This window comes from Stenotrophomonas sp. GbtcB23, from assembly GCF_019091045.1.
Lineage (GTDB): Bacteria > Pseudomonadota > Gammaproteobacteria > Xanthomonadales > Xanthomonadaceae > Stenotrophomonas > Stenotrophomonas rhizophila_A.
Genome location: NZ_JAGXKC010000024.1, coordinates 1 through 56,558, shown reverse-complemented (window position 1 = coordinate 56,558; position 56,558 = coordinate 1). Strand labels below are relative to the sequence as shown.

Genomic DNA, 56,558 nt, shown 5'->3' with positions numbered 1-56,558 from the left:
TGAACGCGCTGGGGCTGGCGTAGCCTTGCGACAGCGCTACGTCGATGACCTTTTCGCCATGGGCGAGGCGTTCGAGGGCGCGGACGAGCCGGATCTGCTGGCGCCATTGACCGAACGTCATGTGCAGTTCGCGCGCGCACAGGCGCTGGATCGTCTTGGCGTCCACGCCGAGGCGAACGGCCCAGTCCTGCAGCGTGGAAGCGTCGTCGGGCGCGGCATCCCAATGCTGCGCGATCTGCTGCAGGCGCGGGTCGACTGGTTCCGGAACATGCAGTGGCAGCACCGGGAGCGCCTGCAGTTCATCCAGGATCAGCTGCATGAGATGGCCGTCGCGTGAGTCCGGAACGTAGGGCTGCTCCACGATGGCGGCCGCACCGATCAGTTCGGCCAACAAGGGTGTGATCGACACGGTCGCTGCGCTGGGCGGCGCATCGGCGATGGCCTGCGGCAGGATGTACAGGCTGCGCATGCGCACCGCGCCGATGCAGCTCACCTTGTGGCCGATCCCGGCCGGCATCCAGATCGCGCGCGTGCTGGGCACCACCCAGCGGCCGGCGCCGGCCTGCACCACCAGCACGCCGGAGGCGGCGTAGACCAGCTGGTGGCGGTCCGGATGGTGGTGCAGCGGAATCACCGTGCCGGCGGCGTAGTCGCGCGCCCGGCACAGCACGGCGGACTCGGGGCCCAGCGGCAGACGCTGGCCTGCAGCGTCGACCGGCGGGATGTCTTTTTTCCGATGAGGCATGGGCAGATACCGCGAAACAACCACCCCGCGACTCTAGCCCCGCCCGCGCCGCCACTCAACCACACGATCACGGCACGCGCCCTACCCTGCACCCATGCGTCGTTTCGCCCAAGCCATTGCCGAGCCGGAATCGGTCCCCGACGGACTGCCGCGCGAGCTCGCCACTGCCGTGGCCGCAGCGCCGGACCGCTACAACATCGGCAAGGGGTCCACGGCATCGGTGCTGGCCCGCAATGCCGATGGCGAGCTGATCGTAACCGACATGGTCTGGGGCCTGGTGCCGCGCTGGTCGAAGACGCCGGATACGCCCTACACCACCGTCACCGCCCGGCTGGATCGGGCGCCGGGCAGCCGCATCTTCGCCAAGGCCTGGGCCGAACGCCCGTGCGTGATTCCGATGACCGGGTACTACAAGCTGGACCGCCAGCGCCGGCCGCCGTGGCCGCAGTTCGTGCAGCGGCGCGATGGCCTGGCCCTGTTGGCCGCCGGCATCTGGGAGCACTGGGAGGACGGCGACGGCCACGCGATGGATTCCTTCAGCGTGCTCACCGCACCCAACCGCGCCATTCCGGAACCGCTGACGCCGGATGGGCCGGTGTTCCTGTCCGCCGAGCTGGCACTGGCATGGCTTTCCGGTGCCGCCAACACCCCTGCCTCGCTGCGGGTACGCTCGCCGGCACTGGAGGCGTATCCGGTCGGACGCGCCTTCCGCGACCTCAAGCGCGACGACTACACGCTGCTGGAACCGGTCGACCCGGACGTGGAAACGACATCGCCGCCCCCGGTGGACGGGGACGGCGATGGCTGGGACGAGGACAGCTGAGCGGCGTCAGCGCGACATCGAGTACGGCTGTTCCGCGCCCTGCCCCGGCCATGCCTTGTTCGGCGTTGCCTGCAGGGTGAAGTGCAGTTCGCCGCCGGCCAGGATTTCCGCATGGCGCAGGAACGTGCGGTTCAACGGCTTGCCGTTGAGCGTCACCGAACCCACGTACTCGTGGCCCTTGCCCATGCCGTCGGTGGTGATGCGGAAGGTCTTGCCGTTGGGCAGGTTCAGCACCGCCTTGGGCAGGAACGGGCGGCCGATGATGTACTCGGCGCTGCCCGGTGCCACCGGGTAGAAGCCCAGCGCGGTGAACACATACCAGGCCGACATCTGGCCCAGGTCGTCATTGCCGGCCAGGCCATCGGGGCGGTCGGCGTACTGGGTGTCCATGATCTGCTTCAAGCGCGCCTGCGCGCGCCACGGCTGGCCCGCATATGAGTACAGGTAGGCGACGTGGTGGCTGGGTTCGTTGCCGTGCGCGTACCAGCCGATCAGGCCGGTGATGTCTTCCATGTGCTCGAAGATGGACGGATCCACCTTGGCATCGAATACCGCATCCAGCCGCGCCAGCAGCTTGTCTGCGCCGCCGTGGACCTCGGCCAGGCCGGCCACGTCCTGCGGCACGTACCAGGAATACTGCCAGGCGTTGCCTTCGGTGTAGTCGGTGCCGTAACCGCTGGCGCTGGGATCGAACGGGGTGCGGAAGCTGCCGTCACGCTTGCGTGCGCGCATGAAGCCGGTTTCGGCGTCGAAGGCATGGCGCCAGTTGCCGGCGCGCTTGTCGAACTCGGCCGCCACATCCGTCTTGCCCATGGCCGTGGCCATGCGCGCGATGGTCCAGTCGTCGAAGGCATACTCCAGCGTCTTGCTGGCCGCCTCGCCCTCCTCGTCGATCGGCACCCAGCCCAGCTCGCGGTACTGCGCGATGCCATCGTACGGGCCGTAGTTGGCGGTGGCCACCATCGCCTGCAGGGCCTTGTCGGCGTCGAAGCCGCGGATCCCCTTGACGTAGGCATCGGCGATCACCGGCACTGCGTGGTAGCCGATCATGCACCAGGTTTCCTGGCCATGGAACGCCCACACCGGCAGCATGCCGTAGGCGCTGTTGTGCTGGTGCGCGAGCAGCGAATTGACCATGTCGCTGGTGCGCTGCTCCGGCTGCACCAGGGTCAGCAGCGGGTGCAGGGCGCGGTAGGTATCCCACAGCGAGAAGGTCGAATAATTGGTATAGCCCTCGGCGCGGTGCACGGCGTTGTCCGAGCCGCGGTACTGGCCATCCACGTCCATGAACAGGGTCGGGCCGAGCAGGCTGTGGTACAGCGCGGTGTAGGCGCTGCGTTTGTCATGCGCGGGGGCCTCGATGTCCAGCACCGACAGCGCCTGCTGCCATTGCGTGCGGGCGTCGGCGCGGATGCGGTCGAAGTTCTGGTCTTTCGCTTCGGCGTCGAGGTTGGCGATGGCGCCCGCTTCGCTCACCGAGGAGATCGCCACGCTGACCACCAGCGGGGCATCGAGCTTGCCGAAGTCGAAGGTACCGACCAGCTGGCGGCCTTCGATCTGCGGGCGCTGCTCCGGGTGGTTCTGGCCCGGCGGCGGGAAGCCCTTGTAGGCGATGTCGGTTTCAGTGTTGTGCAGCGCGTGCCCGGTGAGCGGGCGCGAGAACCGCATGGCGAAATACAGCTGCCGGCCCGGTGCCCAGCCGCGGGTTTCGCGGAAGCCGGTAACGGTGCCGTCCTCGCGCAGGCGCAGGCGCGACCACAGGATCTTGCCGGGGTAGTCGTACAGGCTGGTGCGCAGGTCGAGCAGCAGCTTGGCCTCCTCGCCCTTCGGGTAGGTGTAGCGATGCACGCCGGTGCGGGCACTGGCGGTGAGCTCGGCGCGGACCTTGTAGTCCTGCAGCGTCACGGCGTAGTAGCCGGGCTCGGCTTTTTCATCCTTGTGGTCGAAGCGCGAGGCGTAGCCGCTGCGCGGCTTTTCCGGATCGCCACGCTCCAGGCCGGGGTCGCCGGTGAACGGCATCACCAGCACATCGCCCAGGTCGGAATGGCCGCTGCCGGAGAAATGGGTGTGCGAGAAGCCGACGATGCTGCTGTCGTCGTGGCGGTAGCCGGCGGCCCAGTCGTAGGCCTTCTCGCGCGGCTGGATGCGGGTGTCCGGGCTGAGCTGGACCATGCCGAAGGGCACCGTCGCGCCGGGATAGGTATGCCCTTCGCCACCGGTACCAATGAATGGATCCACGAGGGCGTAGGCGCGTTCGCCTGCGCTCTGCGGCGCCGCTGCTGCGGTGCCTGCCACCAGCATGGCGCCCATGGCCAGTGCCACCAACCCCGACTTCCCCGCTCTGCTCATATGGATTTAGATCGATTCAAGGTGAACCGATCCTAGCATTGGTTGTCCCCGCGCCGCATGTTGCGGCGCGGGGGTGTCGCTTGGGGTGGGTTGGCTGGGCCAGGGTTCGGGCGGCGTCGGTGGTTTTAGATTGCGCCAGACACGCGTGGCGTGTCGCTACGGGTCGCTTCCGGGAGGGTGGGTTGCGTGGCGTCTACGGTGACCGGCTCGTCGCTGCGCAGCAGGGCGTGGGCTTCGGCTTCGCTGGCTACCGCCGGCGGCGAACCGCGCAGCGGCAGGTTGGCGGTTTCGTTGACGAACAGCATGGTGACCAGGCCGATCACCGCCGCGCCCATCAGGTAGTACGCCGGCACCAGCGGGTCGCCGGTGCGCTCCACCAGCCAGGCGGTGATCAGCGGCGTGGTGCCACCGAACAGCGACACCGAGACGTTGAACGCGATCGACAGCGCGCTGTAGCGCACCGGGGTGTAGAACAGCGCCGGCAGCGTGGACGGCATGGAACTGGTGAAACACACCAGCGCCAACCCGAGCAGCATCAGGCCGAGGAAGATCAGCCCGTCGTGGCCGCTGCCCACCAGCAGCAGGCACGGAATGGCCAGCGCGAACAGCGCGATGCACGCGCCGATGATCATCGGCCGACGGCCCAGGCGGTCACTGAACAACCCGCCCACCACGTTGAGCGGCATCATCACCAGCATCACGATGATGATCAGCAGCAGGCCCTTGCTCTCTGCATAGCCCATGGTCACGCTCAGGTAGCTGGGCATGTAGGTGAGCAGCATGTAGTCGGTGACGTTGAACACCAGCACCAGGCCCACGCACTTGAGCAGCTGCGGCCAATGCACGCGCAGCAGCGCGCCCAGCCCGGGGCGTTCGAGGTCGCGTTTGTCGGCCTCTTCGGCATAGGCGCGGAACGCCGGGGTCTCTTCCAGCTTCATGCGCATGTACAGGCCGAGCAGGCCCAGCGGGCCGGCGATCAGGAACGGCAGGCGCCAGCCCCAGTCCAGCATCTGCGTGCTGCTCAAGGCCATGTGCAGCACGGTCACCGTGGCTGCACCGGCGATGTAGCCACCCAGCGTGCCGAACTCGAGCCAGCTGCCCATCAGGCCGCGGTTGCGGTCGGTGGAATATTCGGCGATGAACGTGGCCGCGCCGCCGTATTCGCCGCCGGTGGAGAACCCCTGCACCAGTCGCGCAAGCAGCAGCAGGGCCGGGGCCCACATGCCGATGCTGTCGTAGGACGGAATCAGGCCGATGCTGAAGGTGCCCAGCGCCATCAGGATCATGGTGAACGCCAGCACTTTCTGGCGGCCGTATCGGTCACCCAGCGGGCCGAACACCAGCCCACCCAGCGGGCGGACCAGGAACGCCACGGTGAAGGTGGCGAAGGTGGCGATCAGCTGCGCGGTCGGGCTGCTGGCGGGGAAGAACACCTGGCCGAGCGTGACCGCAAGATAGCCATACACACCGAAATCGAACCATTCCATCGCATTGCCGAGCGCGGCGGCACCCACGGCTTTCTTGAGCATGGGGCGATCGACCACGGTGACTTCGTCGACCTTCATCTGGCGGCGGCGCTTGAACCACCCGAAATGGGCATGTGCGGCATGCAGTTCCTGCATCTGCTTTCTCCTGGAAGCAGGGTCATCAACGCACCCGAGGTCCCGCGCAAGGCACAGGTGAACACCGCCTCTGGAAGAACGCGGCACGAGGCGCGAAGAGGGGTAACAACAGGCGTTCCCGGACGGCCGCGTGGTACACCACGGCGCTGCAGGAAGGATGACCGAGAGACGGGCAATGGCCCGAGGCAATGATCAAGCGCACATGTTACCACAGTGTGTGCATGTGGCCTTTATCGGTTCTTCACATGCTGTCCAAACGCCTTGTTTCAAGGCGTTTTGCAGCCATCGGTAAAGTTGGGGCAATCGTTGACGTCCATTGGTAGAGTCGGTTCCCGAACGACTGCCCTCAGCGCTTCCGCGTTCGGTAACGCATGGACTGTGCCGAGGCAGAAGCGTGATGTCGCCGACGGTCATGCCGTAATCGAATGTTGGCAATTCCACGGCTGTCGATTGGGATGCGACCCTACCGCTCTGCATCAGGCCCCGCTTTGCAGTTCCATCGCGCGCATCACGATGGGCTTGGCCCAATCGGGCGTCTGCAGCAGATCGATCACCGTGACGGGAAAATGCAATCCCTCGCGATCCAGCTGCAGCAGCGGCAGCGGTGCCGCCCTGCCCTTTGCATCGGCCGGCGCGCTGTTGTCGTACACATGCAGCTCGGCAAGATGCGGCAGCAGTTCGATCAGGTTTTCGCGCGCGGAATCGAAACGCGCGCGGATCTTGTCGTGCGGAATATCGTGTCCGCCCTGGCTGACCCGATCCGCCACGCGTTCGATGTGCAACGCCACGCTGTGCAGGCCGCAGAACCAGATCGCCACGTCGTGGGTCTGGCAGGCATCGCGCAGCAGGCGCGGAATGGTGTTGCCGCCCAGCGTGGTTTCAAACGCAAAGTCGGTGCCATCGGCCATCGCCTGGCGCAGCCGTCGGGCGCCCTCGCTCCATGCTGCGGCGTTGGCCTCGTCCAGCGGCCAGCCCTGCTCCACCAGCCGCCGGGTGAAGCTGTCCGGGTTGAACCAGGTCAGCCCCGCGTCGCGCAGCCATGTGCCCAGCAGCGAACTTTTACCGGCGCCATTGACGCCGGCCAGTACCAGGATCCGCGCCACCGATCAGAGCGACGGGCCAAGGGCGGTCCTGCGCCCGCGACGGATCGGCTGGCCCATCACCTTGCCCAGCCCACCGTCGGTAGTGAGGCTGGCCAGGGTGGTATCGAACTCCGCACGGAGGCGATCCAGCTCCCCCTGGCGCGCGTCATCCGGGTTGCCGGCCGCGCGGGCCAGCAGCTCCTGGTAGGCCTTGATGTCCACGATCACCGCTTCGGGGTGGTTGTGGTTGGTGATCACCAAGGCCTGCTTTTCGCGCACGGTGCGCATCAGGCTCGGCCAGCCCCGGGTCTTCACCGATGACGCAGTGGCCTTTTCAAGGCCGGGAACATCCAGGGGCAGGCTCATGACGGACATCCAGGGGAGGGATGTGGCCACTATACCCCTTTTGGGTAAATTGGGAATAAAGGGATACTCATCTACCCGAGGGCGCGTTCGAGCACATCCAAGTCCTCCTCGGCGGTCGGGCGGACGACTCGCGCCACCTCCTGCCCGTCACGCAACAGGACCAGCGTGGGCCAGAGCTTGACCGTGAAGGCGCGTCCCAGGGGGCGCCCCTTGCCGTCTTCGACCTTGCGGTGGTCGAGGCCGTGTTTTTCAACAAAGTCCCTGACCACCGGCTGCGCCGCCGCGCAATGCCCGCACCAGTCCGTGCCGAATTCCAGCAGCTGCCAGCCTGTGCCAGCCTCCACCTCGGCGCGGGCAGGCTCCAGCAGATCGGTGAACCTGCGTGCGTAGGCCATGGCTCAGGCCGCCAGGGCGCGCTGGATGTCGTCCAGGGTGGAATTGGTGTAGTCCTTGGCGATCTCCTTCAGCATCCGGCTCTGTACTTCCTTGTGCAGCTGCGGCCGGATGTGGCCCAGCGTGGTCGGGTCGGCGATCAGGATCAGGTGCTCATAGCGGTGCTTGAGCGCGTGATCGTTCAACTGCTGCGCCAGCTGTTTGGCGAAGGTGGCTTCATTGAGCTGGGAAATGCTCATGTCCTTGGGCACTGCGCCGGATGGCCCCTGGCCGGAGACGCCTTCGGCGCTGATGTCCTTGACCTCCAGTTCCTCCTCCTGCTTCAGCTGCAGCGTGCGGCCGTCGCCCACATTGGTGAACACGCGGGCCGAGCCGCCATCAGCGACGATGACGAGGGTACCTTTGGGGATCTGCAGGGTGGACATGGTTGAACTCCTTGGATGGAAAAACGGGCGATGTGTTGGCCCGCCCCCACCGTAGGGAAACGGATGTAAGCGCGGTGCATAGGCGCGTGTTCACCATGTATGCAAGGGCATTCAGGGAGTCGGTCGGTCATTACAGTGTAAAATTCGCGGTTTTTGACCGGAACCATGGCGAAGAAGCAGCACCGCACGCCTGTCCCCGGCCCGCCCTTCATCCGGTTGCTGGCGGCGCTGGCCGACCGCAATGCCCCGCGTACCGGGCCCGACCTGTCCGACCGGCTCAGCCAGTGGATCGACTGGACCCGGGCCGTGGCCCTGTCGCGCGCGCTCGACGGGCGGCTGCCAGCCGTGGCCGACGCCGCACCGGGCTCCGTCGAGGCGCTTGACGAGGAATGCGCGCGGGTACGCGCCACCCTGGTTGAAAGCATCACCGCCCCGCCGGCGGCAGGCAAACCGGCCGCGACCGACGCCACCGCCTACCGCCAGCGCTGTCTCACCGTGCAGCGCGCCATGCTGACCGCAACCGGGCGCCTGCGCGGCCTGCTGCGGGACCGGCTCAGTGCCGGGCCCGGCGAGCTGCCCCGGTTGGCCGAGGTGGACGCCGCCATGGAGCAGGCGCTGAGCCCGCGCGAGCAGCAGCTGCTGGCCAGCGTGCCGGCCCTGCTCGGCGCCCATTTCGAGCGTCTGCGCGACGACGCCGGCACCGCTGAGGTCGATCCCGCCAGCGGCTGGCTGCACTTGTTCAGGAACGACATGCAGGCCGTGCTGCTGGCCGAGCTGGATGTCCGTTTTCACCCCATCGAAGGCCTGCTTGCAGCGCTTCGCCCCCACTAACCGGGCTGTCATGTTCAGAACTCCTCTCTACCTCGTTGTTTTCCTTGCCGGCCTGCTGGCGGTGTGCTGGATCGGTGCCGGTTACGTGGGCAGCAACCCGGTCGGCCTTGCCGTGGCGCTGGTGATTGCCGCCTGCTATGTGGCCGGTGCAGTTGAACTGCACCGCTACCGGGCGGCTACCGCAGGGCTGAGCGTCGCGGTGGCTGAGGCGGCGACGGCGCCGGCCAACCTGGGCGAGTGGCTGGAGAAGGTACCGGCAGGCCTGCGCAACGCGGTGCGCCTGCGCGTGGAGGGCGAGCGCGTGGCGCTGCCGGCGCCGGTGCTGACCCCGTATCTGGTCGGCCTGCTGGTGCTGCTCGGCATGCTCGGCACCCTGCTGGGCATGATGGCCACCCTGCGCGGCACCGGGCTGGCACTGGGCAGCGCCACCGACCTGCAGTCCATCCGCGGCTCGCTGGGCGCGCCGGTGGAAGGCCTGGCCGTGGCGTTCGGCACCTCGATTGCCGGCGTGGCCACCTCGGCCATGCTCGGCCTGCTGTCGGCGCTGTGCCGGCGCGAACGCCTGCTGGGCGTGCAGCAGCTGGATACCCGCATCGCCACCACCCTGCACGCGCATTCGCAGGCCTGGCAGCGCGCCGAAGCCTTCCGCCTGCTGCAGGCGCAGGCAGGCCTGATGCCGGCGCTGGTGGACCGCCTGGAAGCGATGAGTGCCGCGATCGAAGCGCAGAGCGGCGCGGCGGGTGAACGCCTGTCGGCCAACCAGGACGCCTTCCATGCCCGCGCCGAGGCCGCCCATGAACGCCTCGCCGGTTCGGTGCAGGAGGCATTGCAGGCCAGCGTCGCGCAGAGTGCGCGCGCGGTCGGCGAGGCGCTGCAGCCGATCATGGCCGAGACCATGGCCGGCATCAGCCAGCAGACCACTGCCCTGCAGGCCACGGTGGGCGATGCCGTGCGCGCGCAGCTGGACGGCCTGGCCAGTGGCTTCGAAGCCAGCTGCGCCGCCACCAGCGAGACCTGGAACGCTGCGCTCAGCAGTCAGAAGCAGGCGCACGACACCCTGTCGGCAGAACTGCGTTCTACCCTGGCCACGCTCAGCGAACAGCACGACCAGCGTGCCGTGCAGCTTCTGGAAACCTTGGCCGCCCGTCTCGACGCCAGCGTGGATGCATGGACCGGGGCACAGACCGAACAGGCGCAGCGCCATGCCGCCCTCACCCGCGATCTGCGCAGCACGCTTGAGGATTTCAGCCAGCTGCAGGGCGAGCACGGCGCCCGCCTGCTCGATTCGGTGGGGACGCGTCTGGCTGCTTGGGTCGACACCCTCGCCGAGCGCATGGACAGCAGCGCCAGCACCCACGCGCAGGCGTGGCGCGATGCGCTGCAGGGCCAGCAGTCGGTGAACGCCGAACTGGCCGAACGCAACCAGCAGGCACTGGTCGCGGCCACGGCCAGCTTCGATGGCCATGCGCGTTCGCTGGTGGATGGCCTGCAGGCCTCGCACAGCGGCTTGCAGGATCGTCTGGAAGCGCGCGACGCGCAGCGCCTGGCCACCTGGAGCGATGCGTTCACCCAGCTGTCGGAACAGCTCGGCCAGCAATGGGCCGACAACGGTGCGCAGGTTGCGGCCAGCCAGCAGGCGGTCTGCGAAACCCTGTCGCGTACCGCACACGAGATCGGCACGCAGGCGCAGGCGCATGCGGCCGAGACCATCAGCGAGATCTCGCGGCTGGTCACGCTCGCCTCGGAAGCCCCGAAGGCGGCCGCCGAAGTGGTCGCCGAACTGCGCCAGAAGCTGTCCGACAGCATGGTCCGCGACACCGCCATGCTCGACGAACGCACCCGCCTGCTGGCCACGCTGGAAACGCTGCTGGATGCAGTCAACCACGCGTCCACCGAACAGCGCACCGCCGTGGACGCGCTGGTCAGCACCTCGGCCGATCTGCTGGAGCGCGTGGGCACGCAGTTCACCGACCATATCGCTGCCGAGACCGGCAAGCTGGATGGCGTGGCCGCGCAGTTGAGCGGCAGCGCGGTGGAAGTGGCCAGCCTGGCCGAGGCGTTCGGCACTGCGATGCAGAGCTTCGGCACGGCCAGCACCGGGCTGGGTGAGCAGCTGCAGCAGGTGGCCGGCGCGCTGGATGCCTCGATGACCCGCAGCGATGAGCAGCTGGCCTACTACGTGACCCAGGCGCGTGAAGTGATTGACCTGAGCGTGCTCTCCCAGCAGCAGATCATCGAGGAACTGCAGCAGCTGGCCGGCCGCCGCCGCAGCGCCGGGGCCGCCACCGCATGAGTGACGAGATCGAGCTGGAAGGCGAAACCGGCGCGCCGATCTGGGCCGCCTTCGGCGACCTGATGTCGGTGCTGCTGGGCGCGTTCGTGCTGATCCTGGTCGGCGTGGTGGCGCTGCAGCTGGAGCTGTCGCATCGCCTCGATGAGGAAGTGGCGCAGCGCCAGGCCGAAGCCAAGCGGCGCCAGACCCTGGAACAGGCCCTCGCCGGCCCGCTCGCCGCCGGGCGGGTAACGCTGGTGGATGGCCGCATCGGCATCCGCGGCAGCGTGCTGTTCGCGCTCAATTCCGACCAGCTGCAGCCGGAAGGCCGCGAGCTGCTGCGCAGCCTGGCTGCGCCGCTGGCCGGGTATCTTTCATCGCGCGAAGAGATCCTGATGGTCAGCGGGTTCACCGATGACCGTCCGGTACGCGACAGCAACCGCCAGTTCGCCGACAACTGGGAACTGTCGGCCGAGCGCGCGTTGACCGTGACCCGCACCCTGATCGCCGAAGGCGTGCCGGCCGGTTCGGTGTTCGCCGCCGCGTTCGGTCCCGAACAGCCGGTGGGTTCCAACGCCGACGAAGAAGGCCGCGCACGCAATCGCCGTGTCGAAATGGCGCCGATTCCACGCCCGAAGCCGACCCTGGCGGGCGATGGACGGTAACCGTACCGCCGTCAGCGACCGGCTCGCGCACTGGCGCGGGCAGCAGCTGGATCGCCACGATCCGGTGCAGTTCGCCTTCCTGGAAGCGCTGCAGCGCCGCGCGCAGCAGGCCAGCGGTTCGCTGCGCGGCGTGCTGGACGCCCGCCTGGAGACGCTGCTGGCTGCCTACGCCGAACGCGTGGCTGCCGCGCCCGCAGCAACCGCGCTGCCGAAGACGGCCGGAATGCCGGATACGCTCGCCGCGCTGGGCCAACCGCGCGCCACGCACAACCCCGACTACCCTGCACTGCCGGCCCTGGCCGAATTCCGCAGTGCCTGGGCTGCGCTGCGCACCGCCGGCCAGGTTCGGCAGACCCTGGCGCAGACGCCAAGCGATGGCGGTCCGTTGAACTCCAGCGTGCTGGTGCATCGTGCCATCGGCTGGATGGGCGAGGTCTCGCCCGCGTACCTGCAGCACTTCCTTGCCTACATCGACAACCTGGCCTGGCTGGAACAGATGCAGCAGCGCGGCACCCTGCCCAGCCGCGACAGCGTGCCCGGCCGCGCCCCGGCCAAGCCGCGCCGCAGCCGCAGCGCACGCTAACCGCGCAGGGTCGCGCCGCCGTCCACGTACAGGTCGCTCATGGCAATGTGGCCGGCCTGGTCGGAGAGCAGGAACATCACCGCCTGCGCGATGTCATCCGGGGTAGCCAGCTTGCGTAACGGAATGCCGGCCTTGTAGGTCGCCGGGCTGCCATCGATGACCCGCTGCGCGCCCTGGTCATCGGCCCACATGCCGGTCTGCATCGGGGTCAGGGTCGACCCCGGCGCCACGATGTTGCAGCGGATGCCGTGCGGCGCCAGTTCCAGGCCCAGGCAGCGGGTGAACATGGTCGCCGCCGCCTTCGACGCCGCGTACGCGGCCATGCCATGGCGCGGCACGCCGGCGGCATTCGAGCTCACCGTCACGATGGCACCCTGCCCGCGCGGGATCATCACCCGGGCCAGCGCACGGGATAGATGGAAGACGCCGCCGGCATTGACCGCGAACACATCGTGCCATTGCGCGTCATCAATGCCGGTGACCTCGCCGACCTGCAGCACGCCGGCAACGCTGATGCCGAAGCCGATCGGGCCAAGGGTGGCTTCAACCGCTCCAACCAGTTCGTCGACCGCCGTTGAATCGGTCACGTCCAGTGACCGCGGATGCAGTCGCGGGTGGGGCGGCAGCGCCGGTGCGGCCAGGTCGGTGGCGACCACCCTGCAGCCGCTGTCCAGCAGCTGCTTGACCAGCGCAGCGCCAATGCCGCCGCCGGCGCCGGTGACCAGTGCAATCGTGTTCTCGAATCCTGTCAGCTTCATGTCCTGTCCTGTCGTTCAAGGCCGTCCCAGTGCTGCAGCCTGGCCGACAGCCACGGCGCCAGCTGCGCCACGGCATCACGGCCGGTCAGCTCGGCATGCAGGAACGGCAGCGGCAATGCGTCCACCCGCGAGGCGTGCGCCTGCCACAGGGCAGACTGCAGGTGCGGCCGCTGCGCGTGGTCATTGCCGGCACGCACATGCACCAGGGTGCCGGCGAAGTGGCGATGGTGATGCTCGCGGATCAACCGGTTGGTGCCGGTCACCGCGCGCACCACGCCGTCCAGCACGTGCCCGGGCAGGTTGCCCAGCGCACTGTCGCCACGGCGCAGAAACGCGACGATGCGCTCGCGGCTGTCCAGCTCGGGGTGGCGCTCCGGGTCGTAGCCGGCAATGGCCAACAGCGCACGCAGCGCCGCCACCGGATCCGGCTCGGGTTCCGCGCGCCAGCATTCGCTGGGGTAGGCATCCAGCAGGACCAGCGCGCCCACCTCACGCTGCATCGCCTGCAGCTGTACCGCGATGGCCTGGGCGATGATGCCGCCCACCGACCAGCCCAGCAGGTGCACCGGGCCCTGCGGCTGCAGCGCGAGGATGCGTGCGGCGTAGTCGGCCGCCAGCGCATCGATCCCCGCCGGCAGCGGCTGCGCGGGATCGAGCACCGGCGATTGCAGGCCGTGCACGTCGCGCGCCGGGTGCAGCGCACGGCCCAGCTCGCGGTAGTTCCACGCGATGCCGCCTGCGGGATGGATCACGAACAGCGGCACCCTGCCCGGCTCACCGCGCGTGAGGGTGATCACCGGCGCCAGGCCGTGGTCGGTGTCCTGCAGCGGCGACGCCAGGCGTGCAGCCAAGCCCGCCACCGTCGGCGTGGCGAATACCGCACCCAATCCCGGGTCCTGCTGCCAACGCTGCTGGATCGCCAGCAGCAGGTGTACGGCCGACAGCGAATCGCCGCCCAGCGCAAAGAAGTCCGCGTCTGCTGCAGCCGGCGCCGCCAACCCGAGCACCTGCTGGAACAGCGCGGCCAGTGCCTGTTCCGTGGGCGTCTGCGCGGTGCGGCCGGCCGCGTGGGTGTCCGGCAGTGGCAACGCGGTGCGGTCGAGCTTGCCGTTCGCCGTCACCGGCCACGCCTGCACCACCACGATGGCCGCCGGCACCATGTACTCCGGCAGTTGGGTGCCGAGAACGCCGCGCAGGCTGCCTGCGTCCAGTGCGTCACCGGACACGTACGCTACCAGGCGTGCCGGCATGCCCGGGTCCTGGTCGCGCAGCAGCACCTCGGCGCGGGCCACGCCGGGCAGGCCGCGCAACGCGGATTCAATCTCGCCCAGCTCGATGCGCAGGCCGCGCAGCTTGACCTGGTGGTCGCTGCGGCCCAGGTACTCCAGCGCCCCGTCATCACGCCAGCGCGCCCGGTCGCCGGTGCGGTACAGGCGCCCTCCGGGCACGTGCGGGTCGTCGAGGAAGCGCTCGGCGGTCAGGTCCTCGCGCCCGAGGTAACCACGCGCGAGCTGCACCCCGCCGAGATACAGGTCGCCAGGCACGCCCGCCGGCAGCGCCCGAAGCTGTGCATCGAGCACGTACAGCCGGGTGTTCCAGACCGGATGGCCAATCGGCACCGGGTCCGAACGGTCCTCGCGGGACGCCGGCCAGTAACTGACATCCACCGCTGCTTCGGTGGGGCCGTAGAGATTGTGCAGCTCCGCGTCGACACGCGCGTGGAAGCGGTCGCGCAACCAGGCGTCGAGCGCCTCGCCACTGGTGAACACCTGCTGCAGCGGCAGGCCGCGCAGATCCGGCACGGCCAGCCAGGCATCCAGCATGGATGGCACGAAATGCAGCGTGGTGATGCGCTCGGCCACGATCAGGCGGGTCAGCGCCTGCGGGTCGCGGTGCAGGCCGGGCGATGCGATCACCAGCGTGGCACCGCTGACCAGCGGCAGGAAGAACTCCCACACCGAGACATCGAAGGTGGCCGGCGTCTTCTGCAGGATGCGCGCCTCCGGCCCGATCCGGTAGTGGGTGCGCATCCATTCGAGACGGTTGACGATGGCGCGGTGTTCCACCACGACGCCCTTCGGCTCGCCGGTGGAGCCGGAGGTGTAGATCACGTAGGCCGCGTCACCCGGCTGCACGGTATCGGGGAGAGCGGCGTCGCTGCAGGTCGCCCACTGCGACGGCGACAGGACTGGCGCGCCCACGAAACGATGGGCGTCGCCCGCCTCCGCCAACACGCACTGCGGCTGTGCCGACGCCAGGATCTTCCGTAGCCGCGCATCCGGATGATCCAGGTCCACCGGCAGGTACGCGCCGCCGGCGCGCACCACCGCCACCAGCGCGATCAGCAGCGACAACGAACGCGGCAACGCCACCACCACGCGCGACTCGCGGGTAACGCCCATGACCTGGATCTGCAGCGCCAACGCACGGCTGCGCTGTTCCAGCGTGGCGTAAGTCAGTGACTCGCCTTCAAACCGCAGTGCGGTTGCGTCCGGCGCGGCGACCAGCCGCTGGTTCAGCAGCGCTGCAAGTGACACATCGGCAACCGCATGCTGCGTGGCATTGACGGTGTGCAGCCAGTGCTGCGCTTCGTCAGGCATGCACAGCGCAACGTCTGCCAGCAGGCCACCGCGTGCCTGCACGTCGAGCGCGGACGACACGAAATGCAGCAGCCGTCGGGCATGCGCGGTGATCTCCGACCGCGTGTACTGCTGCGGATTGGCCTCGATCTCCAATGCCAGCGACGTCAGTGCATCCCCGCGGAAACCGAAGGTGATGTCGTCCACCGGTCCGGTGCACAGCACCTCCAGCTGCGCCGTGACCCCCGGCCACGGCAGCGGCCGGTAGAACGGCTGCACGTTCACCAAGGCGCCGTGCAGCCGATGCTGCTGGCCGCTCCAGCCCAGGTCGCGGCGGATCTGCTCGCCCCGGTAGCGGCCATGCCGGCGGCCCCGCACCAGTGCCCGCGCGGTATCGCGCACCCTGTCGTCGACGCTCTCATCTGCCGTTGCGGACACGCGCAGTGGCAGTACGTTCATTACCATCGCCGGCACCCGTGCCGACATGCTGCCCAAGCGTCCCATGTGCGGCACACCAAGGGTCACTTCATCGCTTGCCGTCATCCGTCGGCAGTACTCGGCGGTCAACGCGGTGAGCAGGTCCGGCCAGGGCTGGCCCATGGCCTGCGCAGCGGCAACCAGCCGCTCGCGCAGCGGCGCGCCGATGACCTGGGTCAGGCGCAGGGCGTCGCCAGCGGCCGTGGCCATGCCACCGCCCAGGGACTCTGCAGGTGCCGCGCCTCCCATGTATGCCTGCCAATACGCGGAATCGGCCACCCGGCGCTCACCGGTGCGGTACTGCGCGTCTTCGTCCAGCATCGGCCGCAGCGGCTGCAGGGCATCGGTGCTCTCGGCGGCGTACAGCGCACACACCCGGGCACTGAACAGCGCCATGCCATAGCCATCGGTGGCCAGGTGATGCACCCGCAGGTACCACGCGAAACGCTGCGGCCCGAGCACGAACAGGCGCTGTTGGGCCAACCGGTCGCGGCCGGGATCGACCGGCTGCAGGCGGTCGGCCTGCATCACCTCGCGCGCGGCGTGCAGCGGATCGGTCTGGACAGACAGATCCACCACCTGCAAACGCGGAACGTGGCTCGGGTCCAGCCACTGCTGCGGCACGCCTGCTTCGTCTTCGGCCGCGCGCAGGCACAGTGCCTCGGCTTCAGCGGCGGCTGCATCGGCGGCCGCACGGAAACGGTCCACATCCAGCGCGCCTTCAAACCACACGACGTGTGCGGTATTGAATGTTGCGGGCGCCGGCGACAGGCGCTGCGCGTACCACAGCCCGGTCTGTGCCTCGCTCAGCGGATACCGTTGCTGCCCTGCGCCCTCGGCGCTGGCCATCTGCGCGCTCATGCCCCGGCGCTGGCCCGGGCCTGCAGCTGCCGCACCACCTGCCACCAGCCGGCCAGCGTGGTGTGCTCGGCCAGGTGGCCGAACTCCAGGGCGATGCCGGTGTTGCTCCAGGCCAGCACCAGCCCGAGCACCCGCATCGAATCCAGGCCCAGGTCCATCAGGTGGTCATCATCGCCGACCGCGTCGGGTGCTTCGCCGAGCATGCCGGCCACATCGGCACGCATCCGTTCCAGGGTCAGGGGTGCGGTAAGGGTGTCATTCATGCCAGGCGCTCCAGCAGTTGATCGGTGGTCATCGGCACGCCGCAGGTACGAGCGATCCAGTGCAGCGCCTGGTCATGGTCGGCACGCGAGAAATCGGCCACCGCGTCGGCCGCGATGAACGCTTCGATATCGCGCTGGAATGCTTCGGCCACGGTGGCGGTGCAGCCGATGTGGGCGTACACCCCGGTCACCAGCAGCTGGTCACGGCCGCGTGCGCGCATCATCGTCTCCAGGTTGCTGCGCTGGAAGGCGCTGTAGCGGTGCTTGACCAGCACCTGGTCGCCTTCGGCGGGTGCCAGCGCAGCGATGATCGCCTCGTGTTCGCTGATAGCCTGCATGCCCGGCCCCCACAGGTCCGCCTGCAGGCCGCGGTCACGCCGGTCCTGGTTGCCGCGCTGGGCGGTATAGAACACCGGTATGCCCTGCGCCCGGCACTGCGCGACCAGCCGGACGATGTTGGCGGTTGCCGGGGCCAGCGGCGCGGCATCGGCGCCGAACGCGGCCAGGAAGTAGCGCTGCATGTCATGCACCAGCAGCGCGATGCGCGCCGGGTCAGGCTGCCATGGCCCGCGCGGCGCCGGCAGTTCGGCCGCCGTGGGCAGCGCGTAGGAGGGAATGGTGGGCAGCGCCATCAGCGCGGTTCTCCTGTCTGTTCGATATGGCGCGCGCGCAGCTGCGCACGCAGTTCGCGGCGGCTGACCTTGCCCACCGCCGTGGTGCCGAAGGCGTCCACGAACACCACCTGGTCCGGCACCTTGAAGGCGGCAAGACCGCGGCTGCGCACCCACGCCTTCAGGCTGGCCGCGGTCGGGCGCTCGCCGCGCGTGATGACGAAGGCACAGCTGCGCTCGCCCAGGTACGGATCGGGCATGGACACCACCGCCGCGTCGAAGACGCTGGCGTGCGCGAGCAGGTGGTCTTCGATCTCCTCGGCCGAAATCTTCTCACCCGCACGGTTGATGTGGTCGGCGGCGCGACCCTGCACCACCAGATAGCCGCCCGGCAGCTGCTGGACCCTGTCGCCGGTGCGATAGAAGCCATCTTCGGTGAACGACCGCGCGTTCGCGCCGGGGTCGTTGTGGTAACCGCGGATCGTGTACGGGCCCCGCGTCAGCAAGTAGCCCACCTCGCCCGGCGCGACCGGGTGGCCGTGGTCGTCCACCACCAGCACTTCGTCGTCGGGCGAGATCGGGCGGCCCTGGGTGCTCAGCACGCATTCCGGCGCATCGTGCAGGCGGGTGTAGTTGACCAGGCCTTCGGCCATGCCGAACACCTGCTGCAGCTGGCAGCCCAGCCCGTCGATGACCCGGCGCGCGGCTTCCGGCACCAGCTTGGCTCCGCCGACCTGCAGCACCTGCAGGCTGGACAGGTCATGCGGGGTGCTGGCTGCGGCCTGTGACCACAGCAGCGCCAACGGCGGCACCAGGCCCACGCAGGTCACCCGCTCGCGCGCGATCAGCGGGAACGCGGTGTCCGGGCCTGCGCCGGGGCTGAGCACCACCCGTGCCCCGGCATACAGTGCGCCGAAAAAGCCCGGCGAACTCATCGGGAAATTGTGCGCGGCCGGCAGCGCCACCAGGTACACGCTGTCGCGGCCGATGCCACAGATCGCGTTGCTGGCGCGGAACGAATACAGGTAGTCGTCGTGGGTGCGCGGAATCAGCTTGGGCAGGCCGGTGCTGCCACCGGAGAGCTGCAGGAACGCCACCGACTGTGGGTCGGGGTCTGCCGGCAGCGCGTCAGCGGGTCCGGCCAGCCCGGCGACGGAAAGGAATTCCGCTGCATCGCCGACAATCAGGACGTGGCGCACACCGGCGATGGACGCCTGCAGTTCGCGCGCGAGCGTGCGGTAGTCGAAACCCTCGTATGCCGACGCAGCAATGTAGGCGCTGGCTTCGGCCGTGCGCACCACGTGCGCTATCTCGGTCAGGCGATGGGCCGGCAGTGCATATACCGGGATCAACCCGGCGCGGAACAGCCCGCAGACCACGCTGACGAATTCGACCGTGTTGCCCAACTGCACCACCACCCGGTCACCCGGCGCCAAGCCAGCGGCCAGCAGGCCAGCACCGATGCGCCCTGCCTCCTGCCACAGCTGTGCGTAAGTCAGGCGGGTCTCGCCGCCGACCACGGCCACGTCGTCGGCGAACTGTCCGGCACGCTCGCGCAGGAAGCCGGGGAACGTTTCGCCACGCCAATAGCCGGCGGCGCGGTAGCGCGCGACCAGCGCCGGCGGCCAGACCTGGCGCAGTGGCACACGCGCCGGAGAAACGACTGCATTCATCAGAGTGTCCATCCTTCAATCCGTGGGGCGGCGTCCGCGCCCAGCGCGGCCAACAGGGCCCCGAACTTCACCCCGGTCTCGGCAACCTCCGCGGCCGGTTCCGAACCGGCGACGATGCCGGCGCCGGCATGGATGCGGGCCTGGTGGCCCTGCACGCGTGCGCAGCGGATCGCCACGTACCAGTCACCGTCGCCGTGCGCGTCCATCCAACCCACCGCGCCTGCATAGAAGCCGCGCTGCACCGGCTCAAGGCGGCGAATGGTATCCAACGCCAGTGCGGCAGGCGTGCCGCATACCGCCGGCGTGGGATGCAGTGCAGCCAGCAGCGTGGCCACCGAGGTGGACGGATCGCGCAGGCGTGCTTCGATGCGCGTGCCCAGGTGCCACAGGGTGGTGGTGGCGTGCAGGGTCGGCCGCGCTGCAGCGTCGATCCACTCGCAATACGGACGCAGCGCCGCCACGATGGCGTCGACCACATAGCGGTGTTCGTCATGGTCCTTCGCCGAGCCCAACAGCGCGCGGGCCGCCTGGGCGTCCTCATCCGGATCCGGGCGACGCCGGGCTGAGCCGGCCAACGGATGCGAAAACACCTGCGGTCCACGGCGCGACACCAGCAGCTCCGGGCTGGCACCGACCAGCCATGCTGGCGCATCGCCGGCGGCCACCGGCAGCGGACACAGGTAGGTGACCGCGTCCGGGTCCTGGCCCAGCCGCGCCACCAACGCACGCGGGTCGATCGCCGCGCGGCTGTGCACACGCAGCGTGCGGGCCAGCACCACTTTCTTCAGCTCGCCATCGCACAGGCCTGCGAGTGCATGCCGAACCGCGTCCGCGTACTGCGCAGCACTCGGCTCGGCATGGATGTCGCCGCTGAATGGAAGCGACGGCGCGGTTGCTTCCAACGCACCCTGCGCCAGTGACGCGGGCTGGTACAGCGCATCGTCACCCTCGGGATCAAACGGCAGCACGCCCACCAGCAGCGCCGGTGCGCGGGATTCGCGCGCGAAGAAGGCCCGCGCGCGGGCATCCAGCGTCGCGGTGCCGCCGGACGGAAGCGTGGCGTGGCAGCCACGTGCATCCAGCGTGCGCCCAGGCAGGCGCAGCAGGAAGTGCTCCGCTGCTTCGCCGGCACCGGGATCGCTCGCCTGCGCGGTGGTGTCGCTGTCCGTGCGCAATGCGTCGTTCATGCCGCGCGCCTCCCACCCAGCGTAGCCGCAGCCGCCAACCCCAACAGCACCACACCCACCAGCAGGTACGGCGCACTGGGGGCCGCGCGATACAGCAGCGTGCCCACCACTGGCCCGATCACCATGCCCAGTCCCTGCACGGAAGCCACCGCACCGGCAGCCGCGCCCTGCTCGTGCGCCTGCACCGAATCGGCGGCCAAGGCCTGGAACGAGGGAAAAACAAACCCCATGCCGAACGCCGCCAGCGCATAGGTGGCCAGCAGCTGCCAGGGCGCCTGCACCAGCGCCACCGACGAAAACCCGATACCGGAGATCACTGCACCCAGCGCGATCCAACGGCGTGGCGGCATGGTCTTGAAGGTCATCACCAGCACCTGGGCCACGATCAGCCCAGCCCCGACCGCCGTCAGTGCCAGGCCGGCCATGCGCGCGCCGGCCGCCGGCGCCAGCTGCAGGCGGTCGATGGCGAAGAACCCCACTGTTACCTGGGCAATGGTCACCGAGATCATCGCCGCGAACACCGCCATCACCGGCAGGCGCAGGCGCCGGTCATGCCACGCCAGTGCCGCACGCGGGCCGCTGGCGGGCGCCGCCGGCGGTGGCGCCGACGGCAACCGCCACGCGATGACCAGCAGCGCGAGCACCGGCAGCAGGGCGGCTACGTACAACGTGAGCGCAAGATCGTGGAACGCGACCCAGCCCGCTGCGGCGGGCCCGATCACCATGCCCAATGCATTGGCGCTGCCCAGTTTGGCCATCGCGCCGGCACGCTGCCCGGGAGCGGCTTCATCGGCCACCAGCGCCGCGGCAGTGGGCGGCACGGCCGCATAGAACAGGCCGACCAGGGCGCGCGTGCCCACCAGCACCAGCACCGACAGCCACACCGCCGGCGGTGCCTGCAACGCAGTGTCCACGAACACGGCCATCACGATATAGATCACCGCATACGCGGCCAGTGCGATCAGCAGTACACGGCGGCGCCCGATGCGGTCGCTCAGTGCGCCCCACCGTCGGGCCGACAGCATCCACAGCACGCCGGCCGCGGTGACCGACAACCCCGCATGCCATTCGGACAGCCCCAGCAGGCGCACCACCGGGCCGATCACCGCCACGAACGCCATCATCGCCATGGTGCCGACCCACGCGGCGAAGACCAGAGCCGGCAAGCCGGATACCACGGGAATTGAACGCATGCATCACCACGACCGATCAGGAATGGACACGCACCGCGCGACGGCGGGCGTTCGATTGATTCGGCTTCGTCGATTCAAGGACCGGCGTGGCTATCGTTTCAAATGATAACAGCTCGCATTTAGGTTTGCGCGATCAATGATTCCGGTGTTCATGATGCGGATCAACGCCGTCTTCCGCCGGCCCGACTAAGCTGCTGGCAACGTTCCACGGACATTCCCCCATGGCGTCACCTCCCCTGCCCGCGCTGATTGCCAACGCACAGGGCTTCTCGCTGCAGATCCTCAGCCTGGCCGGTGAACTGTGGAACGGCGAGGTGCGCGAGGTGAGCATGCCGGGGAGCAATGGCCGCTTCGGGGTGATGGCCCGGCACGCGCCGCTGCTGGGCACGCTGCGCGAAGGCATGGTGTCGGTGTATCCGCTCACGGCCGAACCGCCGCTGCACGTGTACGTGTCCGGTGGCTACGTGGAAGTGCAACCCGGCAAGGTAATCGTGATGGCCGACCTCGCCCTGCGCAGCGATGATCTCGACGAAGCACGCGCGCGGGTGGCCGCAGAGGCCGCACGCTCACCGATGGCACAGGCCTTCACCGACGAGGACTACGTGCGCCTGCACGCCGAGCTGATGCACCAGCGCGCCCTGCAGCTGCGCGGGCTGCCCTGGAAATAGCAACTCCGCCTTCACGCGAGCCCCACATAGACGTGCTCATGCTGAACAGGCGGTAGTGATAGATGACGCATACAAGATGTTGCATGGATACAGCGGCCTTTGGACCGGAGGATTCGGTCCCTCGCTGATCCTGGTACGACGTTGTGGTGCTACGGGGGTCGTGCGGTCCACCCAGTTCCGTTTCGGAGTCCAGTCATGACAGCCATTACCCCATGCGGCCCGCGCCGCATGCTCGTTACGGCCATCGCCGTGACGCTCGCGACCCTGCCCCTTGCTGCAGCAGCAGGCACGCTCACCGGCCCCGGCAGCACGCACACCATCCAGCCCGGCGACCTGCGTGAGGACTGGACCGTGTCCGACGGCGCCGAACTCACCATCGCCGCCGGTGGCCTGGCAGGCCCTACCCAGGTCGACAACGCGAGCGTGATCGGCACCGACGTGGACATCAGCGGGCTGTTCGGGATCCGCGTCGCCAACGGCGGCAGCGCCGACATCAACGGCGGCACGATGACCTTCACCTCGCCATTCGCCGACGCTGGCGGGGTCTCGTCCGGCAGCACCATGGGCATCAGCGCGGTGACCGTCACTTCCGCCGGGCGCGGCTTCAGCGCCACCGGCGACGGCAGCGAACTCACGTTGACCAACACGACCATTACCGCCGGCGGCGAAGCGCTGCAGGTGGACGATGGTGCACTGCTGGTGCTGGACAACGTACAGGCCAGCTCGGATGGCAGCGCCAGTGGCGCCCTCGGCTACGGGCTGGAGATGGCCGGCGGCACCGCCCGCGTCAGCAACAGCACGCTGTCGGGCTCGCTGGCCGGGGTGGCCATGACCGGCGGCGAGCTGGTCATGGACGCTTCGACGATCACGTCCAGCGGCACCGCGCTGTCGATGGTCGGCACCGGCACGGCCGGGCCTGCCGCAACGCTGTCGGGCTCCGAAGTCACCGGCACCACCGGCGCCACCGTCACGCGCGGCGCCAGCCTCACCCTGGCGGGCAGCCAGGTGCGTGGCACGGCGGGCAGCGGCAGCGGCGCCAACAACGGCGTGGGCGTGGCGCTCAACAATGCCACGCTGGTCGTCTCGCAGGGCAGCACCCTGGAGGGCAGCAACAGTGCCCTGTCGATCACCGGCAGCTCGGCCGGCACCAGCACCGTGGTGGTGGACCAGTCGCGCCTTGTCTCGACCAACGGCCCGGCGATTGTCATGCCGCAGTCCGGCAATGCCGACCTCCGCATCGCCAACGGCTCCACCGTCGAGGCCGGCAACGGCGTGATCCTGCAGGTGGGGTCAGGCGCTACGGCCAACCTGGAGGTGGTCGCTTCCGCGCTGGTCGGCGACATCATCGGGCAGACCCGCGGGACCAGCAGCGCCGAGGTCAACATCGCGCTGGGCGAAGGCGCATCGCTGACCGGCGCGATCGTCAACGGCAACACGGTGGCACTGACCGGCGCGCAATGGCGACTGACCGGCGACAGCACGGTGCAGGACCTGTCGTTGAGCGGGGCTTCGCTGCTGGCGCTGGGTGACGGCACCACCTTCAACACCCTGCGGGTCGCCGGCAATTACGTCGGCGACGGCGGCACGCTGCTGTTCAACACCGTGCTGGCCGGCGACGACGCGTCGTCCGACCGGCTGCTGATCGACGGTGATACCAGCGGCCAGACCAACGTACGGGTCAACAACGTGGGCGGCGCCGGGGCGCAGACCAGCCAGGGCATCAGCCTGATCGAGATCGGCGGTGCGTCCAACGGCACCTTCGACCTTGCCGGACGCGCGGTGGGCGGCCAGTACGAGTACTTCCTGTTCAAGAGCGCTGCCGACGGCAACTGGTACCTGCGCTCGGAACTGCCCGACCCGTGCGACGCCGACCCGACCCAGCCCGGCTGTGTCGATCCCGAACCCGATCCCTGCCTGATCGATCCGACGGCGCCGGGCTGCGTGGATCCCGAACCGGACCCGTGCGCGATCGATCCCACCCTGCCCGAGTGCGTGGACCCCGAGCCGGTGCCGGTGCTGCGGCCGGAACCGGGCGCGTACCTGGCCAACCTGCAGGCTGCCGAAGGCATGTTCCGGCTCGGCTACCACGAGCGCCACGCGGGCCAGAACAGCGGGCGTGCCTGGGTGCGCGTGGACGGCGCGCGCTCGCGCTTCGATGCCGACAGCCGCCAGCTCGACGTGCACGGCAGCAGCCAGGCACTCAGCGTCGGCACCGATCTGCTGCGCACCCCGCAGGGCAGCGGCTTCGGGGTGATGCTGTCCAGCGGCAATGCGTCCAGCACCTCCACCAGCGCCATCACCGGGTATTACGCACGCGGCAAGGTGCGTGGCGCCGCGCTGGGGATGTATGCAACCTGGCGCACCGCCGGCGATGGTGACCCGTACACCGGTTTCTACCTGGACGGCTCGCTGCAGCACGCGCGCTTCTCCAACCGGGTGGAAGGCGCCGCGCTGGCCACCGAACGCTACGACACCCGCGCCTGGCAGGGCGCGCTGGAAGCCGGCCACGCGTTCCGCCTCGGTCGCGGCGAACACGGCGGCGTGTTCATCGAGCCGCAGCTGCAGGTGGGCTACACGCGCTGGAACGATGTGCGCCATCTTGAACAGAACGGCACCTTGGTCACCACCGAGGACGCCAACGGCACGTTCGGCCGCGTGGGTGTCCGCCTTTCCGGCGTGACCCGGTGGGACGGCCTGGCGGCCAGCGTGCAGCCGTACATCGCCGCACACTGGATCCGCACCGGCGCGGACGCGCGCGTGCGCATGGATGATGAGCGGGTGGATGCACGCATTCCGCGCAATCGCGGTGAGTTCAGCGCCGGTGCCTCGCTGGTGTTCGCCAACGGGTTTGGCGCGTGGGGCGGGTTGTCGCTGCAGCAGGGCCAGGGCTATTTCCAGCGCAGCGCGCAGCTGGGACTCAGCTATCGCTGGTGAGCCGCGTGGACAACAGGCCACGCCGCTTGAACCACCCTTCCAGCGGCAGCGTCACCAGCGGCGGCACCGCTGCCAGCAGCGCCAGGCCGGCGGCCCACCACGGCCAGCGCAGCTTCACCGCCGCCAGCACGGTGACCACCACGTAGACCATGAAGGCCACGCCATGCACCGGCCCGAACAGCGCCACGCCGGCGGTGGTCGGCTCGGCGGCGTGGTACTTCAGGTACATGCCGACCAGCAGCCCGGCCCAGGTAAACGCCTCGAACAAGGCGACAACGGCAAACACACGGCCCATCGGGTGCATCGGTACGGAAGCGCGCAAGACAGTCTCTGCAGGGGCGACAAGGCCGCCCATCATACCGTCTTGCGCGAATGCGACGCTTTCGCACTCAGACGAACATGCCGCCCGACGCTTCCACGCGCTGCGCGTTGATCCACGCCGTACGCGGCGACAGCAGCGCGGCGACGACCGGCCCGATATCGTCCGGCTGCCCTGCGCGACCCAGCGCGGTGTTGCCGGCCACCATCGCATTGATGTCGGCGTTGTCGCGCACGTGCCCGCCGCCGAAGTCGGTTTCGATCGCGCCCGGTGCCAGCGTGTTGGCGCTGATGCCGCGCGCGCCCAGTTCCCTGGCCAGGTACCGGCTGAAGACTTCGATGCCGCCCTTCATCATCGCGTAGGCCGAACTGCCCGGCAGCGAGAAGCGGGCCAGGCCACTGGACACGTTGAGAATGCGGCCGCCATCGGCGATCAGCGGCAGCAGCGCCTGGGTCAGGAAGTACGGCCCTTTCAGGTGCACGGCGACCAGCTCGTCGAACTGGGCCGGCGTGGTGTCAGCGAAACCGGCATACAGGCCTTCGCCGGCGTTGTTGAACAGCCCCTGCAGGCCAGTCTCGCCCCAGGCCTGCAGTTGCGCCTGCACGGCCGCGGCGAAGCCGGCGAAACCGGAGCTGTCGGCCATGTCCAGCGGCAGCGCGGCGGCACGTCGGCCCAGCGCCTGGATCTGGGCGACCACGGCGTCGGCCGCATCGGCCCGGCTGCGGTAGGTCAGCAGGATGTCGGCACCGTCGGCCGCCAGCGCCAGGGCGGCATTGCGGCCGAGGCCGCGGCTGCCGCCGGTGATCAGGACAACGCGTGAGGGGGAGTGGGACATGGGGTGCTCCTGGGTGAGATGTGAAGCCAGACTATTGGCATTGCGCCATCACATAAACCGCGCGATCCTGATTTGACTGTCCAGCCAGAGCGAACAATCCATGGACCGCCTCGACCACCTGCGCAGTTTCCTGCGTGTTGCCGAACTGGGCTCGTTCACCGCCGCTGCCGAGCAGCTGGGCCTGCCCAAGGCCAGCGTGTCGCTGGCCGTGCAGCGGCTGGAAACAGAAGTGGGCGTGCAGCTGCTGCACCGGACCACCCGCCGGGTGCGGCTGACGGCCGACGGCGCGCAGTTCCAGCAGCGCGCCCGCGACCTGCTGGATGACATGGAGGATCTGCAGGGCATGTTTCGCCGTGACACCCAGCTCAAGGGCCGGCTGCGGGTGGACATGTCCAGCGGGCTGGCCCGGCAGCTGGTGATTCCCCACCTGCAGGACTTCCTGGCCCGGCACCCGGGACTGGAGATCGAGCTGAGCGGCACCGACCGCCGCGTCGACCTGGTCCGCGAAGGCTTCGACTGCGTGGTCCGGGTCGGCCCATTGGACGACAACACGCTGGTGGCGCGCCCGCTGGGGGTGATGCACATCGTCAACTGCGCCAGCCCGGCCTATCTCGCCGAACGCGGCGTCCCGCGCGCGGTGACGGACCTGGCGGCGCATGCGCTGGTGCATTACGTGGGCACGCTCGGCCAGCGTTCGCCAGGCTTCGAGTACCACGACGGCCAGGACTACCGCAGCCTGCCGATGGACGGCGCCATCACCGTCAACAGCGGCGAGGCCTACAGCGCGGCGGCACTGGCCGGGCTGGGCATCATCCAGGTCCCGCGGCTGGGCGCCCGCGCGGCACTGGCGGCCGGAACCTTGGTGGAAGTGCTGCCAGACTGCGTTGCCGAGCCGATGCCGGTGACCCTGCTGTACGCCCAGCGACGGCACCTGCCGCGCCGGGTTTCAGCATTCATGGACTGGTTGGCGGCCCTGCTCACGCCCGAGCTGCAGAGGGCGTCGTGAACCAGCGCGCCGAACAGCACGCCACCCGTGCGGCGTTTTTCCTGCCCGGCTTCGCCACCGCCGCCTGGGCACCCCTGGTGCCGTTCGCCAAAACCCGTACCGGGCTGGATGAAGGCTCGCTGGGCCTGGTCCTGCTGTGCCTGGGCGCCGGTTCGCTGCTGGCGATGCCCTTGGCCGGCATCCTGGCCGCCCGCCATGGCTGCCGCGCGGTGATGATCGCCACCCTGCTGATGGTGATGGCCAGCTTGCCGCTGCTGGCCATCGCGCCCTCGCCGTGGACGCTGGGCCTGGCCCTGTTCGTGTTCGGCGCCGGCGTGGGCGCCTGCGATTGCACCATGAACATCCAGGCGGTGATGGTGGAGCGCGACAGCGGGCGGCCGATGATGTCCGGCTTCCACGCCTTCTACAGCATCGGCGGTGCGGTGGGGGCCGCGGCGATGACCGCGCTGCTCGCGCTGCGGCTGCCACCGCTGTGGGTGTGCGTGCTGGCCTCGATGGCGATGGTGGTGCTGCTGGCGGTTTCAGTGCCGTACTGGCGGCGTGACCGCGCGCCGAGCGGCGCGCCGGTGTTTGCGATCCCGCATGGCGTGGTGCTGGCGATCGGCGTGCTCTGTTTCGTCGCCTTCCTTGCCGAAGGCGCCATGCTCGACTGGAGCGCGGTGTTCCTGCATGAAGTGCAGCAGGTGCCGCCGGACCTCGCCGGCCTGGGCTTCATGACCTTCGCCATCGCCATGACCCTCACCCGCCTGGTCGGCGACGGCATCGTGGCGAAACTCGGCCGCCTGCGCGCGATCCTGCTGGGCAGCATCGTGGCCGCGGCCGGCTTCGGCATTGCCACCTTTGCCGGCGCCCTGCTGCCGGCCCTGCTCGGCTACGCACTGATCGGCCTGGGCTGCGCCAACATCGTGCCGGCGCTGTTCTCCATGGCCGGCAACCAGAAGACCATGCCCGAAAGCCTGGCCATCCCCGCCATCACCACGCTGGGCTACGCCGGCGTGCTGGCCGGCCCGGCCCTGATCGGCTTCGTCGCCAAGGCCAGCAGCCTGGTAACGGCCTTCTGCCTGGTGGCCGCTGCCCTGCTGCTGGTCGGCATCACCGCACGCTGGGTGAAGGCGTAGGACCACGCCCTGCGTGCCTGCAACGCTCAATCAATGGGCAAGCGCGTAATCGATTGCCGCGCACACTGCCGCCACCTGTGCATCGTTGCACTGCTGCGGAGTCGCACGCGGGCTGTCCGGATACACCTCGGTGGTGGTGGTGAAGCGCGCGCCGGTGATGCTGGCGCACAGCCCCAGCTTCTTCAGCGGATATTCGATCACGCCCGGCGCCACCACCGGCGAACCGATGATTTCGTTCTTGTCGTCGGCCGGGGCAATGTGGGTCACCTGCTCCACCGCCGCATTGACCGCCTGCTGGAACGCCGGCTGCGGGTTTTCGGTGTCGTCCACCAGGTAGAAGCCATCGGGAATCAGGCCCGGGGCGAACGGCTTGCCATCGCGCGCGGCCAGCGCCGGGCGGAACTCGCTTTCGTCGCTGTCGGTGGTTTCGTGCAGGTCGATGTGCAGCACCATGCCGTCACGCAAGGGTGCCACCAGCGCCATCAGTGCCGCCGACTCCTGCGCCGGGCTGTTGGCCACGAACGAGCGGTTCGGGTCGGTCGCATCGGCATTCCAGCGCTGGAAGCGCTCGTAGCCCCACGGGCTCACGCACGGCGCGACCAGCACATTGGCACGCCCGGCGTAGTCGGCCGCACGCGTGGCCAGGAACTGCAGCGCGCCTTCCACGCCGCTGGTTTCGTAGCCGTGCACGCCACCAGTGACCAGCACCGATGGCAGCGCCGGGTTCCAGTCGCGGCTGCGCACGGCAAACAGCGGGTAGCGGTCCGGTGCGTACTCCAGGGTGCCGTACTGGACCACCTCGAACCCGGCGCGCAGCCGTTCCAGCACCGGCAGCACATCGTCGGCATAGCGCCGCACCGGCAACTGCCGCGCCCGCCACTCCGCCGTCTCTGCAGCGCCCCAGGGCTGGCCGGGGGTACCGATGGGATAGAAGCGGGTGTCATTCATGGCGGGGCTCGCGGTTGTCACGGAAGAACCGCGATTTTAGCCTGCACCCCACGCCCCTACCAATCGCCGTGGCTCCCGGCCATCATGGGCTGGCATGACCGTCATGCGCCTCCGCTGCCCTCATGGCCCGCGAAAATTTCAACGATCTGCAGGTCTTCGTGACCGTGGCGCGCGAGCGCAGCTTTACCCGCGCTGCGGCGCAACTGGGTGTTTCGCAGTCCGCGCTGAGCCATACCGTGCGCGCACTGGAGGAACGACTCGGGGTGCGGCTGTTGACCCGCACCACCCGCAATGTGTCGATGACCGAGGCCGGCGAGCGTCTTTACCTGAGCGTGGCACCGCGGCTGGAGGAAATCGAAGCAGAAATCGCGGCGGTGGCGGAGTACCGTGACCACCCGGCCGGCACCATCCGCATCACCGCGTCCGAACACGTGGCCAACACGGTGGTGTGGCCCCGCCTGGCCGACGTACTGCCCCGCTACCCTGATTTGAAGGTGGAACTGACCATCGACTACGGGCTGGCTGATATCGTCGAACAGCGCTACGACATCGGCATCCGGCTCGGTGAACGGGTCGCGCAGGGCATGATCGCCGTGCCGGTCACCGGCCCGCAGCGGATGGCGATCGTCGGCAGTCCGGCGTACTTCCGGACCCACGCCGCACCGCAACGGCCGGGCGACCTGGCCGCGCATGACTGCATCGGTCTGCGCCTGCCCACCCATGGCGGTTTGATGGTGTGGGACCTGCGCAAGGACGAGCAGAACGTCAACGTGCGCGTACAGGGCCAGTGGACCTTCAACAGCAGCATCGCCATGCACCGCGCCGCACTGGCCGGCGCCGGGCTGGCCTACCTGCTGGAAGACATGGTGCTGGAGGACATCGCGGCCGGGCGCCTGCAACGGGTGATGCAGGACTGGTGCGATGTGTTCGACGGCTTCCATGCCTACTACCCCAGCCGCCGGCAGTCCTCCAGCGCGCTGCGCGTGGTGATCGACGCGCTGCGGGTGTGATGCCACGCCGTCACGGGCGCAGCAGCACCTTGCCGTTGCGGCCCGGTTCGAGGCTGGCTTTCGCCGCTTCGGCTACCTGATCCAGCCCGAACACGGCATCTACAGGCAGGCTCAACCCGCCCGTGGCGGCCAGCTTCAGCAGCTCGCCCACCAGCGCCCGTTTCTTCTCCGGGGCCATGTTCTGGCTCACCTTGCTGCCCCAGAAGCCCTTCACCACGGCCTGCTTGAAGATCACGTCACCCGAGCCCAGCTGCATCGGCTCGCCGGTCATCGAGCCGAACGACACCAGCGTGCCGCCCTCGCCCAGCAGCCCGAGCAACTCGCCGCTGGCACGCCCGCCGACCGAATCGACCGCCGCCGCCGCACCCTCGCCTACCCGCGCCTGCACCTGCGCCAGCCAGTCCGCCTGCGCGGTGGAAATCGTGTTGTCGATGCCCAGCGCCGCCATTTCGGCCACGCCCGCATCGCGCCGCACCAGGTTCACGCAGTGCACGCCACGCGCCTTGGCCAGCATCGCCAATGCCTTGCCGACCGCACCATTGGCCGCGTTCTGCACGATCCACTGGCCGGCTCCCACCTGCAGGAATTCCAGCAGCATCAACGCGCTGAGCGGCATCGCGATCAGCTGCGCGGCCGTTTCATCGTTGATGCTGTCCGGCATCGGGATCACCATCCGCGCCGGCGCAATGAACTGCTCGGCCCAGGTGCCATGCACCGACGCCGCACTGACCCGCTGCCCGACCTGCAGGCTGGTCACGCCCTCGCCCAGCGCGTCGATCACGCCGGTGCCTTCGCTGCCGCCGATGGCAGGCAGCTCGGGCTTGTAGCCGTACTGGCCGCGCACGGTCCACAGGTCATGGTTGTGGATCGGCGCCAGCACGGTGCGGATGCGCACCTCGCCCGCACCGGGTTCAGGCGTGGCGGCCTCACCGCCATGCAGGACGACGGTCGGGTCACCAAACTGTTCATGCAATGCAGCGCGCATGCGGATCTCCTGTATCAACGACGATGGCGGTGTGCGGCGACCACGCCCACGCGCGGTGCGCGCCAGGCCCGGGTGCGCAGCAGCAGGGTCTGCAGCACCAGCAGCGCGGCCACGGCCAGCGCCAGCACCGCAACGGTATCGGCACCCGGCAGGCGCCAGCCGGATTGCTTGATGTACACGCCCACCAGCGCCCAGATCACCGCCGCCGGGTAGGCGAAGTGCCCACGCAGGCGGTAATTCATCACCCACGCGAGCAGCGTGGCCAGCGCCAGCAGCACCACGCTCCACGACAGCATGTCGCCGGTCGGCAGCCACTGGTAGGCCACGATCACCTGGGCGGTGTTGAGGAAGGCGGCCATGGTCAGCCAGCCCGCGTGCAGCGCCAGCGGATATGCCGCGAAAGCGCGCTGCCCGGCACTGGCGGTGGCCGGCGCCGCGCGTACCGCAGCAACCAGCAGGCACACCAGCGCCAGCCAGATGATGGCCAGCGCCGGCAGGAACGCCTGGTTGGAGAACACCGGCATCCACGCCGCCGTCAGCGCGAACCCGGCGGCGGCCCAGCCGCGCGCGCCGGCATTGTCATCGGGCCGGCGCTGGCGCAGCTGCCACAGCCCGAAGGCCACGTCCCACAGGAAGATCAGGCCCCAGATCGAAAACGCATAGCCGGCCGCGACCAGCAACGTGGGATAGCGGTCGGAGATCGCACCGTTGGTCGGGCCGAACTGACCGGTCTGGGACAACCACGCCACCAGCGGCATGGCCAAGGCGGCCAACAACACGATCCAGCGCATGCATCCACTCCCGCTCAAAGAGCACCGACCATACGCGCATTGCGGTTAAGAAGATGCCATCAACCCAACGCCGGATGCTCGTGACCGTGCTGTAACGCCTTCAAGGTGCCGGTGCCGCCTACGAAATGACGCACGATCGGCGCGTGCTCGTTGCGGTGGAGCGCCCTGACCTTCTCCTGCAGGGTCCGGTCTTCAGCCGTGACCCGCTCATGCTGGCGCAGGTGCTCGATCCAGGACGGGGTCACGAAATATTCCAGGTGGATGCCCGGCGTGGCCACGTCCTCGGCCACGCCCCAGATCACCGCGCCATCGCGGCGGCGGGTACGGCCGAGCTCACCCAGCAACGCATGGAACGCGGCGCGGTCGGCATCATCGATGTGGTACTCCACCGTCACCAGCACCGGGCCGCGGTCGTGGGTGACCGGGACGGCCAGCTCGGGCGCGGGCCAATGCCCGGCCGGACGCAGGTCCAGTTCCTCGCTGCCGGCGATGCGTACCCGCCACACCAGCAACCCGCCAATCACCGCGCCCACCGCCGCGAGGGTCAGCGCCAGCGGAATCGAGGTGCGCTGGGCGATGCTGCCCCAGCTCAGCCCACCGGCAGCCATGCCCAGCGAGAACACCATGATGTACAGCGACAGCGCGCGCGCCCGCACCCACGCCGGCACCGCGGTCTGCGCGGCGATCTGCAGCGAGGACAGCACCGTGATCCAGGCAAACCCGTTCACCAGCATCGCCAGCGGCAGCAACGCCATGTGCCGCAGCCAGGCCAGCCCGAACAGGCTCAGCGCGCAGGCCACCGTGGCCAGCAGCACCAGCAGGTCACGGTCCAGCCGCGCGCGCAGGCTCGGCAGCACCAGTGCGCCGCTTACCGCACCGATGCCGATGCAGCCCAGCAGCAGCCCGTACGTGCCTGCCCCACCGTGCAGTTCGCTGCGTACCACCAGCGGCAGCAGCGCGGTCACCGCGCTGGCGAAGAAGAAGAACCCGGCCGACTTGATCAATACCGCCTGCAGGCGGCCGGCGCGCAACGCGTAGCGCACGCCGGCGCGCAGCCCCGCTCCGAAGCCTTCCGGCGGCAGGTTGGATGCCGCCGCTTCCTGCTTCCAGTTGAACAGCACCCACAGCATGGCCGCGAAACTCAGTGCGTTCAGGCCGAACGCCCACCCCGCGCCCAGCTGCGCCACGATCAGGCCGCCGATGGCCGGGCCGAGCGAGCGCGCGATGTTGATGCCGATCGAATTCAACGCCACCGCCGAGGCCAGCATCGGTCGCGGCACCAGCTCGGACACGATGGCGGCCTGTGCCGGCATCGCCATGGCTGCGCCACAGCCCATCGCGAAGGTCAGCAGGACCAGCAGCGGGGGCGTGAGCATGCCCAGTGCCGTCAGGGTGGCCAACGTGGCGGCCACCAGCAGCATCCAGCCCTGGGTGAACAGCAGGTAGCGCCGGCGGTCGACGATGTCGGCCAGCGTGCCGGCGACCAGCGCCAGCAGCACCACCGGCACCGTGGTGGCCGACTGCACCAGCGCCACCATCAGCGGCGATCCGGTGCGCTCGGCCATCACCCAGGCGGCGGCAACGTCATTGACCCAGGTGCCGACGTTGCTGCCCAGGATGGCCAGCCACATCGCGCGGAACAGCCGGATCTTCAGCGGCGACCACGCGCCGGGGACCGCGTCTTCGTGTGTGTTTACCATTGCCATGCTCCTACGACCGATGCAAACAGGGTGTCGCGGCCGCCGGCCGCGCGCAGGCCGGGACCGGCCTCGAACCAGGCCAGCTGGCCTTTCCAGGTCCAGTGGTCACTGGCCTCCCAGCTGGTTTCCCACTTGTACTGCTGGCCGATGCGACGCGGCGTGCCGGCCGTGCCCGGCACCGCGGCCAGTGGCGCCGGCGTGGTGTAGACCGCGTCGCTGCGGCGATGCTTCCACGCCAGCTGCCAGCCGATGTCGGTGGTCAGGCCCGGGCGCAGAGTCAAGGTAAGCGTCGGCTGCACGTCCATCAGGTTGGCCGGCGCCAGCAGGCTGGCTTCGCTGAAGTACGCCGACTTGGGATACATCGCGTTGAAGGTGTTCAAGCGGCCATCGCCGGGGTCCTGGTCGCCACTGGCGATGTCCAGCTTGACGCCCAGCCGCGGCTGCCAGCGCCGCGCGGGCCAGCGCAGCCCGCTGTCGGTGGCCAGCGTCCAGGCGCGGATCGCCAGGTTGCCCTGGGCACGCGACAGGGTGCCGCGCTGCGCGACCAGCTCGATGTTGGCGTCCCAGCGTGGCTGCAGCACGAAGACGCGCGTGCCGAGCGAGGTACGGCGTTCGTCGCCGACCGCGCTGGCGAAGCGTGCGCCATCGCGACCGTAGCCGAGCACGTACAGGTCGATGCCGGTGCCCGGCCGCCCACGCTGCCAGGTGGCGTAGCTGCCGAGCAGGTACTGGCCACGGTCGCCGCGGTCATCGAAGGCACCGCTGCGGTTGTCGACCGGGCGCAGCGCCATCACGTCGAGCTTCAGCGCGCCGTGTTGCCATCGCCCGCGCACGCCATCGAACGCCAGCCGGATGTTGGGCCCATCGCGCACCGAAAGCAGGCGCGAGCTGCCATAAGCGGCCTCCTGTCGGCCGAATTGCCACGTGGCATGGTCGCCCTGCCACCGCACGAAGCCCTGCTGCAGATCGAGCGCGCCCTGGTCGGTGCCGCCGGGCCCGCCGGCGCGCCCCTGCTCTGCGTGCACGCCAAGCTGCAGCAGCCCATCCCAGCGACCGCGGTGCGCCGCCACCGACCCCAGCGCGCGCAGCAGGCCGTATCCGTCCTCTCTACCCTGTATGCCGAACCGGGTCGGGTCGTAATACATGCCACGCAGGCGCAGCGAGGCATCCACCTGCACGTCGCCACCGCCGTCCAGCGCGATGCAGCGACCGGTATCGCCCGGCGTGCAGGCAGATGCCAGCGACGGCAGTGCCGTCGCCAACGCCAGGCTCAGAACGCGAAGCACGAACATCCCAGCGCGCCCCAGAACGCAGTGGGCGCGTCGGTCGGCACCGGGTGGGCCGCTGCATGGCCGTGGCCATGGGTGCGGCAGGCGCCGCCGTGGGCGTGCGCATGCGCGACCAGGCCGGTGGCGGCGCCGCCCACGTGGTACCCGCCAAAGCGGTTCACCGGCGACCAGTCCGGCATCGCCGGAGGAAGGGTCGGCGCAAGCGGGGCAAAGTCGCCATCGCCGTGCACCACGCGCCCGCCGACCACGGTCAGCACGCTGGTGATATCGGCGATGCCTGCATCGTCCACCGCGAAGAAGTCCGACGAGAGTACGCAGAAGTCGGCCAGCTGGCCGACCGCCAGCGTGCCCTTGCGGCCCTCGTCGCCGGAGAACCAGGCACTGCCCTGGGTCCACAGCCGCAGCGCCTCTTCGCGTTCGAGCAGGTTCTCTTCGCCATACAGCGCCAGTCCGCCGACGGTGCGACCGGTGACCAGCCAGGACAGCGCCACCCACGGGTTGTAGCTGGCCACGCGGGTGGCGTCGGTACCGGCACCGACCGGAACCCCGGCCTGCAGCATGCGCCGTACTGGAGGCGTATGGCGCGCGGCGTCGGCGCCGTAGCGCTGCACGAACGCCTCGCCCTGGTAGGCCATGCGGTGCTGGATCGCCAGGCCACCGCCGAGCGCGCGGATGCGGTCGATGTTGCGCGGGGTGATGGTTTCGGCGTGGTCGATGAACCAGTGCAGGCCATCGAACGGGATCTCGCGGTTGACCTGCTCGTACACATCCAGGATGCGGTCGATGCTCTCGTCATAGGTGGCATGGATGCGGAACGGCCAGCGCTTTTCCACCAGCAGCTTGACCACTTCCTCCAGTTCCGGCTCCATGCCCGGCGGCAGTTCCGGTCGCGGCTCGTTGAACAGTTCGAAATCGGCCGCGGAAAACACCAGCATCTCGCCCGCACCGTTGTGGCGCAGCAGGTCGTCCCCTTGGCGCGGGGCCAGGATCTCGCTCCAGTGCTGGAAGTCCTGCGCTTCCTTGCCCTTGTTCTGGGTGAACAGGTTGTAGGCGATGCGCACCGTCAGTTCACCGTCGCGATGCAGCTGCTCGATGACCTGGTAGTCCTCGGGGTAATTCTGGAAGCCGCCGCCGGCGTCGATCACCGAGGTGATCCCCAGCCGGTTCAGCTCGCGCATGAAGTGCCGGGTCGAATTGGCCTGGTATTCGATCGGCAGGCGCGGCCCCTTGGCCAGGGTCGCGTAGAGGATCAGTGCGTTGGGCTTGGCCAGCAGCAGCCCGGTCGGATTGCCCAGGCTGTCGCGCACGATCTGCCCACCCGGCGGGTCCGGCGTGGTCTTGTCGTAGCCGCAGGCGCGCAGCGCGGCGCGGTTGAGCAGCGCGCGGTCGTACAGGTGCAGCAGGAACACCGGCGTATCCGGCGCGATGGCGTTGAGCTCGGCCAGGGTCGGCAGGCGTTTCTCCACGAACTGCTCGGCGGTGAATCCGCCCACCACCCGCACCCACTGCGGAGCCGGCGTGATGTCGACCTGCGCCTTGAGCATGGCCATGGCGTCCGCCAGCGAGCGCAGCCCGTCCCAGCGCAGTTCCAGGTTGTAGTTGAGCCCACCACGGATCAGGTGCGTGTGGCTGTCGTTGAGCCCGGGCACCAGGCGGCGGCCGCCCGCGTCGATCACGGTTGCCTCGGCCAGTCCGGCGCGCACCTCGGCTTCGGTGCCGATCGCGGCGATGCGCCCGTCCACCACCGCCAATGCGTCGGCCTGCGGCACGCGCGGGTCCAGCGTGGTGATGCGGGCATTGCGGATGAGCAGCGTGGTCATGGTTTTCTCCGGGTGCGTGGCGAAGGCGCGGCCGGCCAAGCCCAGCGCCATCGCGGCGCCGGCGCCGAGCAGCAGGTCGCGGCGTGCAGGAAGGGGCGGATCAGGGGACATGGGGACACTCCGCTCACGTCGAATGCAGCGCAAGGGCGCCGGGGCCAGCCAGGGCAATGGCCGACAGGGCCAGTGTCCAGAACAACGGATACTCGATCCCGCCACGCATCCAGAACCAGCCCTTGGGCAGGGCCAGCACGGCGGTCATGCCCAGGAACAGCGCGCCCACCGTGGCGGCCGGGCGGGCCTGCCAGCCGATCAGCACGGCCAGGCCGGAAAGCACCTGCACCACGGCCAGCAGCAGCGGCACCGGTGCCGGCGCCGGCAGGTGGTACCCGCGCAGTTCCTCGGCAAAACCGGCCAGCCCGGGACCCCCGAACCAGCCGAACAGCTTGCCCAGCGCGTGCGGCAGCAGGAAACCGCCTGCCGCCAGCCGCAGCACCAGCAGCCCCACATCCAGGCCGGTGGCGCCGCCCATGCTCAGTGGCCGCCTTCCTGTGCGCCGAACATGCTCTTGGCGTACTGGATGCCCAGGCCATAGCCGCCGGCGTGTTCGCGGGCGATGCCGGTGGTGAGGTCGTAGGTGGCGCTGCGGCCCCAGTCGCGCTGCAGTTCAAGCAGGTACTGGACCGAGGTAAGCGGCACCGCGCCGGCCTGGACCATGCGGGTGACCGCACGCTCGTGCGCTTCGTCGCTGACATCGCCGCAGGCATCGGTGATCACATACACCTCGAAGCCCTGATCGATCGCCGACAGCGCCGGCCCGACGATGCAGACGCTGGTCCACAGGCCGGCGATGACCACGCGCTGCTTGCCGATGCGGTTGATCTCATCGATCACCGCCTGGTCTTCCCAGCAGTTCATCGAGGTGCGGTCGAACACCTTCTGGCCGGGGAAAATCGGCGCGATCTCCGGGAACATCGGGCCGGAGAACGACTTTTCGGCCACGGTGGTCAGCACCACCGGCACCTTGAAGCCGGCGGCACCCTTGGCGATCAGCGCGACGTTGTTGCGCAGCGCGGCGACATCGATGGTGCGCGTGGCGAACGCCATCTGCGACTGGAAGTCGATCAGCACCAGGGCGTGGTCGGCGGGCGACAGCAGCGAGGCGCCGGGAACGGCGGTGGCGGTGGTCATGGGAAATCCTTGGTGGGCGGGTAAGGCCATGGTGGCGGCCGCGGCCCGGTTGCCCTACCCCCCTTGGGTGGTGAACGCAGCTACTCTTTTGGGGGAGGCGCTCACCCGAAAGAGGGGGCGTGGCAGGCCCCGCGCCTGCGACAATCCGTTCCTGGCGCTGGCGGCGCACCCTGGAGACCCCGCATGACCCCTTCCTCCCCGTCGATCGGCATCCTGGTGGTCGACGACCATCCCCTGCTGCGCGATGGCCTGGCTGCCCTGCTGGACATGCAGCCGGACATGCGCCTGCTCGGGGAAGCCGCCGATGGCGAGGAGGCCGTGGCCCAGTACCTGGCCCTGCACCCGGACGTGGTGCTGATGGACCTGCAGCTGCCCGGCGTGGACGGCGTGGAAGCGATCACCCGCATCCGCCACCATGACCCGCGCGCGCGCATCATCGTGCTCACCACCTACCGTGGCGACGTGCGGGCGGTGCGCGCGCTGCAGGCCGGGGCCAGCGGCTACCTGCTCAAGGACATGCTGCGCCACGAACTGGTGGACACCATCCGCACCGTGCACAGCGGCCGCCGCGCCGGCATTCCGGCCACCCTGGCCGCCAGCATCGCCGCGCACGTGGTGGAGGACAGCCTGTCCCCCCGCGAAACCGAAGTGCTGGGCCACGTCGCCAGCGGTCGCTCGAACAAGGGCATCGGCGAACAGATGCGCATCTCCGAACAGACGGTGAAGGCGCACATGAAGAACATCATGGAAAAGCTCGGGGCCCGCGACCGCACCCACGCGGTCACCCTGGCCCTCAAGCGCGGCATCATCAGCCTGGACGACGCCACCCACGACCGCTAGGGCCGGCAACTGCGGCCTCAGCGCATGCGGACCAGCAGGGCGGCGCCTGCCGACACGGTTGCCAGCGTCGCCACGCCCGGCCACCCGAAGTGCGCCAGCACCACCGCGCCCAGCGCACCACCGGCCGCCATGCCCAGGAATACCCCGGTGAACAGCAGCGCATTGAGCCGGCTGCGCGCTTCCGGCGCCAGCCCATAGACCAGCGTCTGGTGCGAGACCAACGCGGCCTGGAAGCCGAAGTCGAACACCACCGCACTGATGGCCAGCAACGGCACGATGGCCACCCGCGGCAACCACGCATCCAGCAGCAGCATCGCAAAGCCCAGCAGCGCAATGCCGATGGCGATGCGCGCCACCGCGTGGCTGCCCAGCCGGTCGGCCCAGCGCCCGGCCAGCGGCGCCGCCAGCGCACCCGCAGCACCGGCAATGCCGAAGGCACCGGCCACCGCGCTGCCCAGCTGGTAGCGGTCGTGCAGCATGACCGCCAACGTCGACCAGAACGCACTGAAGCCCACCGCCAGCAGCCCCTGCGCGAACACCGCACGGCGCAGCTGCGGCTGTCCACGCCACAGGTGGGCCAGCGAACGCAGCAACGCCGGATACCGCAACGACGTGGTCGGTGCCAGGTGCGGCAGCTCGCGCGCAAGTACCAGCGCCATCACCACCACCGAGCCGGCGGCAATACCGAACATCGCCCGCCAGCCCAGTGCCTCGGCGACCAGCCCGCTGGCCACGCGCGACAGCAGGATGCCCAGCAGCAGGCCGGTCATCACCTTGCCCACCACCGCGCCGCGTTCGGCTTCCGGCGCCAGCATCGCCGCCGACGGCACCACGTCCTGGGCCACGGTGGCCATCAACCCGATCAGCAGGCTGGCCAGCAGCAGCGTCGGCAGGCTGCCCGACAGCGCCGCGCCGGCCAGCGCGGCGGCCAGCACCAGCGACTTGAGCAGGATCAGCTGCCGGCGGTCGACGCGGTCGCCCAGCGGCGCCAGCAGCAGGATGCCCAACGCGTAGCCCAGCTGGGTCAGGGTCGGGACCATGCCCGTGGACTGCGCGTCGCTGCCCAGCCCGCTGGCGATGACGCCCAGCATGGGCTGGCTGTAGTAGATCGAGGCCACCGAAAACCCGGCCCCGGCCGCCATCGCGACGATCAGCCGCGACGGCACCGCAGGCCGGGGGACGGCGACCGCCGGAATATGCACGCTGGACATGAGCCACTCCACGCCTGAAGAAAGTGGCGCCAGCATCCTCCTTGGAAAAGGAGGTGTGTAGTAGGCTTCGGTACATATCCATCATACGAAGGTTGTATGAGCACTCCCTCCGCGGCACCGGGTGCGGACCGTATCGACCTGCTGGCCACCTTTGTCCGCATCGTCGAAAGCGGCAGCCTGTCCGCCGCCGCCGTACAGCTGGGCACCACCCAGCCCACCGTCAGCCGCCGCCTGCAGACCCTGGAACGGCTGTTCGGCCTGCACCTGATCAAGCGTTTCACCCACCAGATGACGCTGACCGAAGACGGCGAGCGATGCTATGCGCACGCCCGGGCCCTGGTGGACGACTGGGACGCGATCCAGGCCGACCTGCGTGGTGACGTGGACGTGCCACGCGGGCGCCTGCGGGTGGTGGTGCCACATGCCTTCGGCCAGGCCCAGCTGCTGGAACCGATGCTGCAGTTCATGGCCCGCCATCCCCAGGTCACGCTGGAGTGGATGCTGGAAGACCAGCCGGTGGACTTCATTGCCGACGGGATCGACTGCGCCATCCGGGTGGGACGCGTGGAGGAACCGCAACTGGTGGCGGTTCCGCTGGCCGAAGTACCGCGCATCGTCATCGCCGCGCCCTCGCTGCTGGAGGCGGCCGACCCACGCGACCCGACCCTGCTGCCCGGCCTGCCGTGGATCGCCCTGACCACCTTCTACCGCGACCGTTTCACCCTGCTGCCGGCCGATGACGGTCCAGCGCTGCGGGTCGACATCCAGCCGCGCCTGCTCACCGACAACCTGTTCGTGGCGCGCCGCGCGGCGGTGTCCGGACTGGGCGCGGCGGTGGTGTCGGCGTGGCTGGTGGGCGATGACCTGCGCGACGGCCGGCTGGTGCAGCTGGTGCCCGGCTGGGAGGCGCCGCCGTTGCCGGTGCATCTGGTCTACCCGGCCGCGCGCCAGATCCCCTCGCGGCTGCGCGCCTTCATCGATGCCATGAAGGCCAGCCTGCCGCACACCCATGGCATGCGTTCGTTGCCGATGCCCTCACCTTGATAACATAGCCTCTGCTATATTCGGCCGCATGAGCGCGGACCCCACCTCTCCGACCACCAGCGCATGGCCGCAGGCTATCGGCGATCACCCCAGCCTGGGCGAGATGCACGCCAGCGTGGCCGTACCCAGGGGCGGCCACTGGTGGTTCCGGCTGCTGGCCTTCCTGGGCCCCGGCTACATGGTGTCGGTGGGGTACATGGACCCGGGCAACTGGGCCACCGACATCGCCGGTGGCGCGCAGTTCGGCTACCTGCTGCTGTCGGTGATCCTCCTCTCCAACCTGATGGCCATCGTGCTGCAGGGGCTGTCGGCACGGCTGGGCATCGCCACCGGGCGCGATCTGGCGCAGGCCTGCCGCGACCATTTCTCCAGACCGGTGAACCTGTGCCTGTGGGTGCTGTGCGAGATCGCGATCATCGCCTGCGACCTGGCCGAAGTGATCGGTACCGCCATCGCGCTCAAGCTGCTGTTCGGGTTGCCGCTGATGATGGGGGCGATCATCACCGCCGTGGACGTGGTGCTGGTGCTGTGGCTGATGCACCGTGGCTTCCGCGCGCTGGAAGCGTTCGTGATTGCCCTGCTGCTGGTGATCTTCGCCTGCTTCACGGTGCAGATCGCGCTGGCCGCGCCGCCGCTGCAGGCGGTGCTGGGCGGGTTCATCCCGCGCGCGGAGGTGGTCACCAACCCGCATGCGCTGTACCTGGCCATCGGCATCATCGGGGCCACGGTGATGCCGCACAACCTGTACCTGCATTCGTCCATCGTGCAGACCCGCGCCTACCCGCGCACCGACAGCGGCCGGCGCAGCGCGCTGCGCTGGGCGGTGACCGACAGCACCATCGCATTGATGCTGGCATTGTTCATCAACGCATCGATCCTGATCCTTGCCGCGGCTGTGTTCCATGCCAGCGGGCGCACCGATGTGCAGGAGATCGAACAGGCCCATGAGCTGCTGGCGCCGATGCTGGGAGTCGGGCTGGCATCGACCTTGTTCGCGGTGGCGCTGCTCGCCTCGGGCATCAACTCCACGGTGACCGCCACCCTGGCCGGGCAGATCGTGATGGAGGGCTTCCTGCGCCTGCGCATCGCGCCCTGGGCGCGCCGCCTGCTGACCCGTGGCATCGCCATCGTGCCGGTGGTGATCGTCACCGCGATCTATGGCGAACAGGGAACGGCGCGGCTGCTGGTGTTGAGCCAGGTGGTGTTGTCGATGCAGCTGCCATTCGCGGTGATTCCGCTGGTGATGTTCGTCGGTGACAAGGCACGGATGGGCACGCTGGTGGCCCCGCGCTGGTTGTTGACGCTGGCCTGGGTGATTGCCGCGGTGATCGTGGTGCTCAACGTGAAGCTGTTGGCCGAGACGCTGATGGGGTGATCCGGGGTGATGCGCAGGCCCTGCCTGGCGCTTGACCTCAATCACGGTTGAGGTGGCACAGTGCGCGGAATCCTCCCGGAATCCCCAACATGCCCCACGCCGCATCCCCGCCTTCGCAGCACGACCTCTGGAACGGCCCGGCCGGCGATGCCTGGGTACAGGCGCAGTCCCTGCTCGACGGCATGTTCGCCGGCTTCGAGCCGGTTCTTGCCGATCCCATTGCCGCCGAGCCCGATGCGCGCGTGCTGGACGTCGGCTGCGGCACCGGGGCGCTCTGCCTGGCCATTGCCGATCGGCTGGGTCCGCAGGGCCGCTGCAGCGGGGTGGATATTTCCGCGCCGATGATCGCCGTGGCGCGCGAGCGGGCGCTCGCGGCGGGCAAGGCCATTGATTTCGCCGTGGGCGATGCCCAGCAGCATCCCTTTGCCCCCGCCAGCCTGGACCGCATCGTGTCGCGGTTCGGGGTGATGTTCTTCGATGATCCGGTGCGCGCGTTCGGCAACCTGCGGCAGGCGCTTCGGCGTGGTGGCCGCCTGCATGCCATTGCCTGGCGCAGTCCGGCCGATAATCCGTTCATGACCACCGCCGAGCGCGCGGCAGCGTCGCTGCTGACCCTGCCGGCACGGGCCGAAGGTGGGCCGGGACAGTTTGCGTTTGCCGATGCAGGCGTCGTGCGGAAGATTCTGGATGACAGTAGTTGGGATCACATCGACATCGCCCCGCTCGACGTGGAATGCAGCATCGCCCGCGACGCCTTGCCGACCTACGTGTCGTTGCTGGGACCGGTCGGACAGGCACTGCGCGCCGAAGGGCTGGATCCGGACGTCCGGCAGGGGGTGCTGTCGACCGTGGTCGACGCGTTCGCACCGTTCGTGCGGGGTGATCGGGTGGTGTTCACCGCCGCGTGCTGGTCGATCCGGGCCGCGTCAACGCGAAGCGGCCAACACCCACGTCACCCCGCCGCCGCCATTCGTCCCGGGTGACCGTCATTCGGCCCCACGCCAATGACAGCAAGGGTTGACGGGCACATGCTGGGTTCATCACCCCTTGCCTGTGACTGCCATGAAACGTCGTGACTGCCTGAAAGCCGGCCTTGCCCTGCCCTTGCTCCCGCTGGTTCAAAAAGCGGCCGCAGGCAATTCAACCGGGTCACGGAATGCACTCGCCCGTGTCCGTCCCGGTACCGCCGGGTGGCCCTCTGGCAGCGAATGGGACCAGCTCTCCAACGCCGTCGGTGGACGGCTGTCGATCCCGGTGTCGCCCTTCCTCGGCGATGCCGCCACCCGCGCCGAGGCACTGGCGCAGATCCAGAACCCGTTCTTCATCGGCGACCAGCCTGCGTTGACCCAAACCAGTGGCTACCACGGGGCCTGGCTGTCGCGGCCCAGCGCGCGGGTGGTAGCCGCCGCCAACAGCGCCGATGTGGCGGCGGCGGTCGACTTCGCGCGGCGGCACCGGCTGCGGCTGGTAGTCAAGGGCGGTGGGCACAGCTACCACGGCACCTCCTGCGCGCCGGATTCGCTGCTGGTCTGGACGCGCGCCATGAACGCGGTGGAACTGCACGATGCCTTCGTCGCGCAGGGCGCGCCCGCCGGTACCGCCGCGCAACCGGCGGTCAGCCTTGGCGCCGGGGCGATGTGGATCGATGCCTACGATGCGGTCACCACGCGCGGCGGCCGCTACGTCCAGGGCGGTGGCTGCACCTCGGTGGGCGTGACCGGACTGGTCACCGGCGGCGGCTTCGGCAGCTTCTCCAAGGGCTTCGGCACCGCTGCCGCCAACCTGCTGGAAGCCGAAGTGGTCACCGCCGACGGCCGCGTGCAAGTGGTCAACGCGACCCAGGATCCCGAGCTGTTCTGGGCACTGAAGGGCGGCTGCGCCGGCAGCTTTGGCGTGGTGACCCGGATCACCCTGCGCACCCATGTACTGCCCGCCACGTTTGGCGGGGTGTCGATGAAGGTGCGGGCCGACAGCGACGACAGCTTCCAGGCGCTGGCCGCCGAAGTACTGCGCTTCTACCGCGATGCCCTGTGCACGCCGCAATGGGGCGAACAGCTGCGCTTCGACAGCCATCGCACGTTCGGGGCGTCGATGGTGTTCCAGGGGCTGAGCCAGGAACAGGCCGCCGCGATGTGGGCCCCGTTTGAAGCGTGGGTGGCCGCGCGCCCGCAATACACCGTCATCGATCCCCTGCAGGCGTTGGCGTTGCCCGCCCAGCACATGTGGGACGCGAACTTCTTCCGCACGCATGCCCCGACGCTGATCGCCGAGGACACCCGCCCGGGCGCCGCGCCTGCCCACATGCTCTGGAAGGGCGACCAGGGCCAGGTGGGCTGGTACCTGCATGGCTATGCGTCGGCGTGGATGCCCTCGGCGCTGCTCGGCGATGCGCAGCGCGATGCGGCGGCAGCGGCGATCTGCACCGCGGCCGCGCACATGCCGGTCGAACTGCACTGCAACAAGGGGCTGTTTGGCGCCCCGGCCGACGCCCTTGCCGCCAGCCGCGACACTGCGACCCATCCGGCGGTGCTGGATGCCTTCGCGCTGGCGCTGATCGGGAATGCCGGTGGCCCGGTGTACGCGGGCAGTGGCGGAACGGTGGATGAGGCCAAAGCCCGCGAAGGGGCAGCGCGGGTCGGGCGCTCCTACGCCGCCCTGCGCGCGGTGCTGCCGCGTGCACCGACCTATGTGTCCGAGTGCGACTTCTTCCAGCGCGACTGGCAGCAGTCGTTCTGGGGCCCGCATTACCCTCGCCTGCTGGCGGCCAAGCGGCGCTATGACCCGGACGGCCTGTTCGTGATCCATCACGGCGTGGGCAGCGAGGACTGGAGCGCCGATGGCTTCGAACGGCGCAGCTGACGCGGCGCCCGCACTGGCTTAGGCTGCGGAGCACCCGCCCGCTGCAGGAGTCCGCCCCGTGCCGTCATTCACGCTCGCCGTCCCCGCCCTGCTCTGCCTCTCCATCGCCACCGCGCTGTTGCCGGTCACCGCCGCCGCACAGGCTGCACCCGCTACTGCAGGTGTGCCGCACGCGCAGAGCTTCAATGCACTGCTCGATGCGCAGACCATGGCCGCGATCAATGCCGATCCCGAACTGAAAACCCTGCTTGGGATCAGCGGCGATGGCGCCGACGACACCTCCGACCGGCTCACCGACGTCTCGCTGGCCCAGCGTGAGGTCAACCGACGCCTGCTGGCCGACAACCTGGCGGCGATAAAAGCCTGGAAGGGCGCGCCGCTGGATCCGCAGCAACAGCTCAGCGATGGGCTGGCACGCTGGTTCTACCAGGCGCAGATCGACCTGATGGCGGTGCCGTGGTCGGCCGCCTGGCTGCCGGTCGGCGGCAGCACCTACGCGGTGGACCAGTTGTTTCAGCCTGCCGGTGAACCTGCCGCAGTTCTTCGACAACCAGCATGCCGTGACCGACGTCCGCAGCGCACGCACCTACATCGCGCGCCTGAGCGCGATGGGCACCAAACTTGACCAGGTGCGCGCCAACCTGGACCTGCAGGCCGCGCAGGGCGTGGTGCCGCCGGAGGTGGCCTTGACCGGCGCCGCGAACCAGTTCCGCACCCTGCTGGCACCCGCGCCGAAGGACAGCCTTTGGGTGGCCTCGCTTCGGCGCAAGCTGGACGCGCTGCCCGCCGTTCCCGCTGCCGAGCGCGCGGCACTGATCGAGCAGGCCACGGTGGCGGTGCGCGATTCGGTCAATCCCGGCTACCAGCGCCTGCTCGACCGCGTGCAGGCACTGCAGGCCACGCACCCCGGCAACAAGGGCATGTGGGCCTTGCCGCACGGCGATGCGTACTACGACGCCGCGCTGCGCTGGTACACCAGCACCGACCTGGGCGCCGATGCCATCCACCAGATCGGGCTGGACGAAGTGGCCCGCCTGGAAAAGAGCATGGATACGCGCCTGCGCGAACTCGGGCTGCGCGAGGGCAGCGTGGCCGAACGCATCACGCAGATGCGCACTGACCCACGCTACCGCTACGCCGACAGCGACGCCGGTCGCAAGGAGCTGCTTGGCGACATCGAACAGCGGCTGCGCGACCTGGATCCGCTGCTGCCCACCTACTTCGGCCACCTGCCGCCACAGAAGCTGGTGGTGCTGCCGGTACCCGCGCACATGCAGGCCACCTCCCCGGGCGGCTACTACTATCCCCCGGCGATGGACGGCTCGCGGCCCGGCACGTTCTACATCAACCTGGGCGACATCGAGTCCAACACGCGCTGGAGCATTCCCACCCTCACCTACCACGAAGGGGCGCCGGGGCATCACTTCCAGATTTCGATCGGCCAGACCCTGACCGACCTGCCGTTGCTGCGCCGCAGCCTCAACCCCAGCGCCTTCTCCGAAGGCTGGGCGTTGTACGCCGAGCAGCTGGTGGCCGAGGCCGGCGTATACAAGGACGATCCGGCCGGCGACATCGGCCGCCTGCAGGCCGAGATGTTCCGCTCGGTGCGGCTGGTGCTCGATACCGGCCTGCACCGCAAGCGCTGGACCCCCGAACAGGCCATCGCCTACATGCAGCAGAAGACCGGCATGAAGGCCTCGGACGTGCGCATCGAAGTGAACCGCTATCTGGTGCAGCCCGGCCAGGCCTCGTCCTACAAGATGGGCCAGCTGCGCCTGCTGGCGCTGCGCGCCAAGGCGCAGAAGCAGCTGGGCGATCGGTTCGACATCCGCGCCTTCCACGACCTGGTGCTGGGCAACGGCGCGCTGCCGATGACCGTGGTGGAGCAGGCAGTGGATGCATGGGTCGCCAGCGGCGGTGGAGATCCCCGGCGCGCTCCATGAGCGGGGCGCGGCTGCGTAGAAATACCTAGGCCGCCTCGGTGTAACTCCGCTTGTCCGCCCCGGTACGGGTGCGCAGAGTGAGGGCATGGCCACGTGGCCGGTACCGCCCTACAGGAGAGCACCATGCGTCATTCCCTTGCGTGCCCGCTGCTTGCGCTGCTGTTCGCCGCGCCGCTGCCCTGGCAGTCGGCCAGCGGCGCGCCACCTGCGCCGCGCGCGGCCGCATCCGCCAGCGTCGACCCCGAGGCGGTGGCCGCACTGACCCGCATGGGCAAGGCGTTGCGCGCCCTGCCCCAATTCACGCTGTCCGCCACCACCCGTACCGACTACGTGCTCGACGATGGGCAGAAGCTCGCGCTGGCCGGCACGGTGGACTACAAGGTGCTCGGCCCGGACCGCTTCTTCGTCGAAATCCGCAGCGACCACCAGCATCGCCAGCTGTTCTACGACGGTCACACGCTGACCATTCATTCGCCACGCCAGAAGTACTACGCCACGGTGGAGCACCTGGACCGCAGCAGCCAGGCGCTGCTCAGCGATTCGGCAACGCGGCTGGGCGTGGAGTTCCCGCTGGCGGACCTGTTCCTGTGGGGAACGCCGGGCTTTCCGACCGACGTGATCGAGTCGGCGCTGTTCGTGGGCAGTGAACGCGTGGACGGCGAAGCGACCCGCCATTACGCATTCCGCCAACCCGGGGTGGACTGGCAGGTCTGGATTTCCGATGCCTCCCACCTGCCGCGTCAACTGCTGATCACCAGCCACGCCGATCCCGCGCTGCCCGACTACCAGGCCACGCTGAAGTGGGACACCCGCCGTGCCGTGTCCGCCAACGAGCTGGTGTTCCATCCCGACGGCGCCACACGGATCGCGTTCGTCCCGGTGGCACAGGCCGGCGATGCCGACGACAAGGGAGGGCTCTGACATGGCTGCCACGACTTCGCTGCGCACCGCGCTGCTTGCTGCGCTGGTCTGCACCACCACTGCCGGCCTGCTGGCCAGCGCCGACGCACAGGCCCGCCCCGGGCTGCGCGGCTTCGCGCATCCATCCATCGCCAGCCACGGCGGGTTCGGCGGCGGGTTTGCCGGCGGCGGCCACGGAGGTTTCGCGCCGCATCCCGGGCCCGGCCCGCATCCGGGTCCAGCGCCGGGACCGGGACCGGGCCCACACCCGGGACCTGGCCCCCACCCTGGCCCGGGTCCTGGACCGCATCCCGGCCCTGGGCCTGGGCCTGGACCTGGGCCTGGTCCCGGCCCCCATCCTGGACCCGGTCCACACCCCGGGCCCGGCCCTTATCCGCCTCCTCCGCCGCCGCCCCCGCCGTACTGGGACCACCCGTTCTGGGATGCCGCCGCCGTCACCGCCGGAGTGGCGCTGACCGCTGCTGCGATAGGCTCGGTGGTGTATTCGCTGCCGGTCGACTGCAGCACCGTGGTCGTGGACGGCATCGGCTACCAGCAGTGCAGCAATGGCTGGTACCAGCCGCGCTACGTGGGCACCACCGTGCAGTACGTCGTGGTGGACGCGCCACGATGACGCTGCAGCACTCCTGGATCTGGTTCCTGGCCCTGTTCCTGGTGCCGCTGGTGGCCGCGTTGGTGGTGAGCCTGCTGGTGCGCAAGCGCGGCATCACCGCCAACGCAGTGCTGGCCTGGTTCGTGCTGGTGTGCTGGATCGGCGCATTGGCCGTAATCCTGTCGCAGGTGCTGTAACGCCTTCGGCGCTACCGGGATGCGCTACAGCGATTGCCCCAACTCGATGAACACCACCCGGTCGCCGCCTTCGCGCATGCCCAGGCCGAAGATCAGCGGCCCGATCCACGAATCGAAGCCCAGGAACAGGCTGCCGTTCCAGATCCCATCGCTGATCGACATGTCCGAACGGCGCTGCCAGGCATTGCCATACTCCACCGTGCCACCGACCTGCGCGGACCGGCCCAGCACCTTGCCCAGTTCATAGGTGTAGCCGGCAAATCCCAGCGCATAGTCCTGGCCGGTCAGCTGGTTGTGCTGGAACCCGGCCAGCCGCCAGCGCCCGCCCAACCGGTAGATGCTCTGTACCGGTGCGGTGCCCGAGGAGGTCACGTGGTAGCGCAGGCCCAGCTGCACCGCGCTGCGTCCGAACGGAAACGCGCCCACCGCATCCAGGTCGATCTGGCCGAAGCGGGTATCGGCACCGAGGGCCTCACGCGACTGGTAGGTGCCCAGGTTGACCAGGAAGCCGTCGCGCGGGAAGTACAGGCTGTCGATGTTGTCGTAGGTGAGGCTGGCGGTCAGCCCACCGTCGTCGAAATCGGTGCGTGGCACCCGGGGCGAGCCGATGTCCATGCGCGCGCTGCCGGTGTATCGCTCGATGCCGGCGCGTATCGACAGCACGTTGGACACGTTGCGCACCAGGTCCACGCCCGCACCGGTGCGGCTGACCCGGTAGCGCGAGGTCTTGTTGCCCGCGTCGTCGAACACGTTGAAGCTGCGCGTTTCATAGCCGCCCAGGGCTTCGAACGCGTAGCGGTTGCCCACGTCGAAGGGATGGTAATAGCTCCCGCGTATCGCCGGTTCGCTGCCCACCTGCAGGGTCACCCTCGCCTCGGCGCCATACGGCGACAGCGGCGCGAACAGCAGGCCGGCGCGCAGGTTGCTTTCGTGGTTGCCATCCAGGTCGTTGCTCAGGGTCCAGCCGGCCTCCAGGTAGATCGGGCCGTTGGGCTTCTCATACGCGGTGATCACCACCCCGACCTGGCCGTCGTCGCGGCGGTCCTGCTCGTAGCTGATGCTGGCCAGGGTATCCATGCCGTACGCACGCAGCACGCCTTCCTGCATGGCCTTGCTGTCCAGCGGCTTGCCGATCTCCACCGGCAGGTAGGACAACAGCAGTTCATCGGCATAGCCGGTGTGGTTGCGGACCTCGATATAGGCGATCGGTGCCGGAGCCGACGGCGCGGCGCGCGTTTCGCGGGTGGCGTACCAGCGCTGGTAGACCGGCGCCGGTTGCGAGAAGGCACGCAGCGCCGGGGCCGCCTGGTCCGCGGCCTGTTGACCGATCGCCAGCGCTTCGGGCGCCTTGTCGAAATCGCCGGTAGCGACCTTGCCGGTAAGCTGGGGTGTGATCAACAGATCCTGCGGGCCGAGCGTGTCGAGCTGGCGCTGGGCATTGCGCGTGGTCAGAAATCCACTGAGCTGCCCGATCACGTCCACCAGGCTGGCGTCACGGTCGAGCGCGCTGAGCGGCGTGCCCACATCCACCGCGATCACCCGGTCGGCGCCCATCGCCCGCACCACGTCGATGGGCACCTGGTTGGACACGCCGCCATCAAGCAGCACGCGCCCGTCGATGGTGATGGGCCGGAAGATGCCAGGCAATGACATGCTCGCGCGCATCGCCATCGGCAGGCTGCCGTGGTCCAGGACCACCGCCTCGCCGGTGTTGAGGTCGGTAGCGATCGCACGGAACGGGATGGACAGGTCGTCGAAATCACCGGTGACCCGGCTGCCGCCGGTGGCAGTCTCGAACAACGCGATCAGACGTTCTCCCTGCGACACGCCGCCGGAGATCTGCACCCGTTTGCCCTGCCCGCCCAGGCCGATGCCGATCGGCGCCAGCTGTTGGTAGTCGTCGGCCTTGCGCTGCAGCGACCGCTCACGGCGCGGCAGGGTGTCACTGAACATCGCCATCCACTGCGTATCCAGCACCACCTGCTCGATCTGCGCCGGCGTCTTGCCGGAGGCGTACAGCGCACCGACCAGCGCGCCGGCGCTGGTGCCGGCAATGCAGTCCACCGGAATATGCAGCGCCTCGAGCTGACGCAGGATGCGCACATGGGCGATACCGCGTGCACCGCCACCGCCCAGCGCCACGCCGATGCGGGGACGCGGGTCGCCACTGTCGCGGTGACCGCACTGCGTGCCGTCCAGCGTCGTGGCCGGCCCGGCGGCAAGCGATGCACCCGGCGCCAGCAGGCAGGCCAGCAGCAGGCGCATGCCCGCAGGCGTGGGAATCGCCAAGAGGCACCTCGATGGAAGTGCGCGGCGCCGGACCGGTGGGAGGGATGGGCCCCGGTGCGGCGCCGCGCGGTGAAACGTCGAAGGGTGTCAGCGCATCATTTGGTCGCCGCTGCACCGCCCGGCGGGAACCCGGCAAACAGCTTGTCCAGGCCGGCTTCCACCGCGGCGTTGGTGCGCTCCGGGGTGCTGGGCACCGTGCCGCTGGCCGTGCCGCGCCATACCGCCTGCTTGCTGCGCGCATCGAACATGTCCACCACCAGCGTGCCCACGTCGTAGGTGCGTACCGTGGTGGTGGCGCTGCCCATGCCCATGCCGCCGCCCCAGCCGCCGCCACGCCAGCCCCAACCGCCCATGTTGCTGCCGGTGTAGAACGTGTCCAGGGTCTGCCGCTGGCTGGTCACGATATGCGCGGCCAGGGCCACGTCGCCGTTGGCGGACTGGGTCCAGCCGCGGGCCGCCAGGCGCGCGTCGATGCCGTCGACGATGCGCTGGGTGACCAGCGGCGAGGCGCCCTGCGGCTTCATCGCCCAGCTGTAGGTCCGGAAGGAAGCGAAGTTCGCCCCCGGGTCGAAGTCGGTGTGCACGGTGGGCGTACTGGCGCAGGCCACCAGCGAGGTGGCCAGGACCGCGATCGCAAAGGCTTTCATCACACGACACTCCGGGGCTGTGAACTGGCTTCCAGCCTAGCCCCCTCCTGCCTGCGTGGTCATCCGCATAACTACGCAGGCCAGCCAGAAAAACTACCGGTTGCTGCAACCGGCAGGGTCAACGCGGAGGATTGATCACCACGTACTGCACGGTGGTGCCGCTGTAGCGCGGCTCGTACCAGGTGTTGCCGCACTGCTGGTAGGCCATGCCGTTGATGACGGTGGTCACGCAGCTTGGCGGCACCGAGTAGACGATCGAGCCGATCACCGCCGAGGTCAGCGCCACGCCGGCGGTCACGGCGGCGGTCACGGCGGCGGCCGTGGCGACCGGATGGTCATCCCAGTGGTTCCAGTGGTCGTCGTGGTAATCCACGTCCACATGCACGTCGCGGTTGACGTTCCGGTTGACGTTCCGGTTCACGTCGCGGTTCACATTGCGATTGACGTCGCGATGCGCACCGCCGCCCTGCGGCCGCTGCACCGGCCGGTTGATGTTGGCGTGGGCGCCGGCTCGCGCAGCACCGCCGCCGCCGCGGTGGCCGTGCTGTGCATTGGCCGGGCCGATGCCGATGGCAAGCAGCACCATCAGGCTGGCCGCGCCGGTGAGCATGGTGCGCTGGGTCTTTGGGAAGGAAAGCATTTCAGTTCTCCTGGCCGGCATCGGGAACCACTGCGGCGACCTCGAGCGGCACCAGCTTGATCCGCGCGGCGTCGGCCGGCGGTGCGAACTGGAAGGCGGTCGCGGGTACCGGCGTGCGGGTATCCCACGCCAACCGCGCGCGATACTGCGGCTGGGCCGGGTCATCCAGTGAATTGATGATCAGCTTCTTCGGCAGCGAGGTGGCCTTGGAGATCCACACCTGCCAGTCCACGGCGTCCTGCTTGAAGGCGTACTGCTCGATGGGTTCGCCATCCAGCGTGCCGCCTCCCACGTGCAGGGCCGCGCGGATCGCGGTCTTGGGCGCCTTGTCGGTACCCCACAGGAACATGTCGGCCAGCGGCATTTCGATGCCGTAGCGGTCGGCCGCCTGGTCCACCAGCTCACCGAGCGTGGCCCCCACGCCGTCCACCTGCGCGTAGTAGTTCAAGCGCGGCGAATACACCGTCAGCGCGTTGCCGTCGTAGAACAGCTGGCGTAGCTGGCGGTCGCTGCGCAGCTCCAGGAACAACTGGTTCGGCGCCTTCACCTTGTAGGTCACCACGCCGTCCAGTTCGATCTTCTGCCCATCCTCCAGCACCACTTCGGTGCTGGCATCGGAGGTCAGAGAGAACTGCTTGAGCGCACGCAGTGCGGCGCCCATGCGGTCCAGCGCGGCGAGCGCTTCGGGGTCGCGCTCGTCGCCGTCGGTGCTGGCCGGCGGCGTGCGCGCCGGGGCGGCCGCGAGCGGCAACGCGCCCCCGGCCAGGCCGCCGAGCAGCAGGCAGGCGGTACGGGCGAAACATAGTGCGGCGGTGGCCATGGCATGTCTCCGGAGGCGAAAAGGACGGGGCGCACAGCTTAGAAGCCGGCGCTGATCGACACGCTCCAGGGATCGCCCTCGAAGCGGTTGCGCACGCTGAATTCACTGAGGTACCGGAACGACACATCCACGTGCTCGCCCCCCGGCCACTTCTTCCCATAGGTCAGCACCGGTCCGGCGCCGAACGCGCGGCCCTTGAACCCGTTGAGCCGGTCGGCCAGGTCGCCGTCGTCGTCCTGGACCTGCTGCAGCCAGCCCGCCGCCGCGCCGAAGCCCCAGCCGCTGGGCGTGCGCTTGACCAGCAGTGCATCGGTGCGCAGTACCAGGCCGTTCTTGTAATCGGTGTCGTCGTTGCGGCTGTACCAGTCCATGCCGCCGAGCACGCTGAACTCCAGCGTGCCCTTCTGGAACAGGTGGGTGTACCCCACCGCCGGCGACACGGTCCAGACATTGAGCCCGGGGTTGGCCAGCTTGCCCGGGGTGTACTTCGCCGTGGGTGCGTACACGTACAGGCCAAACGAGACGTGCTGTACCTGGTCGATATGGAAACCGGCAATCACCGGTGCGAAATACACGTCGAACAGGTTGGACGCACTGTCCTGCACGCGCACCTGGTTGCCGAGCGGGCCCTGCAGGCCGGCGGTCACATCGGCATCGATGTAGGGCACGGTCAGCATCGTGGCGAAGTTCCACCTGCCGGCCTTGGTCGGCCACACGTACACCCCGGTGGCCGCGGTCAGGCTGACATCGGCTTCCAGGCCCAGCGAAACCTGCCCGGCGATGGGTGCCGGTCGGCTGCCGCCGATCCTGCCGTCATAGTGCACGTAGCTCAATGACCACTGCATTCCCGGCTCGGGCGGAATGACGCCCACGTACGAGGTGATCTGCATACCGGTGATGGAGCGCCCCAGGCCGCCTTCGACAGCGTGCGCCGGCAGCGCGGCCACCAGCGCCAGCGTGCCCAGCAGCACGGCAGTGGCCACGCAGCTGCGACGATAATGCGAAGCGGATGGGCAGGTCATGGCAGTCACCTCATGCGGTTGTGGACGGTGGGCGCGGTGGCGGCGCATCAGCGTTCCACGCAGCGGAAGCCGACGTGGCAGGTCGAGGTGTCGATCGGCTGGGCCATCCGCGCGGCGGGCCGGTAGCGGCGGCAGTAGTTGGGCGCGCACAGGTGCGAGCCGCCCTTCATCACCCGCCGCGGGATGCTGCTGCGGTCGGCCGGGTCGTGGCTGCGCTGGCGCTCGCCGCCGCGCGGGTTGTCAATCGCGCAGCAGGCTTTGCTCTGCAGCCGGTCATGCTGCTGGTACCAGTCGCTGGTCCACTCCCACACGTTGCCGATCATGTCGTACAGCCCGTAGCCATTGGGCGGATAGCTGCCCACCGGCGAGGTCCAGCGGTGCCCGTCTTCTTCCAGGTTCAGCCACGGGAACTCGCCCTGCCAGGTGTTGGCCTGGTGCCGGCCGCGCACGGTGAGGCTGTCGCCCCAGGCGAACTCGCTGGGCTCTTGTCCGCCACGTGCGGCGTACTCCCACTCCGCCTCCGTGGGCAGGTCCTTGCCGATCCATTTCGCGTACGCCTGCGCATCGGCGAAGGTCACATGGACCACCGGGTGGTCATCCAGGCCGTCCAGTTGGGTGAAGGGTCCGCGCGGATGGCGCCAGTTGGCGCCTGAAACGTAGTGCCACCAGTTGTGGGTATTGGACATGTCCACCGGGCCGGAGGGCTGCACGAACACCACCGACGAGGGCACCAGCAGCGCCGGATCCGCACCCGGGTAATCGCGCGGATCGGCCGGCCGCTCGGCAGCGGTCACATAACCGGTGGCGCTGACGAAGCGCGAGAACTCGCGGTTGGTGACCGGATAGCGGTCGATCCGGAAAGGCGCCACCCGCACCTTGTGCGCGGGGCGCTCTTCCGGGTAATGGTCGTTGGAGCCCATCAGGAAGACCCCGCCGTCGATCTCGATCATGGTATCGGCCACGACACTCATCTCTTCCCCTCAGCCGAATGGCGCAACATTGAAGGTCATGCTCACGATCGCCAGCAGGCCAAGCAGCCAGAGCAGGCCTGCGGTGATCAGGGTCAGCGATATCGGGTAGTGGCTTTCGCCGTGGATCAGGCCTTCGCCCATCATCAGGGCACGCTCGCTGCGCAGCTCCTTCATGTAGCGCAGGTGGTAGACGATGCCCAGGGTCAGCATGACCATGCCCAGCGCGACCAGGGCCACGCCGAAGTTGCGTGGCGCATGCGGGCGAAGCGTGGTGCCCGGCACGTCCAGCATGTGGCCGAAGAACTGGTAGATGGTGAAGCCGAATCCGATCAGCGACAGCGCGGTGCGGATGATCGACATCAGCGTGCGGTCGGCGCTCATCCGCGTCCGCTGGAACGACATGCCGGTGCGCCGCGAGGACAGCTCCAGCGAGGCGGCATCGGTGCCGCCCAGCGTCTGCCGCGCCTGCTCCAGGGAGATGGCGCGTTCCGACAACGCGCGTGCAGGGTCTTTTTCCGTCATGGCGTGGAGTCCTTGCGGTGGTTCGGGTGGCGACGGATCCAGAAGCGGGCCAGCCGGTCGAAGGGACCGCGCAGCACCAGGTACGGGAGGAAACCCAGTACTACCGCAAGCACGAACGCCTCATTGGGATAGCGGAACCCGCCGAACACGCGGACCTGGTAGATCACGTCCATCACCACGCCGAGCAGCAGGATGCGTGCCGTTGCGGTGACGCCTTCGCGCCATTTCGCGCGACGCTCAGGTTCGGCGCTATGTGCCATCAACCATGCGTACGGCGGTTTGCCCGAACGCGCATC

53 protein-coding genes (1 of these 53 running past the window's edge) are annotated in these 56,558 nt (G+C 69.1%); 20 read left to right on the top strand and 33 right to left on the bottom strand.

Translation table 11 applies throughout. The features are described from left to right. Window positions 1-745: the 5' portion of a helix-turn-helix transcriptional regulator gene (locus KVS69_RS11665; protein ID WP_210132648.1), read on the bottom strand. Its footprint begins 53 nt before the window's first position; only the first 745 of its 798 coding nucleotides appear in the window; the start codon lies at window positions 743-745; the stop codon falls past the left edge of the window. Window positions 746-839: 94 nt separating this feature from the next. Between KVS69_RS11665 and KVS69_RS11660 the strand changes: the two genes are divergently transcribed. Next, a complete protein-coding gene (locus tag KVS69_RS11660; protein WP_217538165.1) occupies window positions 840-1,568 on the top strand; it encodes an SOS response-associated peptidase family protein in 729 nt (242 codons plus the stop codon). A 6-nt stretch (window positions 1,569-1,574) separates the two neighbouring features. Here the strand turns inward: KVS69_RS11660 and KVS69_RS11655 are convergent, their stop codons facing one another. From KVS69_RS11655 to KVS69_RS11630, 6 genes are all read right to left on the bottom strand, one after another. Continuing rightward, window positions 1,575-3,917, bottom strand: a complete 2,343-nt coding sequence (locus tag KVS69_RS11655) for a GH92 family glycosyl hydrolase (RefSeq protein ID WP_217538164.1) — start codon at window positions 3,915-3,917, stop codon at window positions 1,575-1,577. Between the two features lie 125 nt (window positions 3,918-4,042). Continuing rightward, on the bottom strand, window positions 4,043-5,539 hold the full coding sequence (proP, locus tag KVS69_RS11650; RefSeq protein ID WP_184123412.1) for a glycine betaine/L-proline transporter ProP: 1,497 nt from the start codon (window positions 5,537-5,539) through the stop codon (window positions 4,043-4,045). A gap of 476 nt (window positions 5,540-6,015) precedes the next feature. Then, window positions 6,016-6,642: a hypothetical protein gene (locus KVS69_RS11645; RefSeq protein ID WP_217538163.1), complete on the bottom strand. Its 627-nt coding sequence runs from the start codon at window positions 6,640-6,642 to the stop codon at window positions 6,016-6,018. A 3-nt stretch (window positions 6,643-6,645) separates the two neighbouring features. Then, window positions 6,646-6,987: a type II toxin-antitoxin system prevent-host-death family antitoxin gene (locus tag KVS69_RS11640; RefSeq protein ID WP_217538162.1), complete on the bottom strand. Its 342-nt coding sequence runs from the start codon at window positions 6,985-6,987 to the stop codon at window positions 6,646-6,648. A gap of 71 nt (window positions 6,988-7,058) precedes the next feature. After that, window positions 7,059-7,382, bottom strand: coding sequence for a thioredoxin family protein (locus KVS69_RS11635; RefSeq protein WP_217538161.1), 324 nt, complete (start codon window positions 7,380-7,382; stop codon window positions 7,059-7,061). A gap of 3 nt (window positions 7,383-7,385) precedes the next feature. Then, on the bottom strand, window positions 7,386-7,805 hold the full coding sequence (locus KVS69_RS11630) for a host attachment family protein (protein WP_068852341.1): 420 nt from the start codon (window positions 7,803-7,805) through the stop codon (window positions 7,386-7,388). Between the two features lie 153 nt (window positions 7,806-7,958). On the opposite strand from KVS69_RS11630, the gene KVS69_RS11625 reads away from it, so the two are divergent. From KVS69_RS11625 to KVS69_RS11610, 4 genes are read left to right on the top strand one after another with little or no spacing between them, the layout of a single operon-like run. Next, window positions 7,959-8,636 carry a DUF3348 domain-containing protein gene (locus KVS69_RS11625; RefSeq protein ID WP_217538160.1) on the top strand — a complete coding sequence of 226 codons (678 nt, stop codon included), beginning with the start codon at window positions 7,959-7,961 and terminating at the stop codon, window positions 8,634-8,636. A gap of 10 nt (window positions 8,637-8,646) precedes the next feature. Next, window positions 8,647-10,929: a DUF802 domain-containing protein gene (locus tag KVS69_RS11620; RefSeq protein ID WP_217538159.1), complete on the top strand. Its 2,283-nt coding sequence runs from the start codon at window positions 8,647-8,649 to the stop codon at window positions 10,927-10,929. Further along, the gene (locus KVS69_RS11615) at window positions 10,926-11,573 is read left to right on the top strand and encodes an OmpA family protein (RefSeq protein WP_217538158.1); all 648 of its coding nucleotides are present in this window, start codon (window positions 10,926-10,928) and stop codon (window positions 11,571-11,573) included. The genes KVS69_RS11620 and KVS69_RS11615 overlap by 4 nt, the downstream gene beginning before the upstream one ends. Beyond that, entirely contained in the window at window positions 11,563-12,156 is a 594-nt protein-coding gene (locus KVS69_RS11610; protein ID WP_217538157.1) for a DUF2894 domain-containing protein, read from the top strand. Before KVS69_RS11615 ends, KVS69_RS11610 begins: the two co-directional genes overlap by 11 nt. Here the strand turns inward: KVS69_RS11610 and KVS69_RS11605 are convergent. The 7 genes from KVS69_RS11605 to KVS69_RS11575 are packed head-to-tail and all read right to left on the bottom strand — an operon-like array spanning window position 12,153 to window position 21,758. Next, a complete protein-coding gene (locus tag KVS69_RS11605; RefSeq protein ID WP_217538156.1) occupies window positions 12,153-12,914 on the bottom strand; it encodes a 2,3-dihydro-2,3-dihydroxybenzoate dehydrogenase in 762 nt (253 codons plus the stop codon). The two genes, KVS69_RS11610 and KVS69_RS11605, sit on opposite strands and share 4 nt — an antisense overlap. After that, window positions 12,911-16,831 carry a non-ribosomal peptide synthetase gene (locus KVS69_RS11600; RefSeq protein WP_217538155.1) on the bottom strand — a complete coding sequence of 1,307 codons (3,921 nt, stop codon included), beginning with the start codon at window positions 16,829-16,831 and terminating at the stop codon, window positions 12,911-12,913. The genes KVS69_RS11605 and KVS69_RS11600 overlap by 4 nt, the downstream gene beginning before the upstream one ends. After that, complete coding sequence (locus KVS69_RS11595) at window positions 16,828-17,094, bottom strand: phosphopantetheine-binding protein (protein ID WP_217538154.1); 267 nt, start codon at window positions 17,092-17,094, stop codon at window positions 16,828-16,830. The genes KVS69_RS11600 and KVS69_RS11595 overlap by 4 nt, the downstream gene beginning before the upstream one ends. Next, window positions 17,091-17,726, bottom strand: coding sequence for an isochorismatase family protein (locus KVS69_RS11590; RefSeq protein WP_217538153.1), 636 nt, complete (start codon window positions 17,724-17,726; stop codon window positions 17,091-17,093). Before KVS69_RS11590 ends, KVS69_RS11595 begins: the two co-directional genes overlap by 4 nt. Next, complete coding sequence (locus tag KVS69_RS11585) at window positions 17,726-19,378, bottom strand: AMP-binding protein (RefSeq protein ID WP_217538152.1); 1,653 nt, start codon at window positions 19,376-19,378, stop codon at window positions 17,726-17,728. Before KVS69_RS11585 ends, KVS69_RS11590 begins: the two co-directional genes overlap by 1 nt. After that, window positions 19,378-20,565, bottom strand: coding sequence for an isochorismate synthase (locus KVS69_RS11580; protein WP_217538151.1), 1,188 nt, complete (start codon window positions 20,563-20,565; stop codon window positions 19,378-19,380). The genes KVS69_RS11585 and KVS69_RS11580 overlap by 1 nt, the downstream gene beginning before the upstream one ends. Next, a complete protein-coding gene (locus KVS69_RS11575; RefSeq protein ID WP_217538150.1) occupies window positions 20,562-21,758 on the bottom strand; it encodes an MFS transporter in 1,197 nt (398 codons plus the stop codon). Before KVS69_RS11575 ends, KVS69_RS11580 begins: the two co-directional genes overlap by 4 nt. Before the next feature lie 221 nt (window positions 21,759-21,979). Here KVS69_RS11575 and atpC point away from each other — a divergent pair, with 221 nt between their 5' ends. After that, entirely contained in the window at window positions 21,980-22,426 is a 447-nt protein-coding gene (gene atpC / locus KVS69_RS11570) for an ATP synthase F1 subunit epsilon (protein ID WP_217538149.1), read from the top strand. 195 nt (window positions 22,427-22,621) lie between these two features. Then, window positions 22,622-25,360 carry an autotransporter outer membrane beta-barrel domain-containing protein gene (locus KVS69_RS11565; RefSeq protein WP_217538148.1) on the top strand — a complete coding sequence of 913 codons (2,739 nt, stop codon included), beginning with the start codon at window positions 22,622-22,624 and terminating at the stop codon, window positions 25,358-25,360. Here KVS69_RS11565 and KVS69_RS11560 read toward each other — a convergent pair. Next, window positions 25,344-25,664 carry a DUF3817 domain-containing protein gene (locus KVS69_RS11560; protein ID WP_217538172.1) on the bottom strand — a complete coding sequence of 107 codons (321 nt, stop codon included), beginning with the start codon at window positions 25,662-25,664 and terminating at the stop codon, window positions 25,344-25,346. The genes KVS69_RS11565 and KVS69_RS11560 overlap by 17 nt on opposite strands. Before the next feature lie 85 nt (window positions 25,665-25,749). Beyond that, window positions 25,750-26,514, bottom strand: coding sequence for an SDR family oxidoreductase (locus KVS69_RS11555; protein ID WP_217538147.1), 765 nt, complete (start codon window positions 26,512-26,514; stop codon window positions 25,750-25,752). 100 nt (window positions 26,515-26,614) lie between these two features. Here KVS69_RS11555 and KVS69_RS11550 point away from each other — a divergent pair, with 100 nt between their 5' ends. After that, entirely contained in the window at window positions 26,615-27,520 is a 906-nt protein-coding gene (locus KVS69_RS11550) for a LysR family transcriptional regulator (RefSeq protein ID WP_217538146.1), read from the top strand. Further along, window positions 27,517-28,638 carry an MFS transporter gene (locus KVS69_RS11545; protein ID WP_217538145.1) on the top strand — a complete coding sequence of 374 codons (1,122 nt, stop codon included), beginning with the start codon at window positions 27,517-27,519 and terminating at the stop codon, window positions 28,636-28,638. Before KVS69_RS11550 ends, KVS69_RS11545 begins: the two co-directional genes overlap by 4 nt. 30 nt (window positions 28,639-28,668) lie before the next feature. On the opposite strand, the gene KVS69_RS11540 is transcribed toward KVS69_RS11545, so the two are convergent. Beyond that, window positions 28,669-29,586: a M14 family metallocarboxypeptidase gene (locus KVS69_RS11540; RefSeq protein ID WP_217538144.1), complete on the bottom strand. Its 918-nt coding sequence runs from the start codon at window positions 29,584-29,586 to the stop codon at window positions 28,669-28,671. 122 nt (window positions 29,587-29,708) lie between these two features. On the opposite strand from KVS69_RS11540, the gene KVS69_RS11535 reads away from it, so the two are divergent. After that, a complete protein-coding gene (locus KVS69_RS11535) occupies window positions 29,709-30,596 on the top strand; it encodes a LysR family transcriptional regulator (protein ID WP_095363918.1) in 888 nt (295 codons plus the stop codon). 10 nt (window positions 30,597-30,606) lie between these two features. Here the strand turns inward: KVS69_RS11535 and KVS69_RS11530 are convergent, their stop codons facing one another. The 7 genes from KVS69_RS11530 to KVS69_RS11500 form a co-directional block, all read right to left on the bottom strand. Continuing rightward, complete coding sequence (locus KVS69_RS11530) at window positions 30,607-31,581, bottom strand: zinc-binding dehydrogenase (protein ID WP_217538143.1); 975 nt, start codon at window positions 31,579-31,581, stop codon at window positions 30,607-30,609. 14 nt (window positions 31,582-31,595) lie between these two features. Then, window positions 31,596-32,372, bottom strand: a complete 777-nt coding sequence (locus KVS69_RS11525; protein WP_095363916.1) for a hypothetical protein — start codon at window positions 32,370-32,372, stop codon at window positions 31,596-31,598. A gap of 59 nt (window positions 32,373-32,431) precedes the next feature. Next, the gene (locus KVS69_RS11520) at window positions 32,432-34,072 is read right to left on the bottom strand and encodes an MFS transporter (protein ID WP_217538142.1); all 1,641 of its coding nucleotides are present in this window, start codon (window positions 34,070-34,072) and stop codon (window positions 32,432-32,434) included. Next, complete coding sequence (locus KVS69_RS11515) at window positions 34,066-35,364, bottom strand: alginate export family protein (RefSeq protein WP_217538141.1); 1,299 nt, start codon at window positions 35,362-35,364, stop codon at window positions 34,066-34,068. Before KVS69_RS11515 ends, KVS69_RS11520 begins: the two co-directional genes overlap by 7 nt. Continuing rightward, the gene (locus tag KVS69_RS11510; RefSeq protein WP_217538171.1) at window positions 35,343-37,181 is read right to left on the bottom strand and encodes an amidohydrolase; all 1,839 of its coding nucleotides are present in this window, start codon (window positions 37,179-37,181) and stop codon (window positions 35,343-35,345) included. Before KVS69_RS11510 ends, KVS69_RS11515 begins: the two co-directional genes overlap by 22 nt. Before the next feature lie 124 nt (window positions 37,182-37,305). Then, a complete protein-coding gene (locus KVS69_RS11505) occupies window positions 37,306-37,710 on the bottom strand; it encodes a DoxX family protein (RefSeq protein ID WP_095363912.1) in 405 nt (134 codons plus the stop codon). Window positions 37,711-37,712: 2 nt separating this feature from the next. Next, window positions 37,713-38,369, bottom strand: a complete 657-nt coding sequence (locus tag KVS69_RS11500; RefSeq protein ID WP_093535780.1) for a hydrolase — start codon at window positions 38,367-38,369, stop codon at window positions 37,713-37,715. A 183-nt stretch (window positions 38,370-38,552) separates the two neighbouring features. On the opposite strand from KVS69_RS11500, the gene KVS69_RS11495 reads away from it, so the two are divergent. Then, window positions 38,553-39,209, top strand: coding sequence for a response regulator transcription factor (locus KVS69_RS11495; protein ID WP_068852421.1), 657 nt, complete (start codon window positions 38,553-38,555; stop codon window positions 39,207-39,209). A 17-nt stretch (window positions 39,210-39,226) separates the two neighbouring features. On the opposite strand, the gene KVS69_RS11490 is transcribed toward KVS69_RS11495, so the two are convergent. After that, on the bottom strand, window positions 39,227-40,420 hold the full coding sequence (locus KVS69_RS11490) for an MFS transporter (RefSeq protein ID WP_254622148.1): 1,194 nt from the start codon (window positions 40,418-40,420) through the stop codon (window positions 39,227-39,229). 96 nt (window positions 40,421-40,516) lie between these two features. Here KVS69_RS11490 and KVS69_RS11485 point away from each other — a divergent pair, with 96 nt between their 5' ends. From KVS69_RS11485 to KVS69_RS11445, 9 genes are all read left to right on the top strand, one after another. After that, window positions 40,517-41,464 carry a LysR family transcriptional regulator gene (locus tag KVS69_RS11485; protein ID WP_217538140.1) on the top strand — a complete coding sequence of 316 codons (948 nt, stop codon included), beginning with the start codon at window positions 40,517-40,519 and terminating at the stop codon, window positions 41,462-41,464. Between the two features lie 28 nt (window positions 41,465-41,492). Beyond that, window positions 41,493-42,839 (top strand): Nramp family divalent metal transporter, encoded by a 1,347-nt coding sequence (locus KVS69_RS11480; RefSeq protein ID WP_217538139.1) that lies wholly within the window; start codon window positions 41,493-41,495, stop codon window positions 42,837-42,839. 89 nt (window positions 42,840-42,928) lie between these two features. Then, complete coding sequence (locus KVS69_RS11475) at window positions 42,929-43,822, top strand: class I SAM-dependent methyltransferase (RefSeq protein WP_217538138.1); 894 nt, start codon at window positions 42,929-42,931, stop codon at window positions 43,820-43,822. 79 nt (window positions 43,823-43,901) lie between these two features. Beyond that, window positions 43,902-45,698: an FAD-binding protein gene (locus tag KVS69_RS11470; RefSeq protein WP_217538137.1), complete on the top strand. Its 1,797-nt coding sequence runs from the start codon at window positions 43,902-43,904 to the stop codon at window positions 45,696-45,698. 58 nt (window positions 45,699-45,756) lie between these two features. Next, window positions 45,757-46,323 carry a hypothetical protein gene (locus tag KVS69_RS11465; RefSeq protein WP_217538136.1) on the top strand — a complete coding sequence of 189 codons (567 nt, stop codon included), beginning with the start codon at window positions 45,757-45,759 and terminating at the stop codon, window positions 46,321-46,323. After that, the gene (locus KVS69_RS11460; RefSeq protein WP_217538135.1) at window positions 46,259-47,641 is read left to right on the top strand and encodes a DUF885 domain-containing protein; all 1,383 of its coding nucleotides are present in this window, start codon (window positions 46,259-46,261) and stop codon (window positions 47,639-47,641) included. Before KVS69_RS11465 ends, KVS69_RS11460 begins: the two co-directional genes overlap by 65 nt. A gap of 123 nt (window positions 47,642-47,764) precedes the next feature. Further along, on the top strand, window positions 47,765-48,562 hold the full coding sequence (locus tag KVS69_RS11455; RefSeq protein ID WP_217538134.1) for a DUF2092 domain-containing protein: 798 nt from the start codon (window positions 47,765-47,767) through the stop codon (window positions 48,560-48,562). 445 nt (window positions 48,563-49,007) lie between these two features. Next, window positions 49,008-49,175 (top strand): hypothetical protein, encoded by a 168-nt coding sequence (locus KVS69_RS11450; protein WP_217538133.1) that lies wholly within the window; start codon window positions 49,008-49,010, stop codon window positions 49,173-49,175. After that, the gene (locus tag KVS69_RS11445; RefSeq protein ID WP_217538132.1) at window positions 49,172-49,351 is read left to right on the top strand and encodes a hypothetical protein; all 180 of its coding nucleotides are present in this window, start codon (window positions 49,172-49,174) and stop codon (window positions 49,349-49,351) included. Before KVS69_RS11450 ends, KVS69_RS11445 begins: the two co-directional genes overlap by 4 nt. A gap of 24 nt (window positions 49,352-49,375) precedes the next feature. Here KVS69_RS11445 and KVS69_RS11440 read toward each other — a convergent pair whose 3' ends face one another. The 8 genes from KVS69_RS11440 to KVS69_RS11405 form a co-directional block, all read right to left on the bottom strand. Beyond that, window positions 49,376-51,640: a patatin-like phospholipase family protein gene (locus tag KVS69_RS11440; protein ID WP_217538131.1), complete on the bottom strand. Its 2,265-nt coding sequence runs from the start codon at window positions 51,638-51,640 to the stop codon at window positions 49,376-49,378. A 95-nt stretch (window positions 51,641-51,735) separates the two neighbouring features. After that, window positions 51,736-52,287, bottom strand: coding sequence for a DUF4136 domain-containing protein (locus KVS69_RS11435; RefSeq protein ID WP_217538130.1), 552 nt, complete (start codon window positions 52,285-52,287; stop codon window positions 51,736-51,738). 118 nt (window positions 52,288-52,405) lie between these two features. Continuing rightward, the gene (locus KVS69_RS21075; protein ID WP_254622147.1) at window positions 52,406-52,927 is read right to left on the bottom strand and encodes a hypothetical protein; all 522 of its coding nucleotides are present in this window, start codon (window positions 52,925-52,927) and stop codon (window positions 52,406-52,408) included. 1 nt (window position 52,928) lies between these two features. Then, window positions 52,929-53,747: a DUF2092 domain-containing protein gene (locus KVS69_RS11425; protein ID WP_217538129.1), complete on the bottom strand. Its 819-nt coding sequence runs from the start codon at window positions 53,745-53,747 to the stop codon at window positions 52,929-52,931. A 38-nt stretch (window positions 53,748-53,785) separates the two neighbouring features. Beyond that, a complete protein-coding gene (locus tag KVS69_RS11420; protein WP_217538128.1) occupies window positions 53,786-54,769 on the bottom strand; it encodes a transporter in 984 nt (327 codons plus the stop codon). Between the two features lie 47 nt (window positions 54,770-54,816). After that, window positions 54,817-55,740, bottom strand: coding sequence for a formylglycine-generating enzyme family protein (locus KVS69_RS11415; RefSeq protein ID WP_217538127.1), 924 nt, complete (start codon window positions 55,738-55,740; stop codon window positions 54,817-54,819). Between the two features lie 9 nt (window positions 55,741-55,749). After that, window positions 55,750-56,262 (bottom strand): DUF202 domain-containing protein, encoded by a 513-nt coding sequence (locus KVS69_RS11410; RefSeq protein ID WP_217538126.1) that lies wholly within the window; start codon window positions 56,260-56,262, stop codon window positions 55,750-55,752. Continuing rightward, a partial coding sequence (locus KVS69_RS11405) for a hypothetical protein (RefSeq protein ID WP_217538125.1) occupies window positions 56,259-56,558 on the bottom strand: 300 nt, incomplete at its 5' end. The genes KVS69_RS11405 and KVS69_RS11410, both read right to left, overlap by 4 nt.

Bases quoted from the DNA above. Each gene is read 5' to 3' on its own strand.
- KVS69_RS11560 (WP_217538172.1), bottom strand. From the start codon at position 25,664: ATGCACCCGATGGGCCGTGTGTTTGCCGTTGTCGCCTTGTTCGAGGCG.
- KVS69_RS11495 (WP_068852421.1), top strand. From the start codon at position 38,553: ATGACCCCTTCCTCCCCGTCGATCGGCATCCTGGTGGTCGACGACCAT.
- KVS69_RS11535 (WP_095363918.1), top strand. From the start codon at position 29,709: ATGGCCCGCGAAAATTTCAACGATCTGCAGGTCTTCGTGACCGTGGCG.
- KVS69_RS11425 (WP_217538129.1), bottom strand. From the start codon at position 53,747: ATGGCCACCGCCGCACTATGTTTCGCCCGTACCGCCTGCCTGCTGCTC.
- KVS69_RS11475 (WP_217538138.1), top strand. From the start codon at position 42,929: ATGCCCCACGCCGCATCCCCGCCTTCGCAGCACGACCTCTGGAACGGC.
- KVS69_RS11410 (WP_217538126.1), bottom strand. From the start codon at position 56,262: ATGACGGAAAAAGACCCTGCACGCGCGTTGTCGGAACGCGCCATCTCC.
- KVS69_RS11655 (WP_217538164.1), bottom strand. From the start codon at position 3,917: ATGAGCAGAGCGGGGAAGTCGGGGTTGGTGGCACTGGCCATGGGCGCC.
- KVS69_RS11520 (WP_217538142.1), bottom strand. From the start codon at position 34,072: ATGGTAAACACACACGAAGACGCGGTCCCCGGCGCGTGGTCGCCGCTG.
- KVS69_RS11525 (WP_095363916.1), bottom strand. From the start codon at position 32,372: ATGCGCTGGATCGTGTTGTTGGCCGCCTTGGCCATGCCGCTGGTGGCG.
- KVS69_RS11640 (WP_217538162.1), bottom strand. From the start codon at position 6,987: ATGAGCCTGCCCCTGGATGTTCCCGGCCTTGAAAAGGCCACTGCGTCA.
- KVS69_RS11470 (WP_217538137.1), top strand. From the start codon at position 43,902: ATGAAACGTCGTGACTGCCTGAAAGCCGGCCTTGCCCTGCCCTTGCTC.
- KVS69_RS11605 (WP_217538156.1), bottom strand. From the start codon at position 12,914: ATGAAGCTGACAGGATTCGAGAACACGATTGCACTGGTCACCGGCGCC.
- KVS69_RS11580 (WP_217538151.1), bottom strand. From the start codon at position 20,565: ATGAACGACGCATTGCGCACGGACAGCGACACCACCGCGCAGGCGAGC.
- KVS69_RS11610 (WP_217538157.1), top strand. From the start codon at position 11,563: ATGGACGGTAACCGTACCGCCGTCAGCGACCGGCTCGCGCACTGGCGC.
- KVS69_RS21075 (WP_254622147.1), bottom strand. From the start codon at position 52,927: ATGCTTTCCTTCCCAAAGACCCAGCGCACCATGCTCACCGGCGCGGCC.
- KVS69_RS11575 (WP_217538150.1), bottom strand. From the start codon at position 21,758: ATGCGTTCAATTCCCGTGGTATCCGGCTTGCCGGCTCTGGTCTTCGCC.
- KVS69_RS11630 (WP_068852341.1), bottom strand. From the start codon at position 7,805: ATGTCCACCCTGCAGATCCCCAAAGGTACCCTCGTCATCGTCGCTGAT.
- KVS69_RS11600 (WP_217538155.1), bottom strand. From the start codon at position 16,831: ATGAGCGCGCAGATGGCCAGCGCCGAGGGCGCAGGGCAGCAACGGTAT.
- KVS69_RS11530 (WP_217538143.1), bottom strand. From the start codon at position 31,581: ATGCGCGCTGCATTGCATGAACAGTTTGGTGACCCGACCGTCGTCCTG.
- KVS69_RS11515 (WP_217538141.1), bottom strand. From the start codon at position 35,364: ATGTTCGTGCTTCGCGTTCTGAGCCTGGCGTTGGCGACGGCACTGCCG.
- KVS69_RS11445 (WP_217538132.1), top strand. From the start codon at position 49,172: ATGACGCTGCAGCACTCCTGGATCTGGTTCCTGGCCCTGTTCCTGGTG.
- KVS69_RS11455 (WP_217538134.1), top strand. From the start codon at position 47,765: ATGCGTCATTCCCTTGCGTGCCCGCTGCTTGCGCTGCTGTTCGCCGCG.
- atpC (WP_217538149.1), top strand. From the start codon at position 21,980: ATGGCGTCACCTCCCCTGCCCGCGCTGATTGCCAACGCACAGGGCTTC.
- KVS69_RS11660 (WP_217538165.1), top strand. From the start codon at position 840: ATGCGTCGTTTCGCCCAAGCCATTGCCGAGCCGGAATCGGTCCCCGAC.
- KVS69_RS11490 (WP_254622148.1), bottom strand. From the start codon at position 40,420: ATGTCCAGCGTGCATATTCCGGCGGTCGCCGTCCCCCGGCCTGCGGTG.
- KVS69_RS11590 (WP_217538153.1), bottom strand. From the start codon at position 17,726: ATGGCGCTGCCCACCATTCCCTCCTACGCGCTGCCCACGGCGGCCGAA.
- KVS69_RS11485 (WP_217538140.1), top strand. From the start codon at position 40,517: ATGAGCACTCCCTCCGCGGCACCGGGTGCGGACCGTATCGACCTGCTG.
- KVS69_RS11635 (WP_217538161.1), bottom strand. From the start codon at position 7,382: ATGGCCTACGCACGCAGGTTCACCGATCTGCTGGAGCCTGCCCGCGCC.
- KVS69_RS11620 (WP_217538159.1), top strand. From the start codon at position 8,647: ATGTTCAGAACTCCTCTCTACCTCGTTGTTTTCCTTGCCGGCCTGCTG.
- KVS69_RS11555 (WP_217538147.1), bottom strand. From the start codon at position 26,514: ATGTCCCACTCCCCCTCACGCGTTGTCCTGATCACCGGCGGCAGCCGC.
- KVS69_RS11510 (WP_217538171.1), bottom strand. From the start codon at position 37,181: ATGACCACGCTGCTCATCCGCAATGCCCGCATCACCACGCTGGACCCG.
- KVS69_RS11480 (WP_217538139.1), top strand. From the start codon at position 41,493: ATGAGCGCGGACCCCACCTCTCCGACCACCAGCGCATGGCCGCAGGCT.
- KVS69_RS11615 (WP_217538158.1), top strand. From the start codon at position 10,926: ATGAGTGACGAGATCGAGCTGGAAGGCGAAACCGGCGCGCCGATCTGG.
- KVS69_RS11420 (WP_217538128.1), bottom strand. From the start codon at position 54,769: ATGACCTGCCCATCCGCTTCGCATTATCGTCGCAGCTGCGTGGCCACT.
- KVS69_RS11565 (WP_217538148.1), top strand. From the start codon at position 22,622: ATGACAGCCATTACCCCATGCGGCCCGCGCCGCATGCTCGTTACGGCC.
- KVS69_RS11540 (WP_217538144.1), bottom strand. From the start codon at position 29,586: ATGAATGACACCCGCTTCTATCCCATCGGTACCCCCGGCCAGCCCTGG.
- proP (WP_184123412.1), bottom strand. From the start codon at position 5,539: ATGCAGGAACTGCATGCCGCACATGCCCATTTCGGGTGGTTCAAGCGC.
- KVS69_RS11505 (WP_095363912.1), bottom strand. From the start codon at position 37,710: ATGGGCGGCGCCACCGGCCTGGATGTGGGGCTGCTGGTGCTGCGGCTG.
- KVS69_RS11415 (WP_217538127.1), bottom strand. From the start codon at position 55,740: ATGAGTGTCGTGGCCGATACCATGATCGAGATCGACGGCGGGGTCTTC.
- KVS69_RS11595 (WP_217538154.1), bottom strand. From the start codon at position 17,094: ATGAATGACACCCTTACCGCACCCCTGACCCTGGAACGGATGCGTGCC.
- KVS69_RS11435 (WP_217538130.1), bottom strand. From the start codon at position 52,287: ATGAAAGCCTTTGCGATCGCGGTCCTGGCCACCTCGCTGGTGGCCTGC.
- KVS69_RS11585 (WP_217538152.1), bottom strand. From the start codon at position 19,378: ATGAATGCAGTCGTTTCTCCGGCGCGTGTGCCACTGCGCCAGGTCTGG.
- KVS69_RS11550 (WP_217538146.1), top strand. From the start codon at position 26,615: ATGGACCGCCTCGACCACCTGCGCAGTTTCCTGCGTGTTGCCGAACTG.
- KVS69_RS11500 (WP_093535780.1), bottom strand. From the start codon at position 38,369: ATGACCACCGCCACCGCCGTTCCCGGCGCCTCGCTGCTGTCGCCCGCC.